The 57,671-nt window shown below is 64.7% G+C and carries 51 protein-coding genes, 1 tRNA gene and 3 pseudogenes (2 of these 55 cut by a window edge); 30 read left to right on the plus strand and 25 right to left on the minus strand.

Translation table 11 applies throughout. The annotated features are described in order from the left end of the window. From ACLJO0_RS36190 to ACLJO0_RS36205, 4 genes and pseudogenes are all read right to left on the minus strand, one after another. A pseudogene (locus ACLJO0_RS36190) lies at positions 1–33 on the minus strand (HNH endonuclease); its annotated part reaches 99 nt to the left of the window's first position; the annotation flags it as partial. A 249-nt stretch (positions 34–282) separates the two neighbouring features. Next, entirely contained in the window at positions 283–876 is a 594-nt protein-coding gene (locus tag ACLJO0_RS36195; protein ID WP_410583664.1) for a hypothetical protein, read from the minus strand. Positions 877–1,205: 329 nt separating this feature from the next. Continuing rightward, positions 1,206–1,445: a hypothetical protein gene (locus ACLJO0_RS36200; RefSeq protein WP_410583665.1), complete on the minus strand. Its 240-nt coding sequence runs from the start codon at positions 1,443–1,445 to the stop codon at positions 1,206–1,208. 13 nt (positions 1,446–1,458) lie between these two features. Continuing rightward, on the minus strand, positions 1,459–1,911 hold the full coding sequence (locus ACLJO0_RS36205) for an Imm1 family immunity protein (RefSeq protein WP_410583667.1): 453 nt from the start codon (positions 1,909–1,911) through the stop codon (positions 1,459–1,461). Between the two features lie 388 nt (positions 1,912–2,299). Here ACLJO0_RS36205 and ACLJO0_RS36210 point away from each other — a divergent pair, with 388 nt between their 5' ends. The 6 genes from ACLJO0_RS36210 to ACLJO0_RS36235 all read left to right on the plus strand — a co-directional run bounded on the left by ACLJO0_RS36210 (position 2,300) and on the right by ACLJO0_RS36235 (position 9,636). Then, positions 2,300–3,637 carry a hypothetical protein gene (locus ACLJO0_RS36210; RefSeq protein WP_410583668.1) on the plus strand — a complete coding sequence of 446 codons (1,338 nt, stop codon included), beginning with the start codon at positions 2,300–2,302 and terminating at the stop codon, positions 3,635–3,637. Positions 3,638–4,009: 372 nt separating this feature from the next. After that, on the plus strand, positions 4,010–4,342 hold the full coding sequence (locus ACLJO0_RS36215; RefSeq protein WP_410583670.1) for a WhiB family transcriptional regulator: 333 nt from the start codon (positions 4,010–4,012) through the stop codon (positions 4,340–4,342). Beyond that, the gene (locus ACLJO0_RS36220; RefSeq protein ID WP_410583671.1) at positions 4,339–4,677 is read left to right on the plus strand and encodes a hypothetical protein; all 339 of its coding nucleotides are present in this window, start codon (positions 4,339–4,341) and stop codon (positions 4,675–4,677) included. Before ACLJO0_RS36215 ends, ACLJO0_RS36220 begins: the two co-directional genes overlap by 4 nt. Further along, positions 4,674–5,444 carry a hypothetical protein gene (locus ACLJO0_RS36225; protein ID WP_410583673.1) on the plus strand — a complete coding sequence of 257 codons (771 nt, stop codon included), beginning with the start codon at positions 4,674–4,676 and terminating at the stop codon, positions 5,442–5,444. Before ACLJO0_RS36220 ends, ACLJO0_RS36225 begins: the two co-directional genes overlap by 4 nt. Beyond that, on the plus strand, positions 5,434–7,659 hold the full coding sequence (locus tag ACLJO0_RS36230; protein ID WP_410583675.1) for a hypothetical protein: 2,226 nt from the start codon (positions 5,434–5,436) through the stop codon (positions 7,657–7,659). The genes ACLJO0_RS36225 and ACLJO0_RS36230 overlap by 11 nt, the downstream gene beginning before the upstream one ends. A gap of 483 nt (positions 7,660–8,142) precedes the next feature. Then, positions 8,143–9,636 (plus strand): hypothetical protein, encoded by a 1,494-nt coding sequence (locus ACLJO0_RS36235; protein ID WP_410583677.1) that lies wholly within the window; start codon positions 8,143–8,145, stop codon positions 9,634–9,636. A 268-nt stretch (positions 9,637–9,904) separates the two neighbouring features. On the opposite strand, the gene ACLJO0_RS36240 is transcribed toward ACLJO0_RS36235, so the two are convergent. The 3 genes and pseudogenes from ACLJO0_RS36240 to ACLJO0_RS36250 all read right to left on the minus strand — a co-directional run bounded on the left by ACLJO0_RS36240 (position 9,905) and on the right by ACLJO0_RS36250 (position 13,025). Further along, positions 9,905–11,413, minus strand: a complete 1,509-nt coding sequence (locus ACLJO0_RS36240; protein WP_410583679.1) for a recombinase family protein — start codon at positions 11,411–11,413, stop codon at positions 9,905–9,907. 31 nt (positions 11,414–11,444) lie between these two features. Next, positions 11,445–12,264 (minus strand): annotated as a pseudogene (locus ACLJO0_RS36245) (DUF222 domain-containing protein); the annotation flags it as partial. 152 nt (positions 12,265–12,416) lie between these two features. Beyond that, the gene (locus ACLJO0_RS36250) at positions 12,417–13,025 is read right to left on the minus strand and encodes a TetR/AcrR family transcriptional regulator (RefSeq protein ID WP_410583681.1); all 609 of its coding nucleotides are present in this window, start codon (positions 13,023–13,025) and stop codon (positions 12,417–12,419) included. Positions 13,026–13,144: 119 nt separating this feature from the next. Between ACLJO0_RS36250 and ACLJO0_RS36255 the strand changes: the two genes are divergently transcribed. From ACLJO0_RS36255 to ACLJO0_RS36265, 3 genes are read left to right on the plus strand one after another with little or no spacing between them, the layout of a single operon-like run. After that, positions 13,145–13,993 carry an SDR family NAD(P)-dependent oxidoreductase gene (locus tag ACLJO0_RS36255; protein ID WP_410583682.1) on the plus strand — a complete coding sequence of 283 codons (849 nt, stop codon included), beginning with the start codon at positions 13,145–13,147 and terminating at the stop codon, positions 13,991–13,993. Between the two features lie 25 nt (positions 13,994–14,018). Continuing rightward, a complete protein-coding gene (locus ACLJO0_RS36260; protein ID WP_410583684.1) occupies positions 14,019–15,146 on the plus strand; it encodes a DUF5938 domain-containing protein in 1,128 nt (375 codons plus the stop codon). A gap of 16 nt (positions 15,147–15,162) precedes the next feature. Beyond that, on the plus strand, positions 15,163–16,692 hold the full coding sequence (locus ACLJO0_RS36265) for an AMP-binding protein (RefSeq protein ID WP_410583686.1): 1,530 nt from the start codon (positions 15,163–15,165) through the stop codon (positions 16,690–16,692). Here ACLJO0_RS36265 and ACLJO0_RS36270 read toward each other — a convergent pair. Further along, positions 16,689–17,594, minus strand: a complete 906-nt coding sequence (locus ACLJO0_RS36270; protein ID WP_410583687.1) for an Lrp/AsnC family transcriptional regulator — start codon at positions 17,592–17,594, stop codon at positions 16,689–16,691. The two genes, ACLJO0_RS36265 and ACLJO0_RS36270, sit on opposite strands and share 4 nt — an antisense overlap. 210 nt (positions 17,595–17,804) lie before the next feature. Between ACLJO0_RS36270 and ACLJO0_RS36275 the strand changes: the two genes are divergently transcribed. The 3 genes from ACLJO0_RS36275 (at position 17,805) to ACLJO0_RS36285 (ending at position 20,996) form a co-directional block, all read left to right on the plus strand. Beyond that, positions 17,805–19,466 carry an amidohydrolase gene (locus ACLJO0_RS36275; RefSeq protein WP_410583688.1) on the plus strand — a complete coding sequence of 554 codons (1,662 nt, stop codon included), beginning with the start codon at positions 17,805–17,807 and terminating at the stop codon, positions 19,464–19,466. Then, positions 19,463–19,663, plus strand: coding sequence for a hypothetical protein (locus ACLJO0_RS36280; RefSeq protein WP_410583690.1), 201 nt, complete (start codon positions 19,463–19,465; stop codon positions 19,661–19,663). Before ACLJO0_RS36275 ends, ACLJO0_RS36280 begins: the two co-directional genes overlap by 4 nt. Positions 19,664–20,243: 580 nt before the next feature. Next, entirely contained in the window at positions 20,244–20,996 is a 753-nt protein-coding gene (locus tag ACLJO0_RS36285; protein WP_410583692.1) for an HAD family hydrolase, read from the plus strand. Here the strand turns inward: ACLJO0_RS36285 and ACLJO0_RS36290 are convergent. Then, positions 20,993–21,898 carry a hypothetical protein gene (locus ACLJO0_RS36290; protein WP_410583694.1) on the minus strand — a complete coding sequence of 302 codons (906 nt, stop codon included), beginning with the start codon at positions 21,896–21,898 and terminating at the stop codon, positions 20,993–20,995. The two genes, ACLJO0_RS36285 and ACLJO0_RS36290, sit on opposite strands and share 4 nt — an antisense overlap. Positions 21,899–22,059: 161 nt before the next feature. Between ACLJO0_RS36290 and ACLJO0_RS36295 the strand changes: the two genes are divergently transcribed. From ACLJO0_RS36295 to ACLJO0_RS36335, 9 genes are all read left to right on the plus strand, one after another. Further along, a complete protein-coding gene (locus ACLJO0_RS36295) occupies positions 22,060–22,530 on the plus strand; it encodes a hypothetical protein (protein ID WP_410583696.1) in 471 nt (156 codons plus the stop codon). Positions 22,531–22,825: 295 nt separating this feature from the next. After that, the gene (locus ACLJO0_RS36300; RefSeq protein WP_410583697.1) at positions 22,826–23,095 is read left to right on the plus strand and encodes a hypothetical protein; all 270 of its coding nucleotides are present in this window, start codon (positions 22,826–22,828) and stop codon (positions 23,093–23,095) included. After that, a complete protein-coding gene (locus tag ACLJO0_RS36305) occupies positions 23,073–23,360 on the plus strand; it encodes an AMED_5909 family protein (RefSeq protein ID WP_410583698.1) in 288 nt (95 codons plus the stop codon). The genes ACLJO0_RS36300 and ACLJO0_RS36305 overlap by 23 nt, the downstream gene beginning before the upstream one ends. 1 nt (position 23,361) lies before the next feature. Further along, complete coding sequence (locus ACLJO0_RS36310) at positions 23,362–23,703, plus strand: helix-turn-helix domain-containing protein (protein ID WP_410583699.1); 342 nt, start codon at positions 23,362–23,364, stop codon at positions 23,701–23,703. Between the two features lie 337 nt (positions 23,704–24,040). After that, the gene (locus ACLJO0_RS36315; RefSeq protein WP_410583701.1) at positions 24,041–25,624 is read left to right on the plus strand and encodes an FtsK/SpoIIIE domain-containing protein; all 1,584 of its coding nucleotides are present in this window, start codon (positions 24,041–24,043) and stop codon (positions 25,622–25,624) included. After that, positions 25,621–27,297, plus strand: coding sequence for a replication initiator (locus tag ACLJO0_RS36320; protein WP_410583702.1), 1,677 nt, complete (start codon positions 25,621–25,623; stop codon positions 27,295–27,297). The genes ACLJO0_RS36315 and ACLJO0_RS36320 overlap by 4 nt, the downstream gene beginning before the upstream one ends. Positions 27,298–27,317: 20 nt before the next feature. Then, the gene (locus ACLJO0_RS36325) at positions 27,318–27,515 is read left to right on the plus strand and encodes a helix-turn-helix domain-containing protein (protein ID WP_360958463.1); all 198 of its coding nucleotides are present in this window, start codon (positions 27,318–27,320) and stop codon (positions 27,513–27,515) included. A 103-nt stretch (positions 27,516–27,618) separates the two neighbouring features. After that, complete coding sequence (locus ACLJO0_RS36330; protein WP_410583704.1) at positions 27,619–28,908, plus strand: tyrosine-type recombinase/integrase; 1,290 nt, start codon at positions 27,619–27,621, stop codon at positions 28,906–28,908. 58 nt (positions 28,909–28,966) lie between these two features. Then, the gene (locus tag ACLJO0_RS36335) at positions 28,967–30,166 is read left to right on the plus strand and encodes an MFS transporter (RefSeq protein ID WP_410583705.1); all 1,200 of its coding nucleotides are present in this window, start codon (positions 28,967–28,969) and stop codon (positions 30,164–30,166) included. On the opposite strand, the gene ACLJO0_RS36340 is transcribed toward ACLJO0_RS36335, so the two are convergent. The 5 genes from ACLJO0_RS36340 to ACLJO0_RS36360 all read right to left on the minus strand — a co-directional run bounded on the left by ACLJO0_RS36340 (position 30,163) and on the right by ACLJO0_RS36360 (position 36,705). Then, on the minus strand, positions 30,163–31,737 hold the full coding sequence (locus ACLJO0_RS36340; RefSeq protein WP_410583707.1) for a succinic semialdehyde dehydrogenase: 1,575 nt from the start codon (positions 31,735–31,737) through the stop codon (positions 30,163–30,165). The genes ACLJO0_RS36335 and ACLJO0_RS36340 overlap by 4 nt on opposite strands. Positions 31,738–31,751: 14 nt before the next feature. Continuing rightward, positions 31,752–33,380, minus strand: coding sequence for a GMC family oxidoreductase (locus ACLJO0_RS36345; RefSeq protein WP_410583709.1), 1,629 nt, complete (start codon positions 33,378–33,380; stop codon positions 31,752–31,754). A gap of 117 nt (positions 33,381–33,497) precedes the next feature. After that, positions 33,498–34,337 (minus strand): LLM class F420-dependent oxidoreductase, encoded by an 840-nt coding sequence (locus ACLJO0_RS36350; protein ID WP_410583711.1) that lies wholly within the window; start codon positions 34,335–34,337, stop codon positions 33,498–33,500. Between the two features lie 47 nt (positions 34,338–34,384). After that, on the minus strand, positions 34,385–35,551 hold the full coding sequence (locus tag ACLJO0_RS36355) for a CaiB/BaiF CoA transferase family protein (protein WP_410583713.1): 1,167 nt from the start codon (positions 35,549–35,551) through the stop codon (positions 34,385–34,387). Further along, on the minus strand, positions 35,548–36,705 hold the full coding sequence (locus ACLJO0_RS36360; protein WP_410583715.1) for an acyl-CoA dehydrogenase family protein: 1,158 nt from the start codon (positions 36,703–36,705) through the stop codon (positions 35,548–35,550). Before ACLJO0_RS36360 ends, ACLJO0_RS36355 begins: the two co-directional genes overlap by 4 nt. 102 nt (positions 36,706–36,807) lie before the next feature. Here ACLJO0_RS36360 and ACLJO0_RS36365 point away from each other — a divergent pair, with 102 nt between their 5' ends. After that, on the plus strand, positions 36,808–37,152 hold the full coding sequence (locus tag ACLJO0_RS36365) for a hypothetical protein (RefSeq protein ID WP_410583717.1): 345 nt from the start codon (positions 36,808–36,810) through the stop codon (positions 37,150–37,152). 60 nt (positions 37,153–37,212) lie between these two features. Next, on the plus strand, positions 37,213–38,595 hold the full coding sequence (locus ACLJO0_RS36370) for an alpha/beta hydrolase family protein (protein ID WP_410583719.1): 1,383 nt from the start codon (positions 37,213–37,215) through the stop codon (positions 38,593–38,595). Here ACLJO0_RS36370 and ACLJO0_RS36375 read toward each other — a convergent pair. Beyond that, complete coding sequence (locus ACLJO0_RS36375) at positions 38,592–39,257, minus strand: S1 family peptidase (RefSeq protein WP_410583720.1); 666 nt, start codon at positions 39,255–39,257, stop codon at positions 38,592–38,594. The genes ACLJO0_RS36370 and ACLJO0_RS36375 overlap by 4 nt on opposite strands. 76 nt (positions 39,258–39,333) lie before the next feature. Then, a complete protein-coding gene (locus ACLJO0_RS36380; RefSeq protein ID WP_410583722.1) occupies positions 39,334–40,356 on the minus strand; it encodes an LLM class flavin-dependent oxidoreductase in 1,023 nt (340 codons plus the stop codon). Positions 40,357–40,598: 242 nt separating this feature from the next. On the opposite strand from ACLJO0_RS36380, the gene ACLJO0_RS36385 reads away from it, so the two are divergent. From ACLJO0_RS36385 to ACLJO0_RS36395, 3 genes are all read left to right on the plus strand, one after another. Next, a tRNA-Leu gene (locus ACLJO0_RS36385) sits at positions 40,599–40,682 on the plus strand. Positions 40,683–40,816: 134 nt separating this feature from the next. Next, positions 40,817–41,287, plus strand: coding sequence for a hypothetical protein (locus ACLJO0_RS36390; RefSeq protein ID WP_410583723.1), 471 nt, complete (start codon positions 40,817–40,819; stop codon positions 41,285–41,287). Beyond that, complete coding sequence (locus ACLJO0_RS36395) at positions 41,284–42,324, plus strand: tyrosine-type recombinase/integrase (protein ID WP_410583725.1); 1,041 nt, start codon at positions 41,284–41,286, stop codon at positions 42,322–42,324. Before ACLJO0_RS36390 ends, ACLJO0_RS36395 begins: the two co-directional genes overlap by 4 nt. 95 nt (positions 42,325–42,419) lie before the next feature. Here ACLJO0_RS36395 and ACLJO0_RS36400 read toward each other — a convergent pair whose 3' ends face one another. Continuing rightward, complete coding sequence (locus ACLJO0_RS36400; protein ID WP_410583726.1) at positions 42,420–42,875, minus strand: hypothetical protein; 456 nt, start codon at positions 42,873–42,875, stop codon at positions 42,420–42,422. A gap of 604 nt (positions 42,876–43,479) precedes the next feature. Here ACLJO0_RS36400 and ACLJO0_RS36405 point away from each other — a divergent pair. Together ACLJO0_RS36405 and ACLJO0_RS36410 are read left to right on the plus strand one after the other, a co-directional pair. Continuing rightward, positions 43,480–43,896, plus strand: a complete 417-nt coding sequence (locus ACLJO0_RS36405; RefSeq protein ID WP_410583727.1) for a hypothetical protein — start codon at positions 43,480–43,482, stop codon at positions 43,894–43,896. Between the two features lie 380 nt (positions 43,897–44,276). Then, complete coding sequence (locus tag ACLJO0_RS36410; protein WP_410583728.1) at positions 44,277–45,050, plus strand: hypothetical protein; 774 nt, start codon at positions 44,277–44,279, stop codon at positions 45,048–45,050. A 2-nt stretch (positions 45,051–45,052) separates the two neighbouring features. On the opposite strand, the gene ACLJO0_RS36415 is transcribed toward ACLJO0_RS36410, so the two are convergent. The 4 genes from ACLJO0_RS36415 to ACLJO0_RS36430 form a co-directional block, all read right to left on the minus strand. Then, complete coding sequence (locus ACLJO0_RS36415; RefSeq protein ID WP_410583729.1) at positions 45,053–45,577, minus strand: hypothetical protein; 525 nt, start codon at positions 45,575–45,577, stop codon at positions 45,053–45,055. 501 nt (positions 45,578–46,078) lie between these two features. Next, entirely contained in the window at positions 46,079–46,285 is a 207-nt protein-coding gene (locus tag ACLJO0_RS36420) for a hypothetical protein (protein ID WP_410583730.1), read from the minus strand. A gap of 143 nt (positions 46,286–46,428) precedes the next feature. Further along, positions 46,429–46,710, minus strand: coding sequence for a thioesterase II family protein (locus tag ACLJO0_RS36425; protein WP_410583732.1), 282 nt, complete (start codon positions 46,708–46,710; stop codon positions 46,429–46,431). Positions 46,711–46,845: 135 nt separating this feature from the next. Next, entirely contained in the window at positions 46,846–47,262 is a 417-nt protein-coding gene (locus ACLJO0_RS36430; protein WP_410583734.1) for a DUF6924 domain-containing protein, read from the minus strand. A gap of 203 nt (positions 47,263–47,465) precedes the next feature. Here ACLJO0_RS36430 and ACLJO0_RS36435 point away from each other — a divergent pair. Together ACLJO0_RS36435 and ACLJO0_RS36440 are read left to right on the plus strand one after the other, a co-directional pair. Continuing rightward, positions 47,466–47,594, plus strand: a pseudogene (locus tag ACLJO0_RS36435) (IS110 family transposase); the annotation flags it as partial. A 312-nt stretch (positions 47,595–47,906) separates the two neighbouring features. Beyond that, positions 47,907–49,589: an LGFP repeat-containing protein gene (locus ACLJO0_RS36440; RefSeq protein ID WP_410583735.1), complete on the plus strand. Its 1,683-nt coding sequence runs from the start codon at positions 47,907–47,909 to the stop codon at positions 49,587–49,589. 247 nt (positions 49,590–49,836) lie between these two features. Here the strand turns inward: ACLJO0_RS36440 and ACLJO0_RS36445 are convergent, their stop codons facing one another. From ACLJO0_RS36445 to ACLJO0_RS36460, 4 genes are all read right to left on the minus strand, one after another. Next, positions 49,837–50,532, minus strand: coding sequence for a DUF1524 domain-containing protein (locus ACLJO0_RS36445; protein WP_410583736.1), 696 nt, complete (start codon positions 50,530–50,532; stop codon positions 49,837–49,839). 849 nt (positions 50,533–51,381) lie between these two features. Beyond that, positions 51,382–52,014, minus strand: coding sequence for a hypothetical protein (locus tag ACLJO0_RS36450; RefSeq protein ID WP_410583737.1), 633 nt, complete (start codon positions 52,012–52,014; stop codon positions 51,382–51,384). Positions 52,015–52,212: 198 nt separating this feature from the next. Further along, positions 52,213–52,602, minus strand: a complete 390-nt coding sequence (locus tag ACLJO0_RS36455) for a hypothetical protein (protein WP_410583739.1) — start codon at positions 52,600–52,602, stop codon at positions 52,213–52,215. A gap of 6 nt (positions 52,603–52,608) precedes the next feature. Continuing rightward, positions 52,609–57,671 carry the 3' portion of a polymorphic toxin-type HINT domain-containing protein gene (locus tag ACLJO0_RS36460; RefSeq protein WP_410583740.1) on the minus strand. It continues 1,120 nt past the right edge of the window, so 5,063 of the gene's 6,183 nt are visible here — the last part of the coding sequence; its start codon lies beyond the right edge, outside the window — the gene reads right to left on this strand; it ends in the stop codon at positions 52,609–52,611.

Consider the following 57,671-nt stretch of genomic DNA (forward strand, 5'->3'; position numbering starts at 1 on the left):
GACTTCCCAATCACCGTGGTGAATCAGCCGATGGTCAATCATGTCATTAATAACAGTACTTTGACCTGCGCAAACGATCTGTCCGCTAGCTCACGAGGAGCCGCCCGGCCCCGGTCGTCTCAAGGGCGGGCGGCTCAACTCTGGCACTCATGCTTGCCGCAGGTGGATCAAAGCAGCTGGATCGTCAAGGACCGCTCCCCACCTTGGTTCCGCATGTCCCGGACTGCGTGAAACCGGGGGCGGTGACTTTAACGGCGTTCATGATTGGCTGTGCGTGCTGGCTCACCATTCGGCGACAGGCTCGTACTTGGTCGCTGCCGCTTCCAGCAGGGCAGACACCCGCTTGGCGCACGCGCCGAATATCAGGCAGTACGCCAACTCCGTCGATGCCGTCATGGTCGCTCGTTCCTCCACGGCCTTCACGAGGCGATCAACCGAACGGACTTTGCACATCTCGACTCTGAACGAGGAGCTGTCATGCTTGCGGCAACCGCCAGGTGCGCCGCTCGTGATGATCCTGATCCGCAGACCGCGACGAGTCCGCGTGAAGTGACATTCCGCCACCTGCAACAAGGCGGTTCCAAGTGTCGTCGTCCTTATTTGCCCTAACTCGTCGCTCAGGCTGTCTTGGAACACATACCTCACGGCGTCGCCGTGCGGAGAATCGTACCGCTCCCAGCCCCGGTAACCCATGTAAAAGTCATTGACCTCAACGAACTCATCCCACGGCATGGAATCAAGTTCTTGCTTAGGGTCTCGGCAATTCATGGCGCGGGTATCCGCTCCGTATTTCCGCGTTGTTCCGGCAGTGGCGGTCTCGGCAACAGTCGAGGCCAATGGCACTGACACCCACCAGAACAGCAGCTTGATAGCCAACGCGGGCACTTCGAACGCTTCTCCTGGAGCGCGCGGGTGCGGGATCGCAAGGCTTGATTAGAAGTTTCTGTCATCTTCCGGCCAATCGCGAGTACCGACGGATAAGCGACCACTGCATTCGTTCGCGAACGCGAGCGCATTAAACGCAAGGTTGATTGCAAACTCCCTGGCCGACCGCGTTTCGTGCCTTCGCACTCCTGCTGTAAACACGACTTCGGTCGCCCCGTCCGAAAGTATGAGCCCCGGGAGCGCGCCGTGATAGCGGGACACAAATTTCGACAACGTCTGACCGTTCACTTCAACTTCGAAACGGTCGGGCGCCATCGCTGTCATGCCGCATCATCCGAGGGGGACACCTGTGGAACAGGTGGACTTGGCGTGTCATGAAATGGCGAATCCTGAAGGTCGGCGTGGTCTAACAGCAAACTAGCCAGGTCGGAGAGCATTTTTGCATACTGGCGCTGCCTCTCCGCTTTCATCTGTCCGGTACGTAGAGCCTCGCCAATTCCTTTGGCGCGGCTACTGACAGCGTTAAGTGAGTCGATAAGCGCTATGGTTTCAGGTGTCATGCGACACTTCCTTTTAGTATTGGTCGAATGGAACCCATGAAATGCAAGTCGGCCGAGTTCTCGTGCCTAGCCATTCCAACAATGCACTACGCGCGTCCGAAACTGGAATCGCCGCCGTTCGTGGAAACACCGAACACACGACACCGTTGAAGATCAGGTTTGCCTCAGGAAGTGGACGCCGGGGATTGAATGAGTTTGCGACCGGCATTTCCTTGTCGTCGTGGTCCATGTAGTTCAGAGCAGCAAAGCCGATTGACGGACGGACGCTAACCCGGAACTGATGGTTTGGAAACGGCCCACGCTCCTTACTTCTATAGAACTCGACGTCGCCAATTGAGAGCGTCGTTTCGGAGGAGATGTGCTCTATTGTCAAGATCTCTTCTATGAGCGCGACCGATGTAGCCATTCCGCGTGTGACTCGACCAACGCCAGAGGACAGCGACGCCGTCACAACCAATGTATGCATGTCACCGTTTCAGTCGTTCGAGCCGGTCTCGGACCTGCCGGGCTTACTTCGACCTACAGTCAGGGGGCATGGCGCGGCGGTCTATATCAAACTGGGCATGCGGCATGCCGGATTCGGCATATCCGCAGGTCGAGGGCCGAATTGCGGCGTGTGACCTTTACGCGGTGGTGATGGCAGGTTGCGCTAGGTAGGCTGGCTAGAGAGTGCTACCTACGCTGGTCAGGGGCTGATCGGCTTGAACCTCGGCAAGGGGGATCGCATGAGTGCACCTGGTGGAACGCGGAGCTGCCCGGAGTGCGGAACCTTGCTGGCCGCCGATAACACCGCCCGAATGTGCAGCAAGTGCCTTAGGGATCAGCGTGACCAGCTCCGAACTCCTCCTGCACAGTTGCGAAACGAGTTTTTCCAGACCGATGAGTTTCGAGCGGCGTTCGCGAGTCAGCACATTGGAAAGGTTTTCAAAGCCTACCGGAACCATCCGCGCCACCGTCAACTTTTTGGCAAGGCTCTCAATCAGGAGTTGTTAGGCCGATGGCTGGGGCTTACTCAGGCTCAAGTAAGCAAGCTTGAAAATGGCAAGGCGGAACAAAACCTTGACGCTCTCCGGAGTTATGCCAAGAAGCTGCACTTGCCGCAGCATCTTCTTTGGTTCGACTTTCCAGGACAGAGTCGGCTGACATTTCCGCAAACTTCAGAATCAAAGAATCTAATTGTTCCCAGCAGTGAGCGCGACGAACTCCTGGTCGTTAACACGGGAATGGACACGCTCGAACTGCTGCGACGACTGCGGGCATCCGACATTAACTCGTCGACAATCGATGCGGTAAGCATTACCGTAGAGCAACTATGCTGCGACTACCCGCACGCGGACGCGCGGACACTGATGACTAAAGGCAAGAACTGGCTGGGCCAGATGACAAACTTGCTTGAGAATCGTCTGTCACTTGCACAACATCGCGAGGTTCTCAGTAAAGCGGGAACCCTGGCATTGCTCGTCGGATGCCTTGAGTACGACACCGGCGATTCCCGTGCAGCAGAGGCAACACGCCGCATGGCGCTTGAACTAGGCAAAGAAGCCGGGGATCAGGGAATTGTCGGTTGGGCACATGAAATGCGCGCATGGTTCAATCTGACAGCTGGCAATTTTCGCGCTGTGATTGCGGCTGCCGAAGAAGGAATTTTGGCTGCCCCTTCCCACTCTGTTGCTGTTCAACTGTACGGCCAACAGGCGAAGGCATATGCGCGCATGGGTAAACCTGACGATGTTCGTCAAGCGCTGGATAGCGGCAGTGCCCTCTTGGACAAACTTCCGTTTCCGGAGAGGCCGGACAACCATTTTGTGGTCGATCCGGATAAGTGGGACTTTTATGCTATGGACACCTACCGAATTGTGGGCGAGGATCGACTCGCGCAGCGCAACGCAGAAGAAGTGATCCGCCGAGGTGTCAGCCCGGAGGGCGTCCAGCTGTCCCCGATGCGTGTAGCCGAAGCCGAGTTGACGCTAGCAGTCATTGCCGCAAGGCGCGGAGACGTCGAGGAAGCGGCGGGGCTAGGGCTACGGGCGCTCCAGGGTGGCCGCCAGAGCCGCCCAACACTGTTGATGGTGTCGGCTGAGCTGGACGATGAACTGGCGACCTACGGCACTGGCGCGGGCAGAGACTTCCGCGACGTGCTGGCCGAGGTCAAGCGCGCACCCAAGGACAATATTCCACCCAAGAATATTTAGCCATTTCAGTATTCTTTCTCAGAATGTTTGATCAGATTCACGTGCTATCGACCTGCAACTATTCGCGGGTGGCATAGTTTATTCCAGGGTCAACATAGTTGATGTGCCGCTCTGGCGCCTTACTTGATGGCAGTGGCTCGCAATTCCGCGAGTCGCAGCCAAGAGTAAGGGTTCAACAATCATGAGTAATGCAATCCGAAGTGCCGGTTCTCCGGCGTTTCTTTCGATCCGTCAGGCCGCGTGGGTTCTCGGAGTCAGTGAGTCCCAGGTGTGCATGGCCATCCGTGTCGGCACTCTCCGGGCCGAGCGTCGCCGCTCCCGGCTCGTAATTCCCGCTGCTGAACTGCGGCGTGTGCTGGGCGGTGGTGCGCGATGACCGGGGATGAGTACACGGAGATGGTTTCGGGGCTCGACAGGTTGGCCGTGGTTCCGGATGGCGTGCTTGCCGACGTGGTGACTAGGGACGGGCTGTGTTTCTGGGCGTTCGACCGTGCCGACATGCCGACGGTGGGCGGAAGTGGTTCGCCCGATCGTGAGTTGGCGGCCCGGTTGTGTGCTGGGTGTCCGGTGATCGATGAGTGTCTCGAACTCGACTTCCGCACGGCCGGTGAGAACACGGTCGGTGTGTGGGGCGCGTTGCCGGACACCGTACGTCGGGCGCTGTATCCGGTGTGGCTGCGTCGCCGGGGCGGTGAGACACGATGACGGTCTCGCTGACGACGACACAGATTCTGGCCGGGGCTGGTGTCCTGCTGTTGCTGTTCACGGTGTGGCGGGCAAGTGCCCGTAAGGCTCGTGAGGCTGCCGACGCGGCACGGGCTAGCGCCCGGGTGGTGTCGCTGGCCGGACGGGTGCTGTTCACGGGTGCCGCGTTCGTGGGTGTCCAGTGGCTGGTGATCACGCACCCGGGCAGTCCGCTGCTGCTTCTGGTGATCTTGGCGGTGCCTGATCTGATCGCGGCGCATGTCCTGACACGGGCGTTGACGGTGACCACGATGGACACCGGTACGTCGCGGCGCCGGGGTGGTGGTCGCCGATGACCACGAACGAACAGAGCACCCGGGCGAGTCGGCTCGCCCGTGAGGCTGCCGACGCGGCCGAGGTCCGGCGCTGGCAGTCCCACCCGGACGTGGTCGCGTGGCGGGTGGAGCGTGTCCGGCGGCAGGTTGACCGCCTGTGCTGGTCCGGGATCGTGTTGGGTCTGGCGTTCACGACGGCGAACGTGCAGTGGTTCGCCGCCGCTGGCGCCGAGGTCGGGTCGCTGCCGTGGCTGACGGCGTGGCTGCTCGATCCGACGGTGTGCCTGGTGCTGCTGGCCATCCTGCGAGCGGAGCAGGTGACCGCGCGGTACCAGGTCCACACCGGTCGGTGGGTGCGTGCGGCGAAGTGGCTCACGCTGGCGGCCACGTATGTCATGAACACGTGGTCATCGTGGGCGGCCGGGTCACCGGCCGGGGTGGTGCTGCACTCGGTTCCCCCGGTGGTGGTGTTCGTGGCCGCCGAGGCGGTCACCGACCTGCGGGACAAGCTCACCGACGCGGTTCATGTCGCGGTCACCACGTCCATGAACCGGACAGAGGTTCATGAACCCGCCATGGACGAACCCGCAGCGACCACGGCCGAGGAACGTCCGGTGCGGCGGAAGCTGTTCGCCGAGTATCTGGCCGACGCACGGGCCGCGTGGACCGCCGATGTGGAGATCTCTCCAGCATGGGTGCGGCAGGCCACCGGCTGTTCACGGGGTCTGTCCTCCCGGCTGGCTGCCGCACTGACCGCCGAGGTTGCGGGGGTGCGTCATGACAAGTGATGTGGAGCGGTCCGGGGAACGGAGTGTCGAACACGTCGGCCCGGTGCTTGACGGCGAGCTGGTGGACGACACGCTGCCGCAACCACGGCGCCGGACGGTGCGGCGCCGGTTCGGGCGGTGGTGCCGTCGGGTGTGGCAGTCCGGGCCGGTGACGCGGGCACGGTCGGTGGCCGCCTACCGGGCACGGCAGGCGCCGCGCGATGTGGCGCGGCTGGTGTGGTTCGTGTTGCGCGGGAACTGGCGGTGGCTGCTGAAGTTCTGGAGCTGGGCCACGTACGCGGATCTGCGGGCGGACGCGCGGCGGGCGCGGCTGGCCGGGGACGCCGAGGCGCGGCGGGCGGCACAGGAGTTGATCAGGGCGGATGCCGTGGCGCGGTGGGCGAAGGTCGGGATCACGCTCAGGCGGTTCGTGATCGCGGTGCGGGTGCTGGCACCGGTTGCCGCTGTGTTGTGGACGGTGAACGCGTTCATGAACCGGGCGGACATGTGGACGTGGCTGGCCGAGGTCTACACGGGATTGGACGTGGCATGGTCGGTGCTCACGGTGGCGGTGCCGTTGTTGCTGTGGGTGGTGCCGTTGGTGTTGGTGGTCGCGGCGGCGTTTGAGGGGCGCGACCGCACCCCGGGTGCGGGATGGCTGGTGCGGCCGGATCGTGACGACGCGGACTCGTGGATTGACGAACGGATGATTTCCCGGGCGCTGGCGCATCTTGGTATCAGTCCGTTGGACCGGTTCTTTAAGGACGGTGGCGAACTCGCCTACACCGTGGCGGCGCGGAAGGACGGTGACGGCACGGCCGCTCAGATCAGGTTGCCGATGGGTGTCACGGCTGACATGGTCGCCGCGCGGCGGTCGAAGCTGGCGGCGAACCTTGGACGAGCTTCGCTGGAAACTTGGGCTACCAAAGGAGAAGAGGACGGAATCCTTGATCTGTGGATCGCTGATAAAGGTGCCCGCGGCGCCGGCGACTGGCCCCTTGTCCATGATGGACAGACGGATGTTTTCGAGGGTGTCCCGTTCGGGCTTTCCCAACGTGGCACGGTAATCAACGCCCCGTTGATCGGCGTCAACTGGCTTGTCGGTGGCAGGCCCGGACAAGGGAAGTCCTCTGCACTGCGGACGCTCATGCTCGGTGCAGCACTCGACCCGACCACCGAACTGTGGGTGTACGTGATGGGCGAGTCACCCGACTTCGCGCCGTTCGAACCTCGGTTGTCCCGCTACCGCATGGGAATGGACGACCATGTCGCCGAAGCGGCGACGCAAGCCCTGGAAGACTTGCTGTCTGAAATGGAGCGACGCGGCAAGGTCCTCGGGCAGCAACCGGGTAGCCCGCCGAAGGTGTCGCGCAAGCTGGCCGATAAGCGCGCGTTGGGCCTGCACCCGCTGGTGTGCGGGATCGATGAGTGTCACGAGCTGTTCCAGCACCCCAAGTTCGGGAAGAGGGCGGCTGAGTTGGCGGTGCGGCTGATCAAACGCGGCCGCAAGTACGGCGTGGTGCTGTTGCTGGCGACTCAGTCGCCCACACGGGACAGCATTCCTCGGGAGATCACCCGCAACGTGTCGTGTGGTGTCGCGTTCTCGGTGGCGGATCAGGTCGCCAATGATGGCTTGCTCGGTTCCGGCAAGTATGCGGCCGGTATCCGGGCAACCGACCTTCGGATCAACACCGACCGGGGAACGTGTGTCGCGGTCGGTATCACGGACGAGATTTTCGAGTTGGTGCGCACCTTCTATGTGCCGTTCAAGGACGGGGCCGACGACGTGACACCCGTCATCACCCGCGCCATGGCGTCCATTCAGGACGCCGGGCGGGCGGTGGAGACAACGGAGCGAATCGAGATTGAAGCGGCTCCGGTGGATCACCTTGCCGACATTGCGCACGTACTCGGCGGGGAACAGCGGGTGCGGACACAGACCGTGCTCACCCGCCTTGCCGAGTACAACCCGGACGAATACGAACCGTGGGCATTCACCGACCTGAAAGCAGCGCTGACAGACCACGGGCAACGGCTCCGCAAGGTGCGCGGGCTGATGTACGTCCACGCCGACGACGTCGCCGAGGCCCGCCGTCAGGCACATGGGGAGGAAGTGGGGGAAGCACCAGGGACCGGGGGAGTTCTCCCCCTGGCCTCCCCCGCCGAAGATCCCCCGGTTGACCAGGGAGAACACCCCAGGGGGAGGCGGGGGAATGCCACCACCGACGACCCGTAAGCCGCCCGAAACCAGGGGAATCGGCACCACGCCCGGAGCTTCCCCCCGCACCCCCCGACCAGCGACCGCAGACCACCGACTGAAAGGCAGCGACCATGACAACCACGCCGACGAACCCGAGGACAGCCGAGACAGCGGGAACGCCCGACCGGACACACCGGACGGTGACCGCGCCGACGGCCCACAGGACGCGGACGAATCGGACGCCGACGCGCCCCGGCACGCCGGACAGGGCGCCGCCGTCCGGAGCGCTGAGAGGGCTGTGGAGGGCTCCGTGTTGTCCGGGCGGGATAGGGAGTGGATACGTGCCAGTGTGCGCGCTCTGCCCCCCGCTACCGATGAGGAGATCACGGGGTGGTGTGACGTCATCAGTCATGCCCGCACTCGGCGCAGGCCGCGCTGAATCACGTCACGGCCTTACCGAACGCTCAGCGGGCCGCAGACGGGTACTACGCGGGCGGCGGCAGACCTTAAGATGTCGCGATGCCTGAGATTGCGAGAATGACTACCAGTCCGGAGTTCATGGCGTACTTGACAAGCTTGATTCGCCATCTGGAGGAACTTTGCGACGACCCCGGACTCGCATGGCTTAAACGTAAGAGGCCCCGTCATCCCGCAATTGAAATATTCGATACAGTGCGCATGGCTGGAATTGCAGGAAAAGTGCCGAAGCGGTGGCAATTTCAGGTTGTTCGTAACACAATGCGACTGACAATGGACCGCATGACGTGGGCTATCTCGTCTCCAACTGAAAATTGCCTATCAGTACTAGAAGACGAAGGTGTTCGAAAATTTGTAGTGGCGCGAGCTCGTGGCGAAGATACTTTCGATGATATTGGCGCCGAACTATACTTCTGGGGGTGGCTGAGAAACAACGGACACGACGCCTACTTGGTTGAAGACGAGGGCATGCCAGATGTTCGAATCGACGGCCCGGTCGTTTTCTGGAGCGAGGTTAAGCGGATCAAGCCCGACAGTTCGGAGCAGCGTATTCGAACCGTGCTAAAGAAGGCCAATAAGCAGCTTCGGGCTGCGGATGCCGAAAAAGCGGGCGTCGTCTTTGTTCACGTCGACAGGAATGCCCCTCCGGACATCTTGGGCGACGACGCAATACCGTCGGACGTCCAAGAACGAATAGATCAAGTTATGCGCACGCTGTCCGGCGACATGTGCCGCAGCGTCAGCCTTGTTGTTGTCGCATGGGATGAGATCTTCCCGCACGAGGATCACGTCGAATATGCAGATCATTATGCAACGCGCCGAAAATCCGTTGTCCTTAAGCATCGGAATCCCCGTTCGGATCCGCCCATCGATTCAGTCAAATTGTCTGTCGGCGCGACCTCTGTCTGGAAATTTGTTGATCCTGCGATAAGTGAAATTCTAGTCGATCGGCGACAAGGCGGCGGCAAAGGCATAAGTCCACAATTTGTAACCTTCGACCCCGAGTTTGAAAAGTTGAACAGCCTGTTACTGAACACTCTTCGCAAAGATCGCGTCGTGAAAGCCTTGAGCGAGGCTGATCGCATCTTCTTCTATCGCTCCTACGACATGTTGTTTTTTATTGCCGGGCGCAAAGTGGAGTATGGCAGTCCGCACGTAATGTTGATCATTGGTAGTCGTCATGAACAAAAGGAAGTGCGCTTGTTCGATGCGTATCGCATTTACGGCGAAGAGAGTCATCTTGATCAACTCGCCGTGAACCCTTTGGGCGCCATGCGAGAACTTCTACAGAATTTTGGATACAAGGTAAAAATCGGAGATACGGAAGAGTTATTTGTTATTGAGGAGGTCGTAAATGTCTCCAATGGAGAAGAGGTCACTTTTATTGATTTTGATGAAGATGCGCCCCCAGGGGACGTAAGAATCCGCGCGTTCAATCGAATTGAGGACGCTCCACATCGACAGATTAGGCTCACGTGGGCATATGCGATCAACATCGAGCGCTACCGGAAGTATCTCGACAGCAAGCGACGGTGAGCTACTTTTCAAGCAGGCCGGTAGTGTCAATGATCTCACCAGAATCGGTGATCAATCTGTGCAATTTGGATAGCTCGGCATGGCCGCTTGCGACCCCTTTAGGAAGACGCCACCCCGCAGCCAGATTTCCGTCCGGTCGCTTCTGTGCCGCGAACACTCCAGCCGTTGAGTACTCGGCACAGCGGACCACGACCACCACAACGGGGTTAACTGAGAGGGCCGATCCGCCTTGTGCGGGTCGGCCCTCTGGCGTGCGGATAGCGTCCGGTTAGGAGGTTGCGGGGAGGGTGTTTCCGTCCCAGTCGAACCGGGTCACCGCGAAGTCGCCGGAGCGGGTGTGCGGTCGCAACGTGAGCGCGGGGAACGCGCGTCGGACCATTGCCCGCAGTACCTCCGTGTCCCCGGCTGCTTCAGCTTCATCCCAGACGGCGGTGACGTCCTCGCTCGGAATCCCGCCACCCAACCCGCTGTCAGTGTCGTCCAAGGCCGCTAGTTCCTTGTTCAGTTCGGTGAGCCGCTTCAAAATCGGGGTCATGGCCTTGTCCACACGCTTTTCACCCCACGTTCCGACCTTGACCGCGAGATTGTCAGCGGTCTCGTCAAGCCGGGTGATTTCCTGAGTCAGTTCCTCGCGCCGCTTAGAGGAACGCGCCAACCGCAGCGCTACCTGATCGGCATGACGCGGGTCAGATAACCGTTCCTTGACCGCGTAAGCGACAGCGCGGTCCGCGATCAGCCCGTCCATGTAGTTCTTCCCGCACCCCAACGGCTGATCCACGTTCCGGCGACACCGGTACTCCCGGTTCGGCGACCCGTCCGGGTACGGGCGCAACGTCTTACGCACTTGAGCGATCATCGGACCGCCACATCCGCCGCAGCGCACCAACCCGGCAAGCAGATGCCGCCGCCCGGCCGGACGGCCCCGTTTCCGGCCGTCGAACAACGCACACAGCCGCTCCCACTCCTCCCGCGACACAATCGGGTCCATGTCCTTCCGGACGGTGATGATCTCCCCGTTATGGGCACGCAATCCCGCCATACTCGGCCGCCGCAACGCAAGAGACAAAGTGAACCGCTGCCAGTGAAACCCGTCCACCGTGCGGATATCCCGTTCCCGCAAGTCACGCACCACCGACGACAAGGATTCCCCGCCCAGCAACCGGCGGTAACACTCCCGGATCACCTCGCGTTCCGACTCGACGATCTCGGCCGCGACCAGTTCGCGCGGGTCGCCCTGCTCCCATCCGTCCGGTTTCGGTGCCCACCCCACCGTGCCGAATCCCCGGGGCCCGCCCGGCCTGCGACCCCGCTTCGCGCCCCGCGTGTGCCCACGCTTGACCCGCTCACTGATCTTGTCCGATTCCCCGGCCGCCGCCACGATCGCTTCCCGGAAATGCCGACGGCCGTCAGCCGTGGTCAGGTCATAGCTGCCCGACAGCGACCACACCAGAATCCCCGCAGAGGCCAGGTCGACCAGACGCTCGCCCTCCATAATCTTCCGGGAAAACCGGTACAGATCCAGCACGATCACACCGTCCGACGCGCCGGACTCCAAGCGGGCCATGAGCTTGTTCCAGTCCGGCCGCACCACCTTCGGCTTCCACGCCGACAGCGAGTTGTCCTTGAACACCTGACCGACCCGGCCGCCGCGCCGCACCACCTCAGCCGAACACCACTCGATCTGCTCGTTCACGTTGATCTCGTCCCCGTTGACCGCGTACGACAACCGGGCGTACACATCAACCAAAGGCCCCTCACCAGGCGTTTCAGCGTTCATAGCCTCATGTTACTAATGACATGGACGACTGGTGGAAACCGCACAGCAGCACCAGATTCCGGAGATCCATAGGGCCGTCGTCTGCCCAGTGATGAATGTGGTGGGCGTGACAGTTCTTGGGTCGCCGGTGACAGCCAGGGAACGCGCAGCCGCCATCGCGGATGTTCAACGCTCGTCGCTGGCCGGGGGTGACGAACCGCCGCAGTCGCCCCACATCGAGGGTTCTCCGGCGGCGCTCATCACGACCGGGAGCATCAGGCAGTCGCAGGCCGCCAGCCGGGCCTCGCGGGCAGTCATCGTCCCGACGAAATCGAGGCACGCGTTGCCCAGGCCGGATTTCAGTTCGTCGAGTCCGATCGTGACATGCAGCAGAGTGCGGTAGCCGCTGGTGCCCGGCTGGTCCGGGCAGGCGATCGCCAAGTCCAGGATGTCGACCCACGCATCACCCATGCGTTCGCACTTCATCCGCAGATCGGCTTGGCCGAACTCGTCCACCGGGCGCGGTTTCGCATACGCCTCGAGCGCGGCCGCGGTGCGAGCACCCGTCTCGTCATCGAGCAAGCCGGTGAGCTTCCAGTAGCCGTCTTTGCGGCGCTCCAGGGTGATTTCCCGGCGCGGCTGAGCAGGTTCGGGATCCTTCGGCTCATTGCCGTCCGGTCGAACCAGGCCAGGAGGTTCGCTTCGGCGTCCGAGAGCTGTCGGGGACCCGCGTCGCGGGCGAGGGTGGCGAGGATCTTCTCCGCGCTCGCCCGATCCTCAACAGAGGTATCGGCCGGGAGCTTCTTCAAGATCTCCAGGATCTGGTCGATCCGCTCATCCCCGACCAACCCCTCGGCGGCGATTCGGGCGGACCGCGACAAGGCTGAGCTCACTGTCCTCCGAGCACCCGCACGGCATGAGTCCGGCGCATCGACTTCGCAGCACAACCCCAAGCCTGCCAAAGAGTAAGCGCTCACCGCCGAACACAGAGCCCCCACGCCCGAGGCGACCCCAAAGTCCAGACCTACGAAACCAGCTGCCCCATCAACGACCCGGCATCCTCGGCCAGACTGGTCTCTTCACCGGCGAGATGATGCAGCAGCGCCTGCTGGAACAAGCCGTCGAAAGCCGCATACGCGACCGACCGCGTCACGACCGGCGACGCCTCGGCGAGTTCGGCATAGCGTTCCACGACGCGCCAGATCATCGCTTGCCGTTGTGTGTCGATCTCGAGCACGTCGGTGCGGAACGCGGCCTCGAACAGGCTCTGGTTCCGCAGGTCGTACCAGAGCCGGTGCATCGCGGCGTCGGCCCGCAGCGTGCCCGCCATCGCGGCGCCGAAGCCCTGCTTGAGTTCTTCGGCCGACCGCGCCGCGGACACGGCCTCGTCGTAGCGGGTGACGCACACTTCTTCGAACTTGCGGACCGCGTAGGTCAGCAGTTCCACCTTGTCGGTGAAGTAGTAGTGCAGCACCCCGTGCGAGAAGTTCGATTTCTGGGCGATCTCGCGCAGGCTCGTCCTGGCGTATCCCAGTTCGGACAGCGCTTGCAGCGTCGAGTCCGCCAGTTCCGCCCGGCGCTGGGCGAACTTGTCCACGCTCCGGCGTGCGATCCGCTCGCTCGTCTCGGTCACCACGAGTTCCTGTCCGGTCCGGGAGCCCGCGCCTGCCGCGGGTCCCTCAGTCTAGCGTCGCGGAATTCTTGACGACTGTCCAAGAAAATCTTGACGACTGTCCAAAACAAGCTCAGGATGTGACCCACACCGCAACCGCGGACCGTCTCAAGGAGGAGAAGTCCATGGGTTCGTACGACCTTTTGGGCCGGAAAGCCCTGGTCACGGGTGGAGCGCAGGGCCTGGGAGCCGGGATGGCCGAAGCGCTCGCCCTGGCGGGCGCCTCGGTGGTCATCGGCGACGTCCAGGAGGATCTCGGGCGCGCCACCGCCGACCAGATCAAGCAGAAAGGCGCCAACGCGGGCTTCGTCCGGCTGGACGTCACCGACGACCAGAGCTGGGAGCAGGCGGTCGCCGCGGTCATCGACGAACTCGGCGGGCTGGACATCGTGGTGAACAACGCCGGTGTCGAGATCACCGGGCTCGTCGCCGATCTGGACCCGGCCGACGTGCGCAAGATGCTCGACGTCAACGTGCTGGGCACCGCGCTCGGCGTGAAGCACGCCTTCCGCGCGATGCGGCCCGGCGGGCCCGCGGGCACCGGCGGCGCCGTCGTGAACATCTCTTCGGTCGCCGCGACCATCGCCTTCCCCGGGATCGCGGGCTATTCGGCGACGAAATCGGCGGTCGACCGGCTGACCAGGGTCGCCGCGATGGAGGCCGGGAAACTCGGCTACGGCGTCCGCGTCAACTGCGTCTACCCCGGCCTCGTCCCCACCCAGATGGGTAATCAGCTCGCGCAGGACGTCGTCGAGGTCGGCCTGTTCCCCAGCGTCGAAGACGCCATCGGCGCCGTGATCGGGCAGACCCCGGCCGGACGGCTCGGCGAGGTCGCGGACATGGCCGACGCCGTCGTTTTCCTCGCTTCCGACGCGGCACGTTTCATCACCGGCGCCGGGCTTCCGGTCGACGGCGGAATGGGCATGTGACCAGCACCAACCGAAAGGAATCACCATGAGCAGCCCCAAGCCCGTCGTGGTCTACGGCGCCTCCGGGTACACCGGACGGCTGATCTGCGAGTACCTGCGCGAGTACAACGTCCCGTTCATCGCCGCCGGCCGGGACAAGGCCCGCATCCAGGAGGCGCTCGACCACGTCCCCGGTCTCGACACCATCGACCACGAGGTCGTCGAGGTCTCGCACGACGTCGAAGCGCTCACCGAACTGTTCCGCGACGCCAAGGTCGTCTGCAACACCGTCGGCCCGTTCAGTGAGTACGGCCACGAGGTCGTCGAAGCCTGCCTGCGCACCGGAACGCATTATCTCGACACCACCGGCGAACAGGACTGGCTGATCTCCGCCGAAGACCGCTACGGCGAGCAGATGGCGGAGAAGGGCCTCCTGCTCTCTCCCGGCATCGCGCAGATGTACACCACCGGCGAGATCGCGGCGAACCTCTGCCTGGAGACCCCGGGACTGGACACTTTGGACATCCTGGTCTTCTGGAAGGGTTATCCCACGGTCGCTTCGACGAAGACCATCCTCGTCAACGCCGCACTGTCCGCCGCGTACTACCTCGAGCAGAACGAGTACCTGCCCTGGCCCGCGGACGGCGGTCTGCAGGACGTCACCGTGCCCGGCCATCACGAGACCGGCTTGGCCCTGCCCTGGGGCGGCACGTCGCATCCGGTCTGGTTCAAGAACGACGCCCGCGTGGCGAACGTCAAGGCCGTGGGCGGCGTCTTCGACCGCGCGCTCATGCAAGGGGTGCCGCAGATCGTCGCGGCCGTCCTGGAACAGGTGAAAGACCTGCCGCTGGACGAAAAGTTGCGTGTACTGGCGGAGCAGGCCGCGGCGGTGCGCGACGAGATGCCGCCGCGGGAGAACCAGCGGCTCAACACGTCGCTCGATTCGGTGCACGCCTCGGGACCGCTGGGCCGCGCGCACTGCGTCATCCACGGCACCTGCAACTACAAGCAGACCGGGCTGATGCAGGCGTACGGTGCGTACTCGCTGCTGCAACAGCCACCGAAACAGGTCGGTTTCGCGTCCGGGTGCCAGGCTTTCGGCCACCGTGAACTGCTCGGCGTGCTACGAAGCTTCGGGCTGGTTTCGAAGCCGGTCTTGACCGTCCACGACTGACCGGAAGGACGAGCGCGTGCGACTGACCGACTATCTCGACAAGGGCGCTTCACTCGATCCGGCGGCCCCTTGCCTCACCATGGGCGACACGTCCCTCAGCTACGGCGAAGTGCGGGAACTGTCGTGGCGGGTGGGGCGGGCGCTGGCCCGGTCGGGTGTCAAGCCCGGCGACAAGGTGGCGATCCTGTCCGGGAACGACCCGCTGTCGTTCGGCTGCGTGTTCGGCATCAGCCGGGCCGGCGCCGTGTGGTGCCCGGTCAACCCGCGCAACGAGGCCGCCGAGAACAGGGAACTGCTCGACCTGTTCGACTGCACCTGCCTTCTGGTGCAGGAGTCCTTCGCACCGCTCGTCTCCCGGATGCTTCCGTACCTGCCGAAACTGTCCACTGTGGTCTGTCTCGACGGCTCGATGCCCGGCGCCGTCCCGTTTTCCGACTGGCTCGATGAGGCCGAGCCGTGGGAGGAGATTCCGCCGGACGACATGGTCCTGCTCGTCGGCACCGGCGGCACCACCGGCCATCCGAAGGCGGTGATGCTCAGCGGTACCAACGTCGAGACGATGTCGGCGCTCACGCTGATGAGCTATCCGTTCACCGGGCGGCCGCGCTATCTGGCGCTCGCCCCGCTGACGCACGCGGCGGGCGTGCTCTGCTTCCCGGTCCTGACACTCGGCGGCGAGATCGTCGTGATGCCGTCGCCGGACCTCGGCGAGTTCCTCGCACTGGTCGAAAGCCGCCGGATCACGCACACCTTCCTGCCGCCGACCCTGATCTACCTGCTGCTCGACAATCCGGCGCTGGACGGCGCCGATCTTTCGTCGCTGCAATGCCTTTGGTACGGCGCCGCGCCGATGTCGGCCACGAAACTCGCCGAAGCGATCACCCGGATCGGCCCCGTCTTCGGACAGCTGTTCGGCCAAAGCGAAGCGCCCATGATGATCTCCACTCTCTCCCCCGCCGACCACGTCCATCCCGACGGATCGCTCGCCCTCGAACGGTTCACCTCCGCGGGCAGGCCCACCCCGCTCACCCAAGTCGCGATCATGTCCGAGACGGGTGAACTGCTGCCACCCGGCGAACGCGGCGAGATCGTCGTCCGCGGTTCGCTGGTGATGCTCGGCTACTACAAGAATCCGGCCGCGACGGCGGAAGCGAGCGCGTACGGCTGGCATCACACGGGCGACATCGGCTATCTCGACGACGATCATTACCTCTACATCGTCGACCGCGCCAAGGACATGATCATCACCGGCGGCTTCAACGTCTATTCGGCCGAGGTCGAGCAGGCGCTCATGGCCTGCGAAGCAGTGCAGGACTGTGCCGTGATCGGGCTGCCGCACGAGAAATGGGGTGAGCAGATCACCGCCGTGGTCCAGCTCCACACCGGGAGGACGGCGGCGGCGCAAGAACTCCGTGCCGTGGTCAAGGAGCGGCTGGGCAGCGTCAAGACCCCCAAGGAGATCCTGATCTGGCCGGATCTCCCCCGATCCAAGATCGGCAAGGTGCTCAAGACCGAGATCCGGAAATCCTTGCTGGCCAACGACTAGCGGCGCGCGAGTTCTTCCGCGGTCGGCAACGGCCACTCGTAGCGTTCCTTGGCGATGCGGAGGTGGACCCACGTTTCCGCGGTCACGACGTCGGGCCTGCCGCTGATCTCTTCGAGCGCCCGGTCGAGGTCGCGGGCGGACTGCGCCGCGATGGTGGCGACGACGTCGAACCGGCCGATGGTCCTGGCAAGGAACTCGGAGTCGTCGCGCGCGGCGAGCGCCGCCGTCACGGAGTCCCCCGCGCCCCGCACGTTCAGGCCGATCCCGCAGACCAGGCCGGCGTCCGGGCGGGCCCGGCTGAGTACCGGCGCGATCCGGATGACGTCGTGCTCCACGAGGAAGCGCACGCGGGTGCGGGTGGCCGACGGCGACAGTCCGACGTGTTCGGCGATGCGCGCGTAGCTTTCGCGCCCGTCGGCCTGCAACCGCAGCATGATCGCGAGGTCGCGATCATCGAGCCGCAGCCAGGGCGGCAGTGGACGGCCGGGCATGAACAGGCCCTTGACCACGTCCACGTAGACGAGGGTGTTGACCTGTTCCACCTCCGGCAGGCCGCGAATGTCCGCCACCGTGCGGTAAAGCTCCGGGGAATCGGGCAGCCGCAACTCGGCGACGGTCTGGTACTCCCCGCTCACCGCGGAAACGAACGCCGCGGCGGGCAGCGCCGCGATGGCGTCCGTCGTGGCCTGCGAACGGCCCGACGTGCGGATCGCGAGATGCGCGTACGCGGTCAGGCCGAGGAACTCGGGATGGACCGCCGCGACCACGTTGAGCGAACCGTCGGCCTTCAGCTGCTCCAGCCGCGCCGACACGGCCGACCGTGACGCCCCGACACGGTGGGCCAGATCGGCCACGCTCATCCGGCCGTCCGCGCGCAAAGCCGCGACCAACGCGTCGTCCACGGCGGTTTCCCCTCTGCTGGATTTCCGGCGGCCTGCGGCACCATATCACCGGCCAGGCAGCCCGAACGACAGCCGAGATTGCGCGTTCTGTCCATGAGCGCCGACATATCGATCGTGAACACCGTCCGTACACGACCGATCTGATTGCGCTCACGGTTTTCGTCGCTTACCTTCGCCCCACTTCACCGTCGAATCCCTGGAGTCCGCGCGATGCGTCTGTTGCCCCTCGATCGTTCAGTCCTCGACGCGAGAGCGACGATCCTGCTTCCCGACGAGCTGGTGACCGTCGACGACGCCACCGAAGGCGCCGAAGCGGTGCTCGTGTTCGGCGAGGAGATCGCCGCGGTCGGCTCCGTGGACGAGTGCCGCGCCCGTGCGGCGAGCCTCGGCCGTCCGGAGCCGGAGGCACGACGGCTGCCGGGCACGCTGCTGCCCGGTTTCATCGATCCGCACGCGCATCCCTTGATGTACGGGCAGATGATGACCTGGGTGGACTGCGGCCCCGAGCGCGCGTCGACCATTCCCGAGATCGTCGCGCTGCTGCGCGAAGCGGCCGAGAACACCCCTGCGGGCAGGCCCGTCCGAGGTTACGGCTACGAGCACCGCAATCTCGCCGAGAAACGGCATCCCCGCAAGGAGGAGCTCGACGCGGTCGCCGAAGACCGCGAGGTCTACCTCATGAACGCCAGCGGGCACGGCGGCGTGGTCAACAGCTTCACGTTGCGGCGCAACGGCGTCACCCGTGACACCCCGGATCCCGACGGCGGGGTGTTCTTCCGTGACGAGCACGGCGAACTCACCGGGGAGCTGTCGGACGCGGCGTGCAACATCCTCACCGGCGTCACCGGGGTGAAGGTCGGGCGGCACGGGCCGAACTTCCACCTCGAGGACGAGCCGGAGGAGCACGCGCGGCAACTGGCCGCCGCGCAGGAGAAGTTCCTCGCCGCGGGCGTGACCGCCATCGGCGACGCCCAGGTCACGCGCCGCGAATTCGACATGTACCTGCGGCTGGACGAAGCCGGCCTGCTCAAGACGCGGGTCCACATGTACCTGCTGTCGCATCTGCTCGACCAGGCTCTGGAAATGGGGCTGCACGGCGCTTTCGGCACCACTCGCCTCGCGTTCGCGGGGATCAAGTTCTACGCCGACGGCACGCTCGGCGGCTGGACCGCGTACTTCCCGGACGGCTACGTCGGCGATCCCTGCCGCACCGGGCAGCTTTACCACGACCCGAAGGACTACTCCGCGCTGATCGGCAAGGCGCACGAGGCCGGGCTCCAGACCGCGACCCACGCCCAGTCCCCCGACGCGATCGCCATGGTGCTCGACGCCATCGAGGACGCGCAGCGGCGAAATCCCCGCCCCGACGCCCGTCACCGCATCGAGCATTGCGGGCTGCCGTCCCCGGAGCAGATCAAGCGGATGGCCGCGCTCGGCGTCCACCCGGTCAACCAGCCGCAGCACTACTACAACTGGGGGGAAGGCGTCACCGACGCGGTCGGCACTCCCGGCGAGCGCTTCAACCCTCTCGGCGAGTTCCAGGCGGCGGGCGTGCCGGTCACGCTGAGCTCGGACGCCCCGGTCGCGGAGCCGAACCCGCTCGAAGCCATCCAGACCGCGGTGACCAGGACGACCCGGCGCGGTCACCGGCTCGGCGGCGACGAGCTGCTGATCGACGTCCGGTCGGCCGTCGCCGCCCACACGATCGCCGGGGCCAGGGTGCTCGGCCGTGAGCGCGACCTCGGCTCGATCACCCCCGGTAAACGCGCCGATTTCGTGCTGCTCGGCGAGAATCCCCTCACCTGCGAGCCGGACCGGATCGCCGGTATCCGCGTGCTCGAAACCTGGATCGACGGCGAGGTGGCCCGATGACCGTCCAAACCGACACCCAGTCGCTCCGGCGTGCGCGCCGGGCCGGGCTCGCGGCCTTCGTCGGCACCACGATCGAGTGGTATGACAACTTGATGCCTGGTGAAAGCCACCTGGGGCTCCACGGGCCCAAAGATGCTCTGACCTGCATTTTCCGGCTGGTTGTGTCCTGTTGTGTCCGGCCGCGTCCTGACGTCTGACGGCCTGTAGACGGCCTGGCGGGTGGTCTCGTGGTGGGCTGCCAGGCTTCCGGTTCGCTGTTCGACGTGGTGCGTTTTGGGCACCCTGATCCAAATGTGGTACGCCTTAGGGAGGTAGCCCCCGCTTTAGCAGTGAGGTGGGGGCTATCGCCTTGTCCAGACCCCCATGTTCGGTGCCTGCTCGCTCCCGTTTCCCTCGTCCCTGCCGCGCCTTGCGCTGAGTCGGTCGTGTCAAGGCACGCTTTCCCGCCTTGATACGGGCGGCTCGGCGTAAGACGCTGAGAAGCGAGGGACCCCAAGTGACCACTGCACGTCGGTCGGGTGGGTCGGGTGATCTGGCCGTGTGGCTCCTGGATCTCCGCCGTCGTTGGCGGCGCGCTGCGGGAGCTGCCCTACGGCGGGCTCGCCCGGCGGCGCCTGCCGGAGCGGAGCGGGAGGCCGGCGTCGCCTCCTGGGCGTAGCCCGCCGTACGAGAGGTGACCCGCGCGCCGCCAACGGCGGCGCCTTGATCCCATAGAGCCAAATTCGGCAGGCAACGCATGACCTGACTGGCGCTGCTGGGGTGTGGAAGTATGGCGGCATGACTGAGAGCTCGACGAACGTGGCCGCGTCGTTGCCGGAGACGCTTGTGTTGTGGGACGTGGATCACACGCTGATCGAGAACGGCGGAGTAAGTAAGGCGACGTATGCGTCCGCGTTCGAGCTACTAACGGGGCGTCCGCCGGAGGTACGTCCGCAGACTGACGGCCGGACAGACTTTCAGATCATGCGTGAGCTACTGGCGGCGAACTCGGTGGACGTCGAGGGGTACACCAGTATTTCGCAGTTCGAGGGGCCTCTCATCAAGGCGATGGAGCGGAACGCGCCGGATCTGCCTCGACTCGGCTACATCTTGCCGGGCGTAGTCGCCGCGTTGACGTCGTTGTCGGCCGTTCCGGCTGTTGTGCAGTCAGTTCTTACCGGCAACATCGCTCCGAACGCGCTGTCCAAGCTGGCGCCGTTCCATTTGGACAAGTGGGTTGACCTGGACGTCGGCGGCTACGGCTCCGATGATGTAGTTCGGTCCAATTTGGTCGGTGCGGCACGCGGGAAGGTTCAGCGGAAGTACGACCGCACCTTCGACGAGTCGTCAACCGTGCTGATCGGTGACACGCTGCTCGATATCAAAGCCGCGCATGACGGCGGCGCCAAAGTTATCGCGGTCGCGACTGGGATTTACGGCATGGAGGAGCTTACTGCGGCTGGCGCGGATGCCGTTCTAGAAGACCTGTCTGATCTCGGTCGATTCCTCGCTGCACTGCATTACGTCCGCACTGGATACGCCTCGGTCTAGCGGCTCTTTGCATCCTGGATGTCGTACGCTTCTTCGTCCCACACCAGATTGAGACTCCTCATATAGGTATCGAACAGGTCTCCCGCGGAACTCTTTCGCAGGTGAAGAATGGGAGCGATGTAGCCGTACGTGCCATAGATGTGCTGGTTTACCAGCATCTGATTATCGTAACGGAATATAGAGTTGTACAACGACGTTCCATGTAGACGGAAATCAATTCCGTCAATTCCGACCAGCGGTCGATAATAGGCGAGAGCCATGCGAATTCGTCCGACGAGTCCTTCAAAGAGGCGCTCTTCTTTGCCTCGCAGCTCCATTGCAGGCTGTTCGGGGTCGCCGAGTAGGATTCGGATCTTGACGCCGCTTTTCGCTTTGTTCTTGATGATCTGAATTGCTTCCGGGTTGTCCTCCGGAAGGAACAGGCTCGCATTGGCGAACAGGTCAATTCGTTCTTGCGCGCCGGTGAGCAGGTCCATCCAAAGCTGCTTGGGAACGTTCGCCCGGTGCGCGTAGAGGGCCACCATGTCCGCTGGCTGATTGGCGGGTGCGTCCACTGGCTCGCTAACCGCTGGAGTTGACGGCTCCGGGTTGGTGTTCGGCGGTTCTGGAACGAACTCGATCCCGCCCTCGTGAAGCTCGAAGAGTTGTTCGGCTTGCCATCCGGGGAGCATGGCTTCGAGGACCCGGCAGTGGTCGGCGTAGGGCAGGCCGACGATGTCGCCGGATAGCCATCGATAGAACTGGGCCTTGCTGGGGTAGCCGCCCCTTAGGGTCTTGTCGACCTTCTCGGCCACCTTGTCGTACTCGCGGCAGAACGCGCGATAGCTCTGCAAGTGTCGTCCCCTGAGCAGGACTTTGAGGACAAGTGGGCGGGCCTCTTGCGTGGCTGTGTCGGCGGTCACGAGACCAATCTACCACGCGAGATGAGACAAGATGAGACCAAGTGAGTACGAGACGCTCTGAGGTGAGACCTAGACGGTGTCGTGACGGGACACACGTTTGGCCGATTGTTGTAGGTACGCCGGTAAAGGCGAATCCAACAAGCGGGAAGGTTCAACACGACATGGCGATCGAAAAGGGCATCCGATTCAGCGTTGAGCACGACGAGGCGTTTCCTCAGGGCTTGGTGATGGTGGGCGAGGTGTCGCCGGACAATGAGTATCAGTCGCGCGAGGACAAGGCGCAGGGGCGGCCGGTGAGGCAGCGGATCGACGAGACGACCGGAAAGCGGCAGTGGAAGTTCACGGCTACGGACCTGGGCGAGACCAAGGCAAAGCGCGCTTCGTTTGAGATCACGCTACTGGCCGATGTGCAGCCGGTGCCGACAACGGCGGAGGTGATGCCGGGAATGCGGCCGGTGGAGCTGGACGGTTTGACCGCTGAGCCCAAGGTGACCGGACAGGGTGAGTTCAAGTACCTGTCCTATGTGTTCCGCGCTACCGGGTTCAAGGCGGCAGCGAGTGGTACGGGCTCAACCTCGGGAGGAAAGGCGCCTCGGTCGACGGCCGGTGAGTCCTCGGCCAAGGCCGCGTGACGGCACTGACTTCTACAGGGAAGCGGTGTCGGGATGCCGAACAAACAGGTATCAGCGTGGGAGTCGGCGTACCGCGCCTATCGGGACGCGTCGGACGCGGTGGCTCGGTCGCGGGGCACGAACCCGGAAGTTGCGCGGGAGATGGCGGCGGTGTCGTGGTCGGTCGCGCACGCCTGGCGCGCTCTGGCCGGTGACCGCGATCAGCCGTGGTGGGTAGTCGCTGCCGTGGGCTCGGCCGCGCAAGCCTTTGAGGAGCAAGCGCGGGAGTGGGAACGCAGGGCGGGAGGTGACGAGTATGCGGGAGGGACTCGGTCCGACTTGGGTGATCAGCCCATGGGACGAGGTGACGGTGGAGGAGACTGGTTCGAGTCCGTGGGCACCCCCGGCGCTGGTCCTGTCGGGCGTGGCTGGCCTGCTGATGATCAGGCCGCCGGACAACCGGGGCACCTGGCTGGATCGGGTCGTCTTCCTTCGCCGACTCCGAGATTGCGCGGACGAACTGGCGGTACTGCTCGAAAGCCGCGCGGCGAACGGGGCCTGTGATGACAACTCCCGGCAGGAATGAGCCACAAACGCTCAAGGATGCGCACCATGTTGCGGCGGCTACTCGACCGCTGCCGGGTGCGAGCCTCGTGACCTGGCTGAAATGGCGTCGGGCCAACGCGAAGATGTACCACGCGCTGTCCGATGTGGACAGGTTTCATCATCACGAGATTCGGTACTGGGTCTCACATGAGGACAACGAAGCGGAGGCACTGGCGGAAAAAATCAAGGCTCAGAAAACGGATTCCGACGGTACAGGTCCAAGGCTGGAAAGTGGTGGGAATTAACGTGAAGAACAGCAACGCGACCCCGGATCGGGTCACCTTTCCGGATGTTGAGGCCGGAAGGTATGTGCCCCTTGGGGCGTTGCTGGCTCGGGTTCGGGCTCTGCGTGGCTTGTCGCAGGTCGCGGTAGCGGAGCGGGCAGGCATGAAGGCGCAGACCTTGTCGGCGATCGAGCGCGGTATTTACGGCATCGAGCGCGTTCCGATGATCCTGCGCCTCGCGGACGCCCTGGACATTCCGCGAGTGCAGCTCTTCGAGTGGTCCGCTCGTCACGTCGAAACCGCGAGCAGCCGCTACGCGAGGTACGCGTCTGGGCGCCCGGAGCGTGCGCACCCACGAGGTTGATTATTTAGAGAAAAACTGAACATCGACAAATTTTCACACGTGGGGACGTGTGACGTATAAACACGTCCCTGCGTGGCTAAAAGTGTCCCTATAAAACGCAGAACCGGCCCTTGGCTACCAACCTGTTCCGGTTCTGCGCCTGTCCACTGGAGCAGTGAACAATGACGAAGATAAATGACGGCACACTGTGCGCGTCAACGGGGGTCACCCGAACGCGCTGTACGGAATGCAAGCGGTTCGCTCGGCTGCTGCCGGGTGAGGAGAAATGCGCCCCGTGCATGGGGATGCTGCCGCTGCCGATCGTGGTTCCCGCTGCTGGTCTGCGGGGTGGTCGACGATGAACGCGCAAGAGATCATGACCACGCTCGCGGTCGGCGGCGGCCTGGCGGTGGTGCTGTGGGTGCTGGCCAAGGTCGGCCGTGTTTTGGCCAGTGTGTTCGAGGCGCTGGCCGCGCTGGCAGTGCTCGGCGTTGCACTGTGGGGCCTGCTGCGGGCGGTCGGCTGGATTGTTCGGCAACTGGTCACGCACTGGCGTACCTGCCTCGGGCTGGTGGCGTTGTGGGCCTGGTGCACGGTGCTGGGCTGGGTCTCCCTCGTCGTCACGGTCGGCGTGCTGGCGGCTGTGCTGCTGGTGTGGTGGCGGTGGGACGCGGTCGGCTATGACCAGTGGTGCGGGCGGTGGCTGCGGGCGTGGTGGCTGCGCTGGGCGCTCTACGGGCGCAAGCTGGCGGGTTGGCTGCACGCCTGCGGGCTGACGGTGCGGGATGACGCGATCCCGGTCGACGTGACGGTGAACCTGGTGTCTCGGCGTCGTCGGCGTGAGGCGGTCGCGAAAGCCCGTCAGGCGTCCGGGGTGGCAGTGCCGAAACTGCTGTCGGTCCGCTCCGGCCCGTCGTGGGATGAGGTCCGGGTCCGGCTGGTCCCTGGGCAGAAGCCGGAAGACTTCGACGAGGTCGCGCGTGAGCTGGCGGTGGCGCGCAAGGTCACCCGCTGTCAGGTCCGGGAGCTTGAGCCGAATGTGGTGTCCATCGACTTCATGCGCCGGGATCTGCTCGACACTGCGGTGACGTGCCTGCCGGTTCCGGAACTGGTGTCCGTGGACGGCTCGGGGGTGGATCTGCGGGCGGTGTACGCGGGGTCGACCGAGTACGGCAAGCCCTGGACGGTGCCGTTGATGGGCCGTGGCGCGCACACGCTGGTGGCTGGCGCAACGGGTGCGGGTAAGGGCTCGGTGATGTGGTCTCCGCTGGTGTCAGCGGCTCCGGCGATCCGCGCTGGTCTGATCCGGGTGTCGGGGATCGACCCGAAAGCCATGGAGCTGTCCTACGGGCGCGGGATCTTCACCCGCTACGGCCAGTCGGGCAAGGAAGCCCTGGAAGTCCTGGACGCGCTGATCGATGAACTGGAGAACCGTAAGCGCGTCTTCGCCGGTAACACCCGTGAGGTGCCGCTCTCGACCGAGTTTCCCTTGGAGCTACTGGAATTTGATGAGATCGGCGCCCTGACCAAGTACACCGACCGCAAGACCCGTGAGGCCATTGTGGAGCGGGTGGCGGTTCTAGCCACCCAAGGGCGGGCGCTGCTGTTCACGGTGCGCGGCTATGTCCAGGAGCCGACGAAGGACACCGTTCCGGTGCGGGAGTTGCTGCCTCGGCGGGTGGCGCTGCGGCTGACGTCGAAGACACAGGTTCCCATGGTCCTCGGAGACGGTGCCTACGAACGCGGTGCTTGGGCGAACCGAATCCCCGAGGGCTCCGCCGGTGTCGGCTACGTCTGGGGCGAAGGCATCCGCGAACCGCTGCGCGTCCGCGCAGGTTGGGTGTCCGATCAGACCATCAAGCACCTGGAGCACTACGTCACCAACGGCGGCGCCTCGATCGTCCACCTGTCAGACCGGCGCGGCGAGAGGGGGACGGCATGAACACCCTAACCACAGACTCGCAGGTCGAAGCGGGTGCGGACGCGCGGCCGGCACCCCCGAATGGAATAGGGATCAAGGTAAGCCGCGGGGCACTCTCTGCCGACGTCGTGAAGGCTACCGCCGAGAAGCACGGGGTCTGTGTCCGGCCGTTCACGATGGAGGTTGGCGACACCGAAACCGGAGAGATCCGCTACGTCCCCGTGCCGTGCGGGTCGACGGTGGAATCGGTGTGTCTTCCCTGTGCTCGCAAGGCAAAGGCGCTTCGTCAGGCGCAGTGCCGTGAGGGCTGGCACATGACTGAGGAACCCGTCATCGCCCGCGAGACGCCGTCGGAGACGCAAACGGAGCTGGTGGCGTTCCGGGCTGATCTGGCGGCGGCCTATCGGGAGGCGCTGGCGGTCGGTGATGAGGTCGAGATGGAGGAGCTGCGGGCAGAGGTCGCCTCGGTGGATGAGGAGCTGCGGGCGTCGGGGATGACGGGCCGTCTGCCTGCCCTCGACGTCCCGGAGAAGCGTCCGGTGAAGCGGTCGACCAAGCGGCGGCAGGACGCGCCGAACTTGCCACGCCGCAAGGTCAGCAAGACCACTGTGGGCCGTGAGTTCGCGGGACGGTTCCGGCCGTCGATGTTCGTCACGCTCACCTGCGACACCTACGGCCCGGTGCGGTCGGACGGTTCGCCGGTGAACCCGTCGACGTATGACTACCGGCGGGCTGCTCGGGACGCGGTGCACTTCTCGGCGCTGGTGGACAGGTGGTGGCAGAACCTGCGGCGCGTGGTCGGCTGGGATGTGCAGTACTTCGCCACCGTGGAACCCCAACGGCGGGCGGCTCCGCACCTGCACACCGCCCTCCGTGGCTCCATCTCCCACGAGGTCATCCGGATGGTCACCGAGGCCACCTACCACCAGGTGTGGTGGCCCAACCATGACGAGATCGTCTACACCGACAGGGAACCGTTGTGGGACATGGATTCCCGCTCATTTGTGGATCCGGACACGCGGGAGCCGCTGCCGTCGTGGGATGAGGCCGTGGAGGCGGTGGAGGAACCCGCGCACGTCGTCACGTTCGGCCGTCAGGTGCACTCCAAGGGAATCCTGGGTGGCACGGAAGAATCAGGGCGTCACATCGGCTACCTCACCAAGTACCTCACGAAATCCACGGGTGAGGTGGTCGACGCGGACACCGCCGCACAGCGGGATCACCACGACCGGCTTCACGCTGAACTGTCGGTGACTCCGTGCTCGCCTCGGTGCGCGGTGTGGCTGCTGTACGGCATCAACCCCAAGGGAGCCAACGGAAAGACCGTACCCGGGCGCTGCAAGGGGCGTGCGCATCGCCGGACGACGCTGGGACTTCCTGGGCGGCGGGTGCTGGTGTCGCGGAAGTGGTCGGGCAAGACCGTGGCCGATCACAAGGCGGACCGGAAAGCGTTCGTGGTGTCCGCGCTGGCCGATATTGGCGTGGTGAAAGAGGAACCGTCGCCGGATCGGTTCGTGTGGCGCAAGGTCGAACCCGGCGACACCCACTGCCCACCAAGGGACCACCTCGTGATGCGCGCCATCTCCGAACGGATCACCTGGCGAGCCGAGTACGACAGGGCGTTGCTGGCCGCTCAAGATCCACCCGGTGACGACAGTCCGGAAACTTCGGCAACCGGGCTGCGGGCTGCTTGATCGAGGGGAAGGGGGATCAGGTGAGCGCGGATGTGGCCGACGTCGAAGCGTTGTGGACGCCGGATGAGCTGGCGTCGTTCCTGCGGATACCGGAGAAGACGTTACGGAATTGGCGATCTGAGGGTGAATCGGGTCCGCCGTGGATGAAGGTCGGGCGGCATGTGCGGTACGCGCCCGGACAAGTAAGGGCATGGCTGGCGAAACTGTCCAGCTCCTAACCGGCGAGGATCCGGGTCGCTCTGCTATGGGCGGCCCGGATCCCTTGTCGTCGTTGTAGAAGGCACCGACATTCGGCAGCCTCGAAGAGAAAGGGACTATCCGATGAAAGGTCACGTTCAAGACCGGTGGTGGCGGCAGAAAAAGGAAGGCAAGCGGCTCGTTTTCGACGCCAATGGCCGTCCGGTGCGGGAGAAGACCGAACTGTTCGGCAAAGGAGAACGGTACAAGGTCCACTACTATGACGAGGACGGAAAGGAGCGGGCAAAGTCGTTCCCGGACAAGCAATTGGGAAGGGCGAAAACGTTCCTGACGAAAATGCAGCACGATGTGCTATCGGGCGAGTACATCGATCCGGATGCGGGCAAGGTGTCTCTCCGCGTCTACACGGCGCAGTGGCTCAAAGGACAGTCGCAGGACGCGGCGACCATGCAAACGGTCGCACACCGACTGAAGGCACGCGTGTATCCGAAGCTTGGGGACAAGCCGCTAGAGGTCGTGGCCAAAGTGGACACACTGCGGGACTGGCTGGAATGGCTGAAAGATGGCGACGAGAAGACGGCGGGAGTAGAGACGTCCTATCGGGCACAGTTGTGGGATCTACTCTCGGCCATCCTGGAAGCTGCGGTAGTAGACAAGAAGATCCGCGCGAACCCATGCAAGGCGAAGAGCGTCCGGCGTCCGAAACCGGAGCAACGGAAGATTGTTCCCTGGCCTGACGCGAAGATCCATAAGGTTCAGCTCGTACTACCGCCGGTGTACCAAATCATGGTTCCCCTCGGCGGCGGGTGCGCGCTGCGGCAGATGGAGATGTTCGGGACCAGTCCGGACGATATCGACCGTGACGCCCTTGAGTTGCACGTAGAGCGGCAAATCAGGTGGATCGGGAAAGTGCCCGTGTTCGCGCCTCCCAAGGGCGGGAAAACCCGGACTGTGCCGCTCGGAGAAGGGGTTCTCGACGCGATCGACGACTACTGCGAGATGTTCGAGCCTGCCACGCTCACGCTGCCCTGGCTGCACCCCGGCGGTGACATGGTCACGGTCCGGGTGTTGATCAACAAAGACTCCGACGGGATGGGCAAGTATCGGGGGACGCTGGCCACGAACGTGTGGCGGGGCGGGAACTTCACGAACGAGGTATGGAATCCCGCTGTTCGCGCGGCTGGGTACGACTACGGCAAACGGCGCGACGGAATGCACGCCTTGCGGCACTACTGCGCGTCGTCCTGGCTGGCCAACGGTGTCTCTATCAAGGAAGTAGCGGAGTACCTCGGGCACCATGACCCCGGCTACACTCTGCGCCAGTACACCCACCTCGTGCCCTCTAGCCACAAGCGGGCCCGGCTGGCGGCGAACAAGACTTTCAAGCCCCGTCGACGGCCCGAGACGGCCTGACAACGGCCTGGCAAGATCAACAACTAGATAATGGCTGGTCAGAGCGCCTTAGAAAAAGTTGTATGACTTTTACATCTACGCCACGGCGGCGAGCCTGGTCTTCGGCACCGTGTTCTTTCCCGCGACAGGCGACCGGCTGACCGGGGTCGCGGCGGCCTTCGCGACCTACGCGGTCGGGTTCTTCGCCCGGCCGCTCGGCGGCATCGTGTTCGGCCACGTCGGTGACCGGGTCGGCCGCAAGACCGCGCTCGTGGTGACCCTGACCATGATGGGCGCGGCGACCTTCCTCGTCGGCTGCCTCCCCGGGTACGCCCAGATCGGCACGTGGGCGCCCATCCTGCTCGTGGTGCTCAGGTTCGTCCAAGGGCTCGCCGTCGGCGGCGAGTGGGGCGGTGCCGTGCTCATGGCCGTCGAACACGCGCCTCCGGACAAGAAGACCTTCTACGGCGCCTTCGCGCAGGCGGGGAATCCGGCGGGCGCGCTGCTGGCCACCGGTCTGTTCAGTCTGCTGAGCATCGGCGGCACCGAATGGCTCACCACGTGGGGCTGGCGGATCCCCTTCTTCGCGTCCGTGCTGCTCATCGGCGTCGGCCTCATCGTGCGCCTGAAGGTCGAGGAGTCACCGGTCTTCGAAGAAGCCGCCGAGGAAACCGGCGCGCCGATCCTGTACGCCGTCCGGACGAACTGGAAGCCGATCCTGCTGGGCATCTGCGTGCTGCCCGTCGCGGTCGGCGGCTACTACCTCGTCACCACTTTCGCGACGGCGTACGCGACCGATCCGGCCGTCGGCGTCTCCGAATCGCTGGTGCTCAACGCGCTCACCATCGCCGCGTTCGTCGAACTGGTCGTCAGCTTCGGCGCGGCCTGGCTCGGTGATCGCTTCGGCCGGGTGCGGGTGGTCGTGATCGGCCTTGTCGGTGTCGCCGTGCTCGCGGCTCCGCAGTTCCTGGTGCTCTCGACCAAGAACGCGGCGCTGATCATCGCGGCGTTCGTGGCGATGCGCCTCGCGATGACGGCGACCTACAGCCCGATCGCCGCCATCCTGTCGCAGATGTTCCGCCCGCGGGCGCGGTACACCAGCATCTCGCTGTCCTACCAGCTGGCGGGCGCGCTCTTCGGCGGCCTCTCGCCGTTGGTGTCGACCCTGTTGTTCCAGGCGACGGGCAGTGTCTGGCCGGCGATCGGCCTGCTGATCGGTATGTGCGTGCTCAGCATCGCCTGTGTGCTGGCCGCACCTCAGCACACCGACGACGTCTAACGAATACGCAGGCGCCGCATGAGTTTCAGCCCGGACAGCATCCCCTCGACGTACTTCTCGTAGGTCTGGCCGCCGCGGGGACCCATGACCTGCTTCTTGAGCACCGCCACGTTCTTCACGTCGGTGTACTTGAGCAGGCCCTGGTCCCCGTGGCGGGCGCCGACGCCCGAATTCTTGACGCCGCCGGACGGCGTCCCCTTCGCGGCGTACGCGGTGGCGAGGATGTCGTTGATGTTGACGTTGCCGGATTCGATCCGCGCGGCCACGGCGCGGGCGGCGTCGACTTTCCCGCCCCAGACCGAGGCGTTGAGGCCGTACTCGGTGTCGTTGGCGAACGCGACGGCCTCGTCGACCGTGCGGTACTTGTGCAGTGCGACAACGGGTCCGAAGGTTTCGGTGACACCGCAGAGCATGTCCTTCGTAACGCCTTCGAGGATCGTCGGTTCGAAGAACGCCGGGCCGAGATCGGGCCGCGGCCTTCCTCCACAAAGGACGGTCGCGCCCTTCTCGACGGCGTCGTCGACATGCGACTTGACCCGGCTCATGTGGTCGACGGAGACGAGCGAGCCCATGTCCGGCCCGAAGTCGTAGGCGGCGCGGACGTCGAGCGCCTTGGTCTTGGCCACGTACGCGTTCTTGAACTCGTCGTACCGGGACTCCGGCAGATAGATCCGCTCGATGTGCATGCAGATCTGCCCGGTGTTGCCGAAGGCGCCGAAGATCGCGCCCTGCACGGTCTCGGCCAGGTCGGCGTCTTCGAGCACGATCATCGGGTTCTTGCCGCCGAGTTCGAGGCAGCAGCCGATGAGGTTACGGCCCGCCCGTTCGCCGATCACCCGGCCGGTCGCCGTCGAACCGGTGAACATCACGTAGTTCGCCTGGTCGATGAGGGTGGGGCCGACTTCCGGCCCCTCGCCGCACACCACCTGGAACAGGCCCTTCGGCAGCCCGGCCTTCTCCAGCAGTTCGACGCCGTAGAGCGGAGAGAGCGCGGTCTTGTTGTCGGGTTTCAGCACCACCGCGTTCCCGGCCATCAACGCCGGGACGGCGTCGGAAATGCCGGTGGCGAACGGGAAGTTCCACGGCGCGATGATCCCGACCACGCCTTTGGGCTGCCGGACTTCGGTCGACGTCGTCAGGAACGGGACCGGTCCGCCACGTTTGGTCGGCGCCAGCAGTTTGGCGGCCCGCGTGAGGTAATGGCTCATCACCATCGCCGGATCGCAGGTCTCCTCGATCGCCATCCGCCGGTTCTTGCCGCTCTCGACCTGGATGAGGTCGGTGACGGCCGGCGCGCTGTCGACGAAGAGCGTGTGCGCCCGTTTGAACACCTCCAGCCGCTGCTTGAGCGGCGTCGCCGCCCATTTCTCCTGCGCGGCGCGAGCGGTGGTGAACGCCTGCTCGATGTCGGCGGGTGTCGACTGGGGCAGCTCGACGAGCACGTCACCGGTGTAGACCTCGGTGAGCTTCCAGGTCGCGCCGGACGAGCCCGGCACGCGGGCGACGAGGCGCCGCAGGAACGCGTCGGTCACCGACGCCGGACGGGTGAGCGCGAGCGGTGTGACGGTCATGGCCCTCTTTTCCGTCAGTTGTCCGACAGGACGAGCTGCGCGCCCATCTCGCCGATCATGATGGCGGGCGCGTTGGTGTTGCCGCCGGTGATCGACGGCATGATCGAGGCGTCGCAGACCCGCAGGCCGTCGACACCGCGGACCTTCAGGTCGGGACCGACGACCGCGAGCTCGTCGACGCCCATCCGGCAGGTGCCGACGCCGTGGTAGACCGAAGTCGCGCGGTTCAGGATCGCGTCGCGCAACTCCTGGCCCCGAAGCCCCTTGCCCGGGTGGAGTTCTTCCTTGATCGAGCCGTTGAACGCCCCCGAGGCGAAGATCTCGCGGACCATCTCCGAGCCCTCGCCGAGCACTTCGAGATCGGCCGGGTCGGACAGGTACTGGGGGTCGATGAGCGGTGCCGCCGAGGGATCGGCCGAAGCGAGGCGCAGGGTGCCGCGGCTCTTCGGGTAGATCAGCGTGGTCAGCACGGTGAGCGCGGGCCGTTTGTCGACGTCGTGCCGGATCGGCGCGTCCTGGTTGGGCGTCACGTACGCCCACGGCAGGAGGTGCAGCTGGAGGTCGGGGACTTCGGCGGCTTGGGACGTCTTGAGGAAGGCGACCGCCTCGAAGACCGAGTTCGCCAGGAACGTCGTGCCGGGCCGCATCAGTTCGCTGACGAGGCCGCGCGCGAAGTACGGCGGCGTGCCCCTGTTCTTGCTCGACGACGCGCGGAAGGTCAGCGCGTGGAACATGTGGTCGTGCAGGTTGTCGCCGACCGGCAGGTCCGCGACGACGTCGATGCCGTGCTCCTTCAGGTGCTCGGCGTGGCCGATCCCGGACAGCATCAGCAGCTGCGCGGAGCCGACGAAGCCTCCCGCGAGGATCACCTCCTTGCCCGCGCGCAGCGTGCGCTGTCCCCCGTTCGCGTCGACGACCTCGACGCCGACCGCACGGCCGTTCTCGATGAGCACCTTCTTCGCCAGCACGCCGGACTGGACCTGCAGCGTGGCGGGCGCGAGGTGGTGGATGTAGCCGCGCGAGGCGCTGTACCGCAGGCCGTCGGCGGCGTTCTGCTGCATCCGGCTGACGCCCTCTTGGGACTCGGCGTTGTAGTCGTCGAGGATCTCGCAGCCGATCGCCTCCGCGGTCGCCTGGAGGAACTGGAGCGTGCCCTCCTGCGGAGTCTTGTTGCGGGTGACCCGGATCGGCCCGCCCGAGCCCCGGAACTCGGTCTCGCCGTCCTCGAAGTCCTCCATCCGCTTGTACGCGGCGTTGACGCTGTCGGCGTCCCAGCCCTTGTTGCCCTCGGCGGCCCAGGAGTCGAAGTTGGCGCGGTTGCCGCGGACGTAGACCATGCCGTTGATGGAGCTGGAGCCGCCGACCACCTTGCCGCGCGGCACCGGCATCCGCCGATCGAGAACGTGTTTCTGCGGCACCGAGTAGTAACCCCAGTCGAACGGCTTCTTCAGCTGGGGCACCGCGTGCATCGGGCCGACCAGCCCCGGCTTCTTGACGAGCATCTTCTCGTCGCTCTTCCCCGCCTCGAGCACGATCACGCTGGCACCGGACTCCGCCAGCCTGCCCGCGATCGCCGCCCCCGAGCTGCCCGATCCGACGACCACGTAGTCGGCCTCGTCGCCGCGCGCAGCCCTGTTCGCCATGTCCGCTCCTCGGTCCGCCCACCGTGCAGAACTGTAACCTGTTCTAGTTCTGTCACCGTATAGCGAGACCGGCCGGTTCCGCAACGGGCCGTCGCTCCCCGGCCGGCCTTCGAGACCTCAGCGCAGCGGCTCGAGCGCCTTAGCCAGCGGCTCCAGCACGGCGGGGGTGTGCGGCGGCGGCAGGTAGATGATCGCCAGGTCGAGGCCCTTTTCGCCGAGTGCTTCGACATCCGCGGCGACCTTGGCGTAGTCGCCGTCCGCGTCGAGGCGGACGTGCGAGGACAAGGTGATCTCGTTCGGATCCCGGCCGATGTCCGCGCAGTGCCGGTGCAGCACCTCGCGCTTGTGCGCGAACTCCTCCGGCGTGCCGCCGACGAAGTTCCAGTGCTGGGCGTACTTCGCGGCCGTGCGCAGGGTCCGCTTCTCGCCGCTGCCGCCGATGCAGATCGGCGGATGCGGCTTCTGCACACCCTTCGGTTCACAGCGGGCGTCGGCCAGCTGGTAGTGCTCACCCTGGAACGTGGTGGTCTCCTGGGTCAGCAGGCCGACGAGCACCTCGCAGGCTTCCTCGAACCGGTCACTGCGTTCCTTGATGGTGCCGAGTTCCATGCCGTACGCGCCGGATTCCTCCTCGTTCCAGCCCGCTCCGACGCCGATCTCCAGGCGGCCGCCGGAAACGATGTCCAGTGTGGCGGCCATGTTCGCGAGGAGCGCGGGGTGCCGGTAGTGGATCCCGCTGACCAAGGTGCCCAGCCGGAGCCGTTTTGTGGCCTGCGCGAGCGCGGTGAGGGTCACCCACCCTTCCAGGCACGGACCGGTCGAATCCGAGAAAATGGGATAGAAGTGATCGAAGGTCCAACCGGATTCGAAGAGTTCGATCTCGTCGGCGGCCTGCCAGACGGCGAGCATGTCGGACCAAACGGTGTTTTGCGGCGAAGTCTTGATGGCGAATCGCATGAACTTGATCGTAAACCTGGAGCCCCTCCAGTCGCGCCGATTTGAATTCAGCCTGCGATACCGCGGCGAAGGTAGTCGTCGGCGTCCACTCCGGACTCGACGAGCAAGGCCCGAGTGTGTTCCCCCAGCGCCGGGACGTCGCCCATGCACGCCTCGAAATCGTCGAAGGTCACCGGCGGCAGCAGGGCGTCGATCCGGGCGAATTCGGTGCCGACCTTGCGCCAGCGATCACGGGCCCGCAACTGGGGATGCTCGGCGACCTGGCCGACGTCCTTGAGCTGCGCGGCGGGAACCCCGGCCGCGGCGAGCCGATCGTCGAGTTCGCTGCTGGACCACTGCGAAGTCCGGGCGGTGACGGCGGCGTCGCATTCCGCGCGGTGGGCCACACGCCGCACGTTCGTGGTGAAGCGCGGGTCGTCGGCGAGTTCGGGCGCGTCGAGGACGTCGGTGACGAGGGTGCGCCAGCCGGTGTCGTTCTGGACGCCGATCAGCATCTGGCCGTCGCGGGTGGGAAAGGCGTCGTACGGCGCGATCGAACTGTGGCTCAGGCCCATCCGCTCCGGCTCGGTTCCGGCGTACATCCGGGTGTTGAGCGCGTATCCCATCCATTCGACGGTGGCCTCCAGCATCGAGACCTCGATCGTCGCGCCCTCGCCGGTGCGCCAGCGGCGCAGCAACGCCGCCAGCACCGCCTGCGCGCAGTACATGCCGGACGCGATGTCCGCGGTCGGGATCCCGGTCTTCGCCGGAGCGTCCGGGGTGCCGGTGATCGCGATGAGTCCGGCCTCGGCCTGGACCAGCATGTCGTAGGCCTTGCGCCGCTCCATCGGTCCGCCCGCCCCGAATCCGGACAGGTTCACCACGACCAGCTCGGGATGGTCCGCACGCAGATCGCCGAAACCGAGCCGCTCGGCCGCGCCGGGCGCGAGGTTCTGCACGAACACGTCGGCCTTCGCGACCAGCCGCCGGACGACGTCACGGCCTTCGGCGGTCTTGAGGTCGACGGCGAGCGATTCCTTACCCCGGTTGAGCCAGACGAAATGCGCGCCGGTGCCGTGTACGGCGTGGTCGTAGGCACGCGCGAAATCCCCGCCGTCGACACGTTCGACCTTGATCACGCGCGCGCCGAGATCGGCGAGGTTGCGGGTGGCCAGCGGAGCGGCGACAGCCTGTTCGATGGCGACGACCGTGACCCCTTCGAGCGGCCGGGTCATGCTTTCTTCTTCTCGGCCCGCACCAGCCCGCCACCGATGATCAGCCGCTGGATCTCACTGGTCCCCTCGTACAGCCGCATCAACCGGACGTCCCGGTAGATGCGCTCGACCGGGACCTCGCGCATGTAGCCGCTTCCGCCGTGAACCTGCACCGCCAGATCCGCGGCCTTGCCCGCCATCTCGGTGCAGAACAGCTTCGCCGCGGACGGTGCGATCCGCCGGTCTTCCCCCGTCACATACAACCGCGCCGCCTCACGGGCGAGCGCCCGGCCGGCGAGCACACCGGTCTGCTGATCGGCGATCATCGCCTGCACCAGCTGGAAATCCCCGATCGGCGTGCCACCCTGGGTCGCCGTCGCGGCATACGAGACCGACTCGTCGAGCGCCCGCTGCGCCGCCCCGACCGCCAGCCCCGCCATGTGGATCCGGCCGCGGGCCAGCGACGTCATCGCCGCCTTGTACCCGACCTCCCCGTCCCCGCCGACGAGTGCTTCCGGCCCGACACGCACCTGCGAGAAAGTGACGTCCGCGGTGCGCGAGCCTTCCTGCCCCATCTTCGCGTCCTTCGCGCCGACCGTGATGCCCGGCGCGTCCGCGGGCACCAGGAACACCGCGATCCCCGTGCCCATACGCGCGAAAACCACGAAAAGACCGGCCTCGGTGGCGTTGGTGATGAACTGCTTGCCGCCGTCGATGACCCAGCCGTCACCCTCCGGCTTCGCACTGGTCCGCAGCCCGGCCGGATTCGATCCGGCACCCGGCTCGGTCAGCGCGAACGACGCGACGACCTCACCCGACGCGATCCCGGGCAGCCACCGCGCCCGCTGTTCCTCCGTCCCGAACCCCACCAGTACCTGTCCGGCGATCCCATTGTTCGTCCCGAACATCGACCGCAACGCCAAGGAGGTGTAGCCGAGCGTCATCGCCACCTCGACGTCCTGTACCAGATCGAGGCCGAGCCCACCCCACTCCTGCGGGATCGCGTACCCGAACAACCCCATCGCCGCCGCCTGCGCCCGCAGATCGGCCGGAATGGCGTCCGTGCCCATGATTTCTCGCTCACGGGGCATCACGCGGGTGCGGACGAAGTCGTCGATCTGGCCGAGGACGGCCGCGAACACGTCGTCGGGGACGTCGGGGTTGCCGGTGTACATGCCCCTCACTATCGATCACCGGCCGGACTTCGGTCCACTCCCCCGAGTGGACCTGGCCGTGAGGCCTACCGGAAATCTTGATCATCGACTTAACGTCGTCCTATGCGTCCACGTACTGCTTTCCTCGCCATGGCCAGTGCCGTCGCCCTGTGTTTCACGATCCCCGCGACGGCCTCCGCTGCCGAAGGTGAATTCACCTACCGCTACTATGACGAACACGAAGAGCTCCAAGTCGGCACCCTGGTGGACCCGCCCAGCGGCGAATGCATCGAAATCCCCGAAATAGCCGACTGGGACGTCGACGCGTTCCGTCCGCGCAACAACACCGACTCGAGGGCGGTGGTCTTCCTGGACGACGAATGCAAGAGCGACTCCTACTTCTCACTCCGCCCCTACGGTGGCCGCGGTTCGGACAGACTTCTCCTGCGTTCAGTGGTGTTCAGTTAGGCCAAGCGGATCTGGACAATTCACCTCGCACTGGAAAGATGACTCCCGGGGTGATTGCCCATGGCACGGCGTGGTCTGACTTTGCTGGCCCTGTTCACCGTCTTTCTGGGGCTGGTGATTCCCGGCGCCTCGGCCGCCGGCCCGGTGACCAGATACGAGGGCGAACTCGAAGGCGCGCGTTATCTCGTGCTGGTGCCGGACAACTGGAACGGCACGCTCATGCTGTGGAGCCACGGGATGTACTCCCTGGAGTATCCGGAGCCGGAGCGGATCGCGCTGACCTCGCAGCCCACGACCGAGTCTTACCTACTGGAGCAGGGTTACGCGCTGGCCGCGTCGCAGTACCGGACCGTGCGCGGCTGGTCGATCGAGGAGGCGCTGACCGACCAGATCCGGTTGCACGACTGGTTCGCCCGCACGGTCGGCCCGCCGCGCCGGACCATCGCGGCGGGCGAATCGATCGGGGCGATCACCGCGACCCTGCTCGCCGAGCGGAACCCGCGCCGGTTCGCCGGGTTGATGACCTTCTGCGGCAACCTCGCCGGCGGGGCCGCGCACTGGAACTCCGGGCTCGATCTCGGCTACGCGCTGAACACGCTGCTCGACGCGCAGCTGGAACTGGTGCGGATCACCGACCCCGCGGCCAATGCAGGCAAGTTCATCAACGTGGTGCAGGCCGCCACCGCGAACCCGCAAGGCCAGGCCCGGCTCGCGCTGGCGAACGCGCTGGCCGAGATCCCCGGCTGGTTCGACGCCACCCGTCCCCGTCCGCCGGACGTCGCGGAACAGGTTTTCTGGCAGGGCGTATGGGATCGCTTCTATCGTGCCAGCGCGTTCGGCGTCGACAGGGTCGCGTTGGAACAGCGCGCGGGCGGCAACCCGAGCTGGAACGTGGGTGTCGACTACCGGCGGGTCCTGGCGAAGGCAGGCGAGCGGCCGCTGGTGGAACGCGCCTACGCGGAAGCGGGCCTCGATCTCGGCGCCGACCTCGACAAGCTGGCGAAGGCGCCACGTATTTCCCCTGATCCGGCCGCGGCCGGCTACCTGGCGCGATTCGGGCTGCCACTGGGACGCACGCCGTTCCCGGTGCTGACCACGCACACCGTCGCGGACGGCACCGCGCCGGCGGCGCACGAACGCGCCTACGCCGAGCGAGTCGCGGTGGCCGGCGACCCGGGGAACCTTCGTCAGCTGTTCGTGAACCGGGCTGGCCACTGTGTGTTCACCGCGTCCGAGGAGATCACCGCCCTGCGCACGCTGGAGCGGCGGCTGGACCGCGGACACTGGCCGTCGAGCGGGCCTGCCGCGCTGAACGCCGAAGCCGCCGGGCTCGCCCCGGAACACCAGACGATCTTCGACGCCGTCGGAGAAGCCCGGGTCACGACCACACCCGCGTTCGCGCGGCACTCCCCTCCACCGTATCCGAGGGTCCTGCCGTTCTAGGTGCCGGTGAGGATCGTCAGCCCGTAGGCCGACAGGACGCGGTTGACCGGGAAGAAGTAGGTGGTGCCGCCGCTGGAGCAGTTCCCGCTGCCGCCGACCAGTACTCCCTGCGCCTGCGTCCCGCTGACGAACGGCCCGCCGTTGTCACCCGGCTCGGCGCATACGGACGTGCGGGTCAAGCCGGTCAGCGTTCCCTCGGGGAAGGTGATCGACACGTTCTTCGCCTGGATGATCCCGCAATGCCAGCCGGTGGTCGCGCCGTACCGGCACACCGACGAACCGACCGGCGCTTCGACCGAACCGGTGATCGTCACCCGGCTGTCGGTGGGCGGGATCGATCCCACCAGCCGCCAGTCGGTCGTGTTGGTGACCCTGATGACGATCGCGCCGGTCGGCGGGACCTGGGCGCCCACGACCACCCCGACCACCCGGCCCCCGCTGCGAATGGTGTCGCCGGGTTTGCCGCAGGAGGAACTCGCGATCAGGTAGCCGGTCTTGCCGGAGACGGCGGCGAATCCCGCCGTGCACCGGGACGAGACGCCGGTCTGCAACACGCTCCCGCCGCCGAGCGGGGCCGGCGCGCTCGCTTGCGCCGTCGGCGGCAGGGCCAGGCAGAAGACCAAGGCGAGGCCGAACAGGAAGTGGAATCGGGGCAGTCTCATGGGACCCTCCGATGGCCGGGGATCCCCTGATCGTAACGAGCGAGGCGCCCCGGCCCATCCGCCGAATCGCGCATTCTCAGCGCCAGCCGAGCTCCGGCGCCACGTGCGTGAGGATGCTCTCCAGCACGTGCGCGTTGTACTCGACACCGAGCTGGTTCGGGATCGTCAGCAACAAGGTGTCCGCGGCCTCGATCGCCTCGTCCTCCTTGAGCGCCCGCACCAGCTCATCCGGCTCCGCGGCATACGACCGCCCGAAAATCGCCCTGGTCGTCTCGTCGATCATGCCCACCTGGTCGCGCGAGTTCCGATCGCGGCCGAAGTACGCGCGGTCCAGGTCGTTGGTCAACGCGAAGATACTGCGGCTGACCGACACCCGCGGCTCCCACGCGTGGCCGGCCTCCTTCCAGGCTTCGCGGTAGGCCTCGATCTGCTTGCGCTGCTGAACGTGCAACGGCTCGCCCGTCTCGTCGTCCTTGAGCGTGGAACTCTGCAGGTTCATCCCCTGCTCCGCCGCCCACACAGCCGTCGCGTTCGAGCTGGAACCCCACCAGATCCGCTCGCGCAACCCCTCCGAGTACGGCTCGAGCCGCAGCAACCCCGGCGGATTGGGGAACATCGGCCGCGGATTCGGCTGCGCGAACCCCTCGCCGTCGAGCAGCTTGAGGAAGACCTCGATGCGCTGCCGCGCCATGCCCGCGGCGGTCTGCCCCTCCGCGGGCCCGTAACCGAAGTACCGCCACCCGTCGATCACCTGCTCCGGCGATCCCCGGCTGACCCCGAGCTGGAGCCTGCCCCTCGAGATGAGGTCGGCGGCACCCGCCTCCTCCGCCATGTACATCGGGTTCTCGTAGCGCATGTCGATCACGCCCGTCCCGATCTCGATCCTCGAGGTCCGCGCGCCGATCGCCGACAGCAACGGAAACGGACTACCCGCCTGCCGCGCGAAGTGATGAACACGGAAGTAGGCACCGTCCACGCCGAGCTCCTCGGCCGCGACCGCCAAGTCGATCGACTGATGCAGGAAGTCCGCGGCGGACCGGGTCTCGGAGTGCTCACTCGCCGACCAGTGGCCGAACGAGAGGAAGCCAATCTTCTTCACAGCACATGTAAGCGCTCCGTGACCGGGTTTGATTCCCCACCACCCACGACCCTCTGTCACTAGCGGTCACCCTACGCATTTCTAGTTTCCGACCTGGGGACTTACCCGCATTATCCACCCCTCCAGAGGCACGAAAGCTGTCGGAGGGTAACCGATCATGGTCTCAATGTAGGTCTGCGTGACGACACGGACCCCCCTGATTGAGGCCTCCGAGGCGACGTATACTCTTCTCACATCAGCAAGTCCGAGTGGCGGAATGGCAGACGCGCTAGCTTGAGGTGCTAGTGTCCTTAACGGACGTGGGGGTTCAAGTCCCCCCTCGGACACATATTCATGGTGGATCTCCCACAGCACAGAGTAATTGGCCCGCTACGGCGGGTCTTTCTTGCGTTAGGTCCTGCTCGGCTAGACTGATCATCATCACGCCCTCCCCGCGTGGAGCAGTCCGGGGAGGTGTGTCGTGACTCGTCCGATCTCGTCGGTGTCCTTGCCCGGCACAGTCCCCTCTTCCGCGCGGGTGCGAGCGCCGTTGTCAGCCCCGGTGCCGCTGGAGCTTCCGTCCCTGCGCACGCTGGGCGCTGCCAGTGGACCGCGGTTGTCGATCGCGGTGCTCGACGCCGGTGGCCGCCTGCAGGACCGTGGCGCGGTCGCGGCTCTCGGCTGGACCACGGATGATCGGCTGCTGATCACGCTCGTCAAGACGTCGGTGGTGATCCACCGGCGGACCGACGGTGTGTTCGTCATGCCCCGCAAGCCCTATGTCTGCCTGCCCGCAGCGGTCCGCAGGGCCTGTGGCGTCGACGCGGGAGCCCGCATGCTCCTGGTCGCCGACGCCGAGCACGACGTCCTCGTCGTCCACCCCGAATCCGCCGTGCAGGCGATGCTCCGCACCTTTCACGCCACGCTCGCCACCACCGAGGAGGCATCATGACCACCTCCGCCAGCCCGCAGGACCTCGAAACCGCCCGCCTCCTTCTGAATCGTCTCGGCGTCGACCCCGCCGAACTCCTCGCCGCCGGCCCGCCGCCCCAGGACGACCCGTCGCGGCGCAAACCCATGCCGACGATCCGGGAATGGATCCCCGTCGTCGCCGCGCTCCTGTCCCCCAGCACCGCGGCCTCCTACGGCTCGTACTGGGCGAAAGCCGAAGCCGCGTGGGGTGACCGGCCGATGGACACGATCACCGCCACCGAGATCAAAGCCCAGTCCGAGATCGCACGCGCCACCGCCGTGGTCCGCCGCAACTCCCGCGGCGGCCGCAACGCCGCCGAGAACTTCATCGCCGCCGTCCGCTGCCTCTACAAACACCTGGAGAACGACGGCCGGCTCGATCAACACCGCAATCCCGCCCGCAGGGTCACCAAACCACGGCGTAACGCCTCCACCCGGCGCGCCCTGCCCAACGCGCAACTGTCCGAGCTCAACGACGTCGTCGCCAGCACCGGCGACGACCCGGAACTCGACGCCCTCCTCTGCCGCACACACGAGGAGACCGCCTGCCGCCGCGGCGGCGCGCTCGCCCTGCGACCACGGGACCTCGATCGCCGGCAGTGCGCCATCCGGCTCCGGGAGAAAGGCGAGACCGAACGTTGGCAACCCGTCTCCCCCACCCTGATGCGCCACCTCATCGCTCACGGGGAGGAGCGTGGCTGCGGTGACCCAGACGGTCAGTTGCTGCGCTACGCCAACGGCAATCCCATCACCAAACGCCGCTACGACTACATCTTCCGACGAGTCCGCGCCGAGCTCGAGTGGGCCCGGGCTCTGCAGGTCAGTGCCCACTGGTTCCGGCACACCACTCTGACCTGGGTCGAACGTAACTTCGGCATCGGCGTGGCCCGCGCCTACGCCGGACACGCCGACACTGGCAGCGACCTCACCACCACCAGCTACGTCAAAGCCGACATCACCGAAGTCGCCGCCGCACTCGCGGCACTCACCGGCGAACCACACCCGCTCGCCGCCTGACCCAACTCACCAAGCGTGCTCCAGGCTGCTGGAGGTGGTGCTTGCGGCCACGGATTCGTGCCCGCAAGCATCACCCTCAGCAGCTGTCAGCCACCCTATGGATCACGACTACGAAGCAGCGAGGCGTGAAACCCCGTGACCATCGCGTGCAGGATGTGCTGGGGATACACCACCAGCAGATCATGCTCAAGCAGCGACGCCAGCAACACCTGCTCCCCCACCCGCATCCGGCACCTCGCCCGCAAACGCGCAGGCAGCACCACACCCATCTTCGTTGGTATACGCCCGGTCACGCGCTCGCCTGCCACACGTGCCACCACTAGCACACCGGCGGACACATCGAACCGAATCGACTGGCCAGGACACCACGCCAACTGCGACAGAGCAACTTTCGCGGCCACAGTGCCAGTGTCATTAATCCGAACAAGACTGAATCCAACCGACCCACTATCGACAAGCGAACCGAGCTCAGCGATCGGCGGAGGAACCGGGTCCCTGCGACCCGAACCTCTGACAGGCATCAGCAACGATGACACGATCCTGTCGGCCATCGGCTCAGTCTCAGCCGCCCGCCCGGAAGGAACCGGCGAAAATTCTGGGGCGGCACCGTCATCCCGCTGAACACCGGAACTGACCAAACGAGATGCAGTCATGACACGTCCCAGATCCGTCGCACTGGGAGGGCACAACCAACAACACCAAGACTGCCTAAACATCACAGCAACCGCAACCAGCGCTCAGGGCCCAACTCGGGCACCTCGGGGAGGTCTGCCTTCGAACCCGCCACGTTCTGCCGGACGCTGCAGACTCAGGCCCGGCGCACTAACGAAGAGCCGACCGATCGCCGCTCTGGACAACTCCCTTTGACACTCGCTGATGAACTACGTGTTCCGCCGGTCCGCACGATGGCAGATTGTTAATACGGCTGCGGAACGATGCATGCGCAGGGCATCGGCCGTCTGGGAGCAGCAAAGCACCGACGTTGCGGCCGCACCCATGCCGCGACTGTCCAGTGCCAATCGACGACGGGATCGCACGGCCACTCGTTCGACGGCCTGGACTACCGGTTCATCGAACCGCTGAGCCGTCATGCACCCGAGGACTACACCCGAGACTTGGACTGGTTCCCCCTCGCAGAGCTGGAGTTGCTGCGCCATGACCTCACCCGCTGACGATCCCAATGTTGCGCTGCTCGCGCAGCTCAAGATGTCGTCGTCCGTGTCCGGCATGAAGTCCAACGATGACGTGCTGGCCCTGCTCACGGCCGAGCCAGCCCCCGATCCGCTCGCCGGCGTCGAGTACACGGGCGACGAAAGAGGACGACGCCCGGCCGAGCTCGACGCGCTGCACCGCGGCTTCCGCGAACGCACCGCCCGCGAACTGGAACGAATGCAGCTCGCGACCGAAAGCGAGTACTGGTTCTGCGTCTGCTTCACAAGCCAGGACGACAAGGACACCTTCCTCGCCGCCGCCGGTCTCGTCGTCATCGGCGACAAGTACCTCGACGGCTACGCCACCGCGGAACTGCTCGGCGTCACGATGCCCGAACCCGACGACACCGAGAGGGGGTGAACTGAATGCCTCCACGCAAGCGACAGACCGCCGCCGCAGCCAAGAAGCGCGGCGCCGCCCGCAAGAAGGCCAGCTCCGCCCCCAAAGCGAAGGGACGCGGCAAGGCGTCCAGCGGCTCCAGCTAGTCGATGCGACTTACAGTAAGTCCTGAGGCAGCAAAGGGCGGTGCGGTTCGCCTGCTTGGAAGGCGCTCGGCCAGGCAGGTGAACCACTGCTCTTTCCCTTGACGAGCACAGCTGTGAGGCGAATACAGTGATCATTGGCGATCGACACTGGGGAGGTGTCATTGAGCGGGCTATTTCTAGGTCGCCGCCCGCGTCAACCGACTTCGCCAATATCTTACGTCTTGGGGAATATTAATGCGTAGAAGCGCGAAATCTGTGGCGATCTTGCTCTGCACTTTTCTGACCGTAACACTCGCAAGCGTCAGCGTCGCGAATGCCGATACAATAGTCGAAAGATCCTGCGTGCAAGCCGCCAAGGCGGTAAAGCTTCAGGCGCGTACCGACTTTATATGCTTTGATGGCATCGCCAACGTCTCAGCAACCATCGAAGGCAAAAAGAAGACGTTCGTAGTCAACGAGGCAAGTCACGAATATCGCGAGACGACAGGTAAAAGTGAACACGAAAGGAAGTCACTTGTCTCCGAGGTCAAGGGCGACGATCAAGCGCTAATAAAGTACGGAACTTACGTTGACACCCCTTACCGTGGGCGCGCTGAGTACCCTGCCGCCTATGGTCAGTCAGGTGGCGGCACGGACTGGTCAACCAGTATGTTCCTTCGTGAAATAATCAGCCTTCAGTCGAATAATCACTGGTTTGAGTACTACTGGACGCAGAACGACAATAGGCTGGTCGCCTTCAGTGCTGTCATCCAACTGAAGCGCTACATTTACTGGCCTGGCACTGATGTTGTCGCCGACACCGTCCCCACGGGAAATAGCGTCTTCGCGACCAATGACAAGAAGTCCACTTATCTGCAAACCGAGTATTCGGATCGACAGTTCTTCTATTTCAATATGACAAACTTCAAGGTTAACGACCTGGAGGCTGGGGTGGTCTTCGACCTTCACGGCGATGCGCCCGGCCCGCTATTCGAGTGCAAACCAGCCAGTGGATGCATCTATCCCAACGGAGAAGAAGCCAAGCCTTGATATCACATGGCAACGTTGAAGGTGTCCGACTCGGGTAACCATGCGGATGACCAATCGATAACTTCGATGGTGATCCATCCCAGATCCATCTCTCGGATGATCTTATCTGACAGGTCGACAGTCAGTGTTCCTGTAGTCTCGGGTTGATCCATCTTTTCGACCGTTATCACGACAAAGGAATTGCCAGCCTTGTGGGCGTTAATGGGTCGCCAGTCGTCAGTCGACCTGCCGAGAATCGGGGCTTTTTCTGGCAAGATCGGGTAGAGCGGGAAAGGGACGAGGAGACTCGTCTCGGCAGGACGTGAACTCTGACTTCCGTGTACGGGTACTGTCCACTCGGTAACGCCGTCATTTACCCGGAGCCCGTGGCTATTTTCTATCCTCCACCGAGCAGGGAAGGGCCGACGTGTGATGGCGACAGCACTGGTGACCTCAGCTCCGGTCTGCTCTTTGTAAACCACGGTGCCCGCACCGGCAGTTGGCTCGTAGTCCAGCAATGCTCCAAATGCTTCACCCAGTGTGCGCACTCTGTCTCCTCATCTTGTTCTTCACCTGTCTGGATGAGAGTACCGGAAAGGATGTTGGGTGGGCGAACTGGCAGGATGCGGTCACTGCGCCCGAGGCGGGCCGCATCCTGCTTCCTGGGCTCGCTTGGAGTCCTGGTTGCAGTTAGGGGGCTACCGGGTGCTAGCGGGTGCCATTCTCGCCACGCTTACCTATTGAGTTACCTCAAGCGCGGCTTTAACGGCTTCCTTACACTGGAGACCCCACTTCCGCAATAACATCGCCTATCGCTGTCCACAAGGGACACCTTCGGTAAACCGGGACGTCACAGACCGGCGAAATGACATTGCCGCTGAGGCAAACGCCGCGGCGGCGGGATCCGACCACATCCACATACCGACGCGAGCCGGAGCGGCGCGGTAGCGAGGGAGGCACTACCGCTGCTGCAGGCCGGACACACCGCCGAACTTTCGAAGCCGCCGAGGCGGTGTCTGCAACGTTCGCACCGCCGGTCCACAACAGACCTACCCGACCGCATTGTCCGCGCCGAGCCGGGTGAACCAGGCCTCGATCGAGCGTTTGTAGCCGTCGGGCATGACCAGGCCTGAGACCTCGTCCGCGGTGAATTCGCCGACGCGTTTGTGTTCATGGCTCAAGACAGGTGCGGCGTCGGTGATGGCACGGCAGCCGTAGGTCACGATGAACCGCACGGCACTTTCTCGGAATTTCACCCCGCATTCTTCAAGAGAGCTTACATTATGTGACACCAAAGATTGTCACCGGAGAGCCCTAGCATTGCCGGGTTGTAGCCTTAACCGGCTCGCACCCATGCTGGCCAATGCGCCTCATTGGACGGGGCACGTCGCGAGAAGTTTTACAGGGTTGGCTGGCGCAATCTGGCCACCACGGCGCTGACTGCCGACTTGAGATGATCCGACAGGAAGAAGTGGCCACCGGGAAAGATGTGGAATTCAGGGTCTTCCGCGGTGAGGTCACGCCAAGCGGTCATTTCGGCCGAGGTGACCTCCGGGTCGTTGGTGCCCGCGAGGACTGTGGTGGGGACCGGAAGTGGAGCGCCTGGGCAGTGCCGGTATGTCTCGAACACTTCGTAATCCGCGCGCAGGATCGGGGTGATTAGGCGCGCCAGCTCCGGCACGCCAGCCAACGCTGGACCACCCTCCGAATCAGCACCACCCCATAACACCGTCGGGCGCTGGCTCTACGGCGATGGAGCCAGCACCCGGATCGCTAAGGCTGGCGAGGCAGTCCGTAGCCCATGCGGAAAAGTGCTTCAGAAGCCGCGGAAGACGCCGTCTCCGGATACTGAGTCAGTAAAGTCCGTCCAGTCCATGTTTGCCAGGTTGATGTTGTTCTCCACGCTCCACAGCTCGCCAGGCACCACCCGAAACGGCCGATGATCGCGTGCGTCGCCGTCCCGGCGCGGGAGAACCCGGACCGCCAAGACGGGCCGCTCGACACCGGTGAGAGTTACCTCGTCTGCCAGAAAGGAAACGGCCGGCCCAGCCCTCTGCGTCACCGTCAACGCCTCGACGCTCAGGCCCTCGAACACCGGATCGTTCACCAGAGCGACAGTCGCCAGAAACCCCTCCTCGCTGGGCGTCTGAACCGCCACGACCAGTGACTCCCACGCACTGTCATCACCGAACCATGTGCGGACAAGGACTGAGACTGCCGGCAACACTGTCACCCACACCATAATGCTCGCGAAGGTCACTCATCGAAAGGGCCAGGCCACAGCCGAGCGTGCGCTTCGTGGCATGAGGAACGTCGCTAACAGTTGTCATCGCCCAAACGTGCGTGCCAGCGCACGGACCGCAACGGTTCTTCATCCCGACCAGCTCCTGACCAGGGCCAGTACCGGCGAGGACCGTGGTGGTCTGCAGGAAACGAGCCACCCGGGTCAGCAACCGCACCCGCGGCCTGCTCGCCGGCACCGCCCTCGACGCGTCGTGGGCCCCAATCAGCCATCTCGCGGTGTTGGAAATCCTGTCCGCTGCCGAGGCCCCACCAGGATCTCGCGCTCTCTGCCGACCTACTGCACTCGTTTCGCAGTATGCGGCCCACCTATATCAGCCGAGCCGATCAGAACGTGCATTCGGCAGAACGCCCGAGCGCCACTCAGCAGAAGCGACAGGCCGGCGGACGAGACCGGGGCGGGCAGCTCCGGACGTTGAGCTGACGACCGCCGTCGCGATACCCGCCGCGGGCAGGTGGCGAGCGTTGCCGTGTCATCAGGATTTCATCGTGAATCGCTAACGTCGATCGACTGAGTGCGGCGCTAGCGGCTGATGAAAGGCGGACATGCAGATGCGAGTTCGGAGACGGACCCCCGTGTCGGGCAGACGAAGGACCCTGCGGGGGCGGTGGCTGCACTATCCGCTGTGCCTGGCCCTCATCATGGCCGCGGTCGTGGTGTCGGCAGGCCCTGCCACCGCGGATCAGTTCCGGAACGGGCATTGGGTGCGCGGGGCGATCGAGCAGGAGTTCATCCGGCTGGGCACATTGTGGCCCGGTGGCCCGCCCACGGTCGGTGAGCCCAACAGCGATGAGCTCGACGCCGCCCGCGGCGGCCGGTGGCAGGCCTTCGGCGTCGACACCAACCGCATCTACTGGCACCCCAACGTCGCCGGCGGGAAAGCCAACCAGGTCGGCGGACTGATCCTCCAGAAATGGCTGACCAACGGCGACGAGCGCGGCTCCCTGGGCTATCCCCTGGTCTCGGAGACCCCGGTCAACGGTGGCCGGTTCAACCACTTCGAGGGCGGCTCGATCTACTGGAAGAACGGTGCGGCCGCGGCCCGTATCGTGCGTGGCGCGATCCGGGACTACTGGGCCCAGGCGGACTGGGAGAAAGGCGCCTACGGGTTCCCGGTCAGCGACGAGTACGACTTCGGCGGCGGCCGCCGACAGGACTTCGAACGAGGCTCGCTGTACTGGAACGTCCACATAATCGACGCGGAAGCCGGGTCACAGGAACTCACGGCGAGCACGACACCGCAGCGGATCAACCCCAGCGACAACACCACCGACCCCACCGCCCTGGACGACCTCGGCCCGCAACCCCGCTCCGCGCCGGCACCCCTTGGGCTGTCCCCTCGGTGTAGCGGCAACGTGTCCAACCCCGACCGATGGACCGCGTGCTCTCGCAAGGGCTGGGTGCTGAAAGAACGCCGCAGCGAGAACGGCACCCTGCGCGAGACCGGACGCCTCCCCTACACCGTGACCCTCTCGGTCGAGTTCGACAAGGTCACCCAGTTCAACAGCGGGAACGCGGCCTGGAAACTCGACGCCAAAATCGACGTCGGCACCGGGGTAGGCAACCTCGCCGGCGGCACCCGCGCCCATCTGGCCACGCCGTGCCTGACCAACACCTCCAAATGCGGCACCGGAACGGTCCTGCCGACCAAGGAAGTCCCGCTCACCCCGAACACCACCGTCGAACACACCTGGAACCAGTACGCCAACAACCTCGGCACGGCCGGAGCGATCGAGAAGTTCACCGGCCTGATCGGGATCACCCTCAAGAACGCCGGCGGCCTGACCTGGTCCCACACCGACGCCTCCCTGGACGCGCGCTGTGACCGGGCAACCATCCGCACCGGCTGCGTGAACCCCACCGCGATTACCGCCGTCGTCTACGACCCGGTCAAGAACCCGGCCATCGCCGCCGTGTCCCAGCACGTCTTCGACGCCCAGGCCAGCCTGCCCAGCCACTGGGGCAACCCGCAGTACAACTACCTCACCCGCACCACCAACCAAGCGATCATCGACGCCAACCGGGACAAAGCCTGCCCTGCGGGCAGCCCCATCAGCTGCGACGAATTCGCCCTCGCCAGCACCTACCAAGGCGCCTCCAGAGTCGCCGCCAACGACTACTCCACCCGCACAGTGCCCAAAGTCTCCAACGACTCCCAAGGCGGCATCATGAGCAACTACTACAACTCCACCCGCATCCTCGACGGCGACCAATTCGGCATCGTCGCCGTCCTGCTCGACGGCCGCCAATCCTGGTAACCACACCCGCACCCACCAGCAACACCTGACGTACCCCGTAACGCCGTGTGCTGGCCGTCCCCACCGGGGATGGCCAGCACCACATCCAGTCCCCGCCCTGCACTGACAACGTAGGTGGCATTCACCGCGACCTATCCCAGCAGGGCAACTGGAGAGAATTCATGGTGCGCGTCCAGCCAGATGCGCTCGCCCGCTGTGCAGCACTCTCCTACCGGCGACCCAGGGCGCGAGCGGAGAGACCGCGGTGTCAGCACCGGTCCAGCATGCTCGAGAGCGCGGTCCGTTCCGGCACGGTGATCGTCAGCGCGTACGCGTGTTTGACCATGACCCAGTCGGTCGCGTAGGTGCACCAGTACGACACCAGCGGTGGTTTCCACTGGTCCGGAGCCTTGTCGCCCTTGTCCTGGTTGAGGTTGTCGGTCACCGGCCGCAGCTGCGGCTGGGTCAGGTCGTTGGCGAACCGCTCACGCGTGGCCTGGTCCCACGACTTCGCGCCGCTCACCCACGCGTGCGCCAGCGGTACGACGTGGTCCACGTCCACGTCGGACGCTGTCGTCCACGTCTTACCGTCGTAGGGGCTGCGCCAGGACCCGGACACCGCGGCACACTCCGCGTTGACCTTGACATTCGTCCCGTCACGCTTCAGCAACTCCTCACGAACATCGCCCCTGCCGGACACGGTTTTCCACTGCGGGAACTTCCTGGCCCGGTCATAGCCATCCAGAACCCCACGCACCGCGACCGGCAACTCACCGAGAAGCTTCCGGGCTTCGGCCACCGGGATCTCCGGCACCGCAGAAGCTTCGGCCCGGCCTGTGCCCGGGTTCGCCGGAGAAACGCGAGGAACCTCGCACCCACCCAGCAAGACCAGTGTCGCCACTACCGCCGCCACACCCAGCACGTTGCGGGCGTTCCGACTCTCCGACCACATACCCGCCCTCATCATTAACGACCACACCGCACATGTCCTGGCCAGTAAACGGGAACAACGACGTCACCGTGACCGGCGAACAGCGCAACCCGCCGCCACCAACCCGGGCGTCATCCGGAGTCCCGCGCATCAGGCTGGCGTTGGTGCGCGGACCACTCGGCTACGGTTAACGATGATCATCAGGAACGGATGCCTGCCATCCGAGTTGGACCTGGTAGTTCTGCTCGGCGTGGCCGATCACCTTGCCGGGCGACTGTGTCCCCTAGTCGAGCCAGGTCAGCACGGCGACGGGCTCGACGAGACCCGGTCGTGGACTTCGCGACCAGGCGCAACCGGACCCGGCCGAACTCGCGCGCACGCGGATCTCACGGTCCCTCGTACTCGATGTACCGGCGATCGTCGCGGGGATCACCGGCGGCTATCCCGGAACGACTTTCGGCCCCTTCCGCGTCGACCGCCCTTGCGCCGCGCGAACAATGGGACGGCCAGCACAGACAGAACGATCACGACCAGTATCGCGCTTCCGAGAACGTCCGCCTGCACCAACGGCTTGATCGGAGACGGCGTGATCCCCCACCGCTCCACTCTTCCAACGCTACGGTCGGCTGCCGAGGAGCTCCACCAGCTCGCCCGTTACGTGGAGAACCGAGGCATCATGCGCCTGGGTCGATCCTCGCCAGCCGCGGACGGCCAGTTCTGCCGTTCACGGTATGTCCGTGTCCGTGCTCCCGTCTTTGTGCTGCCTCGGATACGTTGTTCCCATCGAGGCCAATGCGTCTCGCGGCCTTGCCTGCAGGCAATTGAGCGCCATGCCGTGCCCGGGTCGATCAGAGACCGGATGGCTCGCTTACACTTCGGACACTACAGCCTGCCGCCGAGAAGCCGCGCCAGCGAGGCATATCCGGGGATATTGGCAGCCATTGGACTACCGGCAAGCGTCAGATGAGCGATCCGGACCTCGCCGTGGCTCCGCTTCACGGTTACGACCAGTGTGTCGAGGTCCTCGTTCCGGCACCACATCGCCGCTTCCCCGGCGCCCGCCAGCGGCTGGGCCTGCCCCTCACCCAGACAGTTCTGTTCGGCAACGGCGAGTGCACTCTCCGGCGCCGCCTCGCCCTTGATGGCGGTCACCATCAAGCTACCGACGCCAGACCCATCATCAACACGACTGAACTCGCAACCATAGGCAATGCTCCGCTGCCCCTCAACCGGCTTCTCCTCGACCGACCGGTAAGCAGCCTTCGACTCCAGGGCCCCTTGAAGCTCATCCGCGCCAAGAAACACGCAAGCCGCAGAAACAACCTCTGGCGATGCCGCCGGAGCCCAACTCGAAGAGGGAGCCGAGGCCAGGCCGGCGGGACTCGTTACCACATTCCCCGACTCACTTGAGCACGCGCAGCACAGAGCCAGCACCAACAACCAGACCCCACCTGCACGCCTGGAAACAGGATTACCAATGAACGAGCTCAATATCCCCACTTCAACCTCGATCACAGAGGCGCCCCTGCTCCCGACTCAACTGAGCATGAACAGCACACGGCGGTTAAAATAGCCACGACCTACGCATCAAACACCTTGACAACCAGCCCAGAGAAACTAGCGGATTCTCACATCGATCAACACGCCACTCTTCTTGCAAGGCAGCTAGAAACCAACTCGGCAGCCTCGCCCCAGGCGGCACATAATTTGAAGCTACCCCTTTGAGACCATCGAAATCCCGCCCATCGCAAGGGAAAACATACGCACGAGCACCCTTCGAACATCCGGGTCCCGATCGATTCTCTCCAGCGATTCGAGCCTGCTCGGCTCAAGATCTATCGTGGCAATTCCACCACCACCCTGATCATACACAGGTGAGAATAAAACCAGACATCGATATGCCCGAATTTCGCCTTGCTGTTCTTCACGCATCAGAGTCTGGAGGACAACGACATCTTCCCCGACCTGCCTACGAAGGGCGTCTACGGAGGACCATCTAGTTGCCCAGCCTCGCCCCTCCGCTTCCAATTGAATCGCGATCAGCGCATCGAAACTGATCTGACACACGCGAAAATCCGAGTCGGCCGAGCGAATCAAAGACATGAAGCACTACTCTCCATCGTAAACGTCAATGCGAATTGGCGTATCCGGGGCGATGCGCCCATCCCTGATTCTCGCCTGAAGCTCATCTCGACGATGATGTCCTCCAAGAATTGTACCGTCACGAGAAACAAGAATTCCATCGCCAGCATTAGTTTTGTTGATACCGTCCAAAAGTTCCTGGTTGCTCAAGTATTCGTGATACCACTGCGAAGCTGGGTCTCGAGTATTCTGGCCGTCAGTGTACTTCCCAATATCCCCAGCCTTCTCGTGGCGTGCCGAGATGCCACATGGCCCGGTGTTGTGGACGAGGATCGGCGTGGTACCGGCCAGCACGTGGTAGGTATGCAGGGCGTCGATGGTGAGGTTGTAGACGCGCTGACGCTGGGCCTGCCACCGGTCGACCTTGACCACAGTGACGACCGCTCCAGTAGCCGTCCGAAGGGTATCACCGGTCTTGAGATCGGTCGCGTCGGTCCAGGACGCGCTGCCGGGCGACCAGAACGGGTGCTCATCGGTCGCGATGACAACACCGACTCGATCCCCAGTTGGTCCGTCGACGTCGACGGTCAGCCCGACCAAGTTCTTTCGACCTTCTCCTACGATGGTCGCGATTACCGGCCGTGACTCGGTGCGGCCGGTTTCAGGGTCCGTAGCCACGACCTCGTCACCGACCGTGACATCTTCGATCGGCTTCGTCACTCCGCCGACGAGCAGCACCAGAGTACCTGCGACGAAACTATTCGGGGTGGCACAGTTACCTGAGGGCAAACCAGTGTCACCACCTCCCTTGTTTCCCCGTTTGCCACCACCGACCATCCTGGCTATCTCGGCAAGTAGATCCCTGCCAAGCTGCTGAATTCCCGCAGCCTGCTTACACTCGTCATAGTTGTCCACACAATAGGTGGCCGCGATTATCTTCGCACCTTCAAGGTCATTCTCGGTTTCAGGTGCACTCAGGTATTTCCATGCCTTATCGCAACCCATTTCACCAAAGCAAGCATTAACCCCCGGCTCCACATTGAGCGGATGCAGCCAATAGTCCATGGATGCAGCCGGATTTCTAATCACCTTTTCAAACTCGGCCATCAGCTCACTACGTTTTCGCGAACTGGGAGCGTTCTTCTTTTCCCAATCCTTGCGTTTCGACTTAGGCTGCCCCTTTTTGACACCCTTTTGCTCTAATTGCTCGGGGGTGTAGTGGCCGTTGATGTCGTTGCCGACTCGGGGGTCGATGCCGCAGTCGCCGCGCCAGCCGACGCAGTATCCGGGTGAGTCCTCGTGGGCGAGGCCGGAGGGGTCGCTGAATGCGATCGGGTTGTTGATGGAGTAGCTGTAGCCGTTGATCTGTTGCGGGCTGCTCGGGTCCATGATCGGGTCGAGGGAGATGAACCGGCCGAGGTCCGCGTCGTAGCTACGAGCCCCGAGTGTGGTCAACCCGGTCGAGGCGTCGATCGTGCCACCGACGAAGCCGCGTTCACCCGGCATACCGGCGCTTGGACCGCGCTCGGCGCCGAACGGGGTCTGTCGGCGTTGTTTGACCGTGAGGTCGCTGGCGTTGATCGCGACCTGTGTGGTGCCTTGATGGTCGCCAGCGAGCCAGGTCAGGGCACCGCTCTTGCGCATCGCGATGGTCAGGCCACCGTGGGTGTAGTACCTGGTGGTGGTCGCGTTGCCGCTCGCCTTGTCGAGGCGGACTTCCTGCGGTCCGAGGTAAAGAGTGGCGCTGGTCGGGTCGCGTCGGATGAGACGGCTGCCGTCGGCGTCGTAGAGAAAGGTCGTGTCGGCGGTGCCGTCGGTGACCTTCTCGAGCCTGTTCTCGACGTTCCAGTCGAGGTTCTGCTGCCCAGAGGCGCCAGGGCGGGTCTTTGTATTGCCGAGTTCGTCGTAGGTGTATTGGGCTGTCTTGGTGCCCGCGGGTCCCTCAGAGGTGACCGCGTTCAGCAGATGGGGCTTCGGTGTACCGGGTGTGGCGTAGCTGTACTTGCGGGTGATGTCACCGCCGGCGACGTGCTGGGTGTCGCCGGTCCGGTTCCCGGATTTGTCGTAGGCGTACGACTGCCAGTACGGGGCAGGGCCGCCGAGGCCGTTGACTGTAGGTGCCGCGCCGCAGTCGGTGTTGGCGGGTGTCCAGGCTTCGGTGAGGCGTTGGAGGTAGTCGTAGCCGAAGCACTGTTTGTCCGCGAGTTGCCCGATCGGGGCGTTGGAGATTGAGGTGATGTTGCCTGCGGGGTTGTAGTTGTAGCGGGTGTCGGTCTGCATCGGCTGCGGCACTTCAGCATCGACGATCGTGCGGTCCAGGCGACGGGTGTTGGTGTCGTAGTAGAAGGACAGCCAGGCGCGTTTCCCGTTGGTTGCGGTGCTGCTCGATCCACCGAGGTGAAGGCGTTGCGGTTCGCCGTATCGGGTGTACTCGGTCCCGGAGACGTAGGTTTGGAAGTCGTCGTCCACGCCACCATCGGCCGTGAGGACGTTGTTGAGTTCGTCCTGGGTGTAGGCGATGGTCTCAGGCGAGAGATCACCGGCCTTCGGGTAGCCGACGGCTCCAAGACTTCCATCGTCCTTGTACTGCAGCGAAGTCTGGTAGGTGCCGGCCAGTTTCGGGCCCTCGCTCGGCGGAATGATGATCGACGTCGTCGTCGGCTGGTATAGCGGTCCGTAGACATTGACTTTGTTGACGTAGGCGTTGCCGTCGACCCAGCGTGTGGACGACGCGAGCTGCCCGATGCCCTTGAACGCGGTGTCGTAGGCCCACTCGCTGAGCTTGGTACCGGCGAGGGTGTCTTTGAAGACGCCGGTCTTGCGGCCGAGTTTGTCGTAGCGGAACGCGAGTGTGACGTTGCGTGCGTCGGTGCTCGAAGTCTGCTGGTTCAGCTTGTTGTAGGTGTAGGTGGTGGCGCCGCGGTCGGGATCGTCGGTGCGGATCAGAGAGCCGTGGATGTCGTAGGTGTAGGACCAGCGGTTACCGCTGGAGTCGGTGAGTGCGGCGAGTTTGTCCGAGTTGGTGTAGTCGTATTTCGTTTCGTCGTAGTTGTCGCCGGTCGGTTGAGCGCCGTGGTGCTGTCGGAGAGCGCGGGTGCGGCCGCGGGCGTCGGTGATCGTGGTGGTCGCGCTGCCGCCTTGCGGCGGTGTGACGCTGACCGAGTCTCCGCCATAGGTGGTGCTGGTACGCCATTCTTTGGTCCCGCCTCGGTAGGTGGCGGCGATCGCGCGGCCGGCGCCGTCGAAGTCGGTGACGGTCAGACCGGGGACTTCGGTGTCGCTGGCCACCCAGAGGGAGGTGTCGACGGGTTGGTCGTTGTAGTACGGCTGTGTCGTCTTGTAGGCGCGGCCCTGCGAGTCGTAGCGCGTGTCGACCAGCAGCCTGCCACCTCCCGGTGCGGGCGCCTGGACCTGCCGGGTCCGGTAGAGACCGTCGAGGATGGTGGTCGAGGTGACGTAGTTGCTGTTGGGGCCGAACCGCATCGAGGTGATCGAGCTCGGTGCGTTGTTCCGGACGTCGTAGGTGAATCGTGCGCTTGGTTCGGTGGGGTGGTCTGCCCGGGGCCGGTTGGGTTGCCAGACCTCGGCCTTGCGGCCGAGTGCATCGTAGGCGATCTCCATGACCCGGTTGTTGGGGTCGGTGATGGTCCGCGCGGATCCCCACGCCGGTTCGTAGACGGTGGTTGTCTTGTGTCCCAGTGCGTTGGCGGTAACGAGCTGGGTGACCGGGCCGCTGGTGGCAGGGGTGTAGGTGGAGGTGGCGGTGTTGCCGTCGGCGTCGGTGATTTCGATCGCGCGCCCGTGTACGTCGCGTTTGGTCTTCGCGACGGGGCGGTAGATCGGAGTGAAGCCGTTGTATCCGTCGACCTCTTCGGCCAGGGTGACGTCGCCCACCGTGGGCGGGACGCCGGGTGCGAGCGTGTCGTAGGAGGACCGGACGTCGGAGATGGTGTCCCGTGGGTAGACCGGCAGGAATCCGCAGACCGTGGAGAGGGTCTCGACCCGTGACGGGAAGTTCAGCAGCCATCGGCCAGTGTTCTGGGCGTAGGTCGTACTGGTGCAGCGCTCGTCGCCGTTAACGTTGATGTCGCCGAGGTCGTTCACCTTGGTCGGCAGGCCGTTGGGGTCGTAGTCCGTGGTGGTTTTGGTGGTTCGCCAGCCGCCTGATGCCAATGCGGTGAAGGAACGCTGCGTTCCGGCTCGGACGATGTATGCCTTGTACGCCCCGCGGGTCGCCGTGGGGCCTTGCCAGCTGGGTTCGGTGATCGTCTTGCCGACAACGGCGCCGGCCTCGCCGTTCTTGGTGAGGCTTTCCAGCTCCAGCCCCTGGAGCCAGTCCTCGTCGACGTAGGAGCCGCCTTCACTGTCCGGAACGCTGACAGGTCGCGTGCCGTTGTTGGGAAGCTTGTCTCCGTGCATGCCGCGGAGGTATCGGGTTTCGGTGTAGCTGGTCGGTCCGCTGGGGTTGTCGGCTCTACCGGTGCGGACGATGACCTTGCCGAAGCCACGGAACTCGTTCCAGGTCTTGTCTTTCTCAGGCGCGAACTCGGAGGTGGTGTAGTGCCACGCCGCGCCTTCCGGATACTCGTAGTTGGTGACCTGTTCGGAACTGGTGCTCATCCAGTCGGACTGAACGACGGAACCGACTACGTACTTGTGGAAATAATCGGTACGTTCAGCGAAGTCCCGCTTGGTCCACGTCACCGGGAAACAACGCTTGGTGTTGGTTTCCGGCTTGTCCGGCAAGGACGTGGCGGAACAGTCGGCGGGCGCGTAGCTGACTGTGGTGACGCCGCCGGCTTCGGAGACGATGGCGGAGAGCCGGTAGCGGTTGAGATAGCCGACACCGTCCTCTTTCACGACCCGGTTCGGCAGCTTCTTGCCTTCGAACGTCACCTTCGGCAGCGTGATCGGAGTGCCGACATGGCCGACGTGCATGATGGACTTGAGCCAGAGAGCGGCTTTGTTGCCGTCATCGGGATTCGGGAACTGCTGCTCGAGTGTCCAGCTGTCGACGTCGGTGTAGCCAGCGCCCGCGCGGACCTGGGTAGTGATCTTCGCGAGGCGTTCGGTCGACCAGAACGTCGGGC

This window comes from Amycolatopsis sp. lyj-108, from assembly GCF_046549005.1.
In the GTDB taxonomy this organism is placed as follows: domain Bacteria; phylum Actinomycetota; class Actinomycetes; order Mycobacteriales; family Pseudonocardiaceae; genus Amycolatopsis.

Bases quoted from the DNA above. Each gene is read 5' to 3' on its own strand.
- ACLJO0_RS36200 (WP_410583665.1), bottom strand. From the start codon at position 1,445: ATGACACCTGAAACCATAGCGCTTATCGACTCACTTAACGCTGTCAGT.
- ACLJO0_RS36205 (WP_410583667.1), bottom strand. From the start codon at position 1,911: ATGCATACATTGGTTGTGACGGCGTCGCTGTCCTCTGGCGTTGGTCGA.
- ACLJO0_RS36215 (WP_410583670.1), top strand. From the start codon at position 4,010: ATGACCGGGGATGAGTACACGGAGATGGTTTCGGGGCTCGACAGGTTG.
- ACLJO0_RS36220 (WP_410583671.1), top strand. From the start codon at position 4,339: ATGACGGTCTCGCTGACGACGACACAGATTCTGGCCGGGGCTGGTGTC.
- ACLJO0_RS36225 (WP_410583673.1), top strand. From the start codon at position 4,674: ATGACCACGAACGAACAGAGCACCCGGGCGAGTCGGCTCGCCCGTGAG.
- ACLJO0_RS36230 (WP_410583675.1), top strand. From the start codon at position 5,434: ATGACAAGTGATGTGGAGCGGTCCGGGGAACGGAGTGTCGAACACGTC.
- ACLJO0_RS36235 (WP_410583677.1), top strand. From the start codon at position 8,143: ATGCCTGAGATTGCGAGAATGACTACCAGTCCGGAGTTCATGGCGTAC.
- ACLJO0_RS36240 (WP_410583679.1), bottom strand. From the start codon at position 11,413: ATGAACGCTGAAACGCCTGGTGAGGGGCCTTTGGTTGATGTGTACGCC.
- ACLJO0_RS36260 (WP_410583684.1), top strand. From the start codon at position 14,019: ATGAGCAGCCCCAAGCCCGTCGTGGTCTACGGCGCCTCCGGGTACACC.
- ACLJO0_RS36275 (WP_410583688.1), top strand. From the start codon at position 17,805: ATGCGTCTGTTGCCCCTCGATCGTTCAGTCCTCGACGCGAGAGCGACG.
- ACLJO0_RS36280 (WP_410583690.1), top strand. From the start codon at position 19,463: ATGACCGTCCAAACCGACACCCAGTCGCTCCGGCGTGCGCGCCGGGCC.
- ACLJO0_RS36285 (WP_410583692.1), top strand. From the start codon at position 20,244: ATGACTGAGAGCTCGACGAACGTGGCCGCGTCGTTGCCGGAGACGCTT.
- ACLJO0_RS36295 (WP_410583696.1), top strand. From the start codon at position 22,060: ATGGCGATCGAAAAGGGCATCCGATTCAGCGTTGAGCACGACGAGGCG.
- ACLJO0_RS36300 (WP_410583697.1), top strand. From the start codon at position 22,826: ATGCGGGAGGGACTCGGTCCGACTTGGGTGATCAGCCCATGGGACGAG.
- ACLJO0_RS36305 (WP_410583698.1), top strand. From the start codon at position 23,073: ATGACAACTCCCGGCAGGAATGAGCCACAAACGCTCAAGGATGCGCAC.
- ACLJO0_RS36315 (WP_410583701.1), top strand. From the start codon at position 24,041: ATGAACGCGCAAGAGATCATGACCACGCTCGCGGTCGGCGGCGGCCTG.
- ACLJO0_RS36320 (WP_410583702.1), top strand. From the start codon at position 25,621: ATGAACACCCTAACCACAGACTCGCAGGTCGAAGCGGGTGCGGACGCG.
- ACLJO0_RS36330 (WP_410583704.1), top strand. From the start codon at position 27,619: ATGAAAGGTCACGTTCAAGACCGGTGGTGGCGGCAGAAAAAGGAAGGC.
- ACLJO0_RS36340 (WP_410583707.1), bottom strand. From the start codon at position 31,737: ATGACCGTCACACCGCTCGCGCTCACCCGTCCGGCGTCGGTGACCGAC.
- ACLJO0_RS36345 (WP_410583709.1), bottom strand. From the start codon at position 33,380: ATGGCGAACAGGGCTGCGCGCGGCGACGAGGCCGACTACGTGGTCGTC.
- ACLJO0_RS36350 (WP_410583711.1), bottom strand. From the start codon at position 34,337: ATGCGATTCGCCATCAAGACTTCGCCGCAAAACACCGTTTGGTCCGAC.
- ACLJO0_RS36355 (WP_410583713.1), bottom strand. From the start codon at position 35,551: ATGACCCGGCCGCTCGAAGGGGTCACGGTCGTCGCCATCGAACAGGCT.
- ACLJO0_RS36360 (WP_410583715.1), bottom strand. From the start codon at position 36,705: ATGTACACCGGCAACCCCGACGTCCCCGACGACGTGTTCGCGGCCGTC.
- ACLJO0_RS36365 (WP_410583717.1), top strand. From the start codon at position 36,808: ATGCGTCCACGTACTGCTTTCCTCGCCATGGCCAGTGCCGTCGCCCTG.
- ACLJO0_RS36370 (WP_410583719.1), top strand. From the start codon at position 37,213: ATGGCACGGCGTGGTCTGACTTTGCTGGCCCTGTTCACCGTCTTTCTG.
- ACLJO0_RS36375 (WP_410583720.1), bottom strand. From the start codon at position 39,257: ATGAGACTGCCCCGATTCCACTTCCTGTTCGGCCTCGCCTTGGTCTTC.
- ACLJO0_RS36395 (WP_410583725.1), top strand. From the start codon at position 41,284: ATGACCACCTCCGCCAGCCCGCAGGACCTCGAAACCGCCCGCCTCCTT.
- ACLJO0_RS36400 (WP_410583726.1), bottom strand. From the start codon at position 42,875: ATGGCCGACAGGATCGTGTCATCGTTGCTGATGCCTGTCAGAGGTTCG.
- ACLJO0_RS36405 (WP_410583727.1), top strand. From the start codon at position 43,480: ATGACCTCACCCGCTGACGATCCCAATGTTGCGCTGCTCGCGCAGCTC.
- ACLJO0_RS36445 (WP_410583736.1), bottom strand. From the start codon at position 50,532: ATGAGGGCGGGTATGTGGTCGGAGAGTCGGAACGCCCGCAACGTGCTG.
- ACLJO0_RS36455 (WP_410583739.1), bottom strand. From the start codon at position 52,602: ATGTCTTTGATTCGCTCGGCCGACTCGGATTTTCGCGTGTGTCAGATC.